Source organism: Nocardia sp. NPDC058633 (assembly GCF_042717045.1).
Lineage (GTDB): Bacteria > Actinomycetota > Actinomycetes > Mycobacteriales > Mycobacteriaceae > Nocardia.
Genome location: NZ_JBHXRA010000021.1, coordinates 56,219 through 113,305 on the forward strand (window position 1 = coordinate 56,219; position 57,087 = coordinate 113,305).

Annotated in this window: 55 protein-coding genes (2 of these 55 only partly in view); 38 read left to right on the plus strand and 17 right to left on the minus strand. The window is 68.6% G+C overall.

The genetic code is table 11. From position 1 onward, the window contains the following. Positions 1–411: the 3' end of a decarboxylase gene (locus ACFWUR_RS25250; RefSeq protein WP_378910073.1), read on the plus strand. Its footprint begins 999 nt before the window's first position; the window shows 411 of its 1,410 coding nt (coding positions 1,000–1,410); the start codon falls outside the window, past its left edge; the stop codon is at positions 409–411. Then, on the plus strand, positions 408–1,724 hold the full coding sequence (locus tag ACFWUR_RS25255; protein WP_378910075.1) for a pyridoxal-phosphate dependent enzyme: 1,317 nt from the start codon (positions 408–410) through the stop codon (positions 1,722–1,724). Before ACFWUR_RS25250 ends, ACFWUR_RS25255 begins: the two co-directional genes overlap by 4 nt. On the opposite strand, the gene ACFWUR_RS25260 is transcribed toward ACFWUR_RS25255, so the two are convergent. Further along, complete coding sequence (locus ACFWUR_RS25260; RefSeq protein ID WP_378910076.1) at positions 1,725–3,173, minus strand: condensation domain-containing protein; 1,449 nt, start codon at positions 3,171–3,173, stop codon at positions 1,725–1,727. It lies immediately after the preceding gene. Between the two features lie 286 nt (positions 3,174–3,459). Between ACFWUR_RS25260 and ACFWUR_RS25265 the strand changes: the two genes are divergently transcribed. The 3 genes from ACFWUR_RS25265 to ligD all read left to right on the plus strand — a co-directional run bounded on the left by ACFWUR_RS25265 (position 3,460) and on the right by ligD (position 6,041). Then, entirely contained in the window at positions 3,460–3,846 is a 387-nt protein-coding gene (locus ACFWUR_RS25265) for a cold shock domain-containing protein (RefSeq protein WP_378910173.1), read from the plus strand. 120 nt (positions 3,847–3,966) lie between these two features. Continuing rightward, positions 3,967–5,046 (plus strand): ATP-dependent DNA ligase, encoded by a 1,080-nt coding sequence (locus tag ACFWUR_RS25270; protein ID WP_378910077.1) that lies wholly within the window; start codon positions 3,967–3,969, stop codon positions 5,044–5,046. Continuing rightward, positions 5,043–6,041, plus strand: coding sequence for a non-homologous end-joining DNA ligase (gene ligD, locus ACFWUR_RS25275; RefSeq protein WP_378910079.1), 999 nt, complete (start codon positions 5,043–5,045; stop codon positions 6,039–6,041). Before ACFWUR_RS25270 ends, ligD begins: the two co-directional genes overlap by 4 nt. A 24-nt stretch (positions 6,042–6,065) precedes the next feature. Here ligD and ACFWUR_RS25280 read toward each other — a convergent pair whose 3' ends face one another. Then, positions 6,066–6,785, minus strand: a complete 720-nt coding sequence (locus ACFWUR_RS25280) for a hypothetical protein (protein WP_378910080.1) — start codon at positions 6,783–6,785, stop codon at positions 6,066–6,068. Between the two features lie 306 nt (positions 6,786–7,091). Further along, positions 7,092–7,643 carry a TetR/AcrR family transcriptional regulator gene (locus ACFWUR_RS25285; RefSeq protein WP_378910082.1) on the minus strand — a complete coding sequence of 184 codons (552 nt, stop codon included), beginning with the start codon at positions 7,641–7,643 and terminating at the stop codon, positions 7,092–7,094. Positions 7,644–7,878: 235 nt separating this feature from the next. On the opposite strand from ACFWUR_RS25285, the gene ACFWUR_RS25290 reads away from it, so the two are divergent. Continuing rightward, positions 7,879–9,309, plus strand: coding sequence for an SDR family NAD(P)-dependent oxidoreductase (locus ACFWUR_RS25290; protein WP_378910083.1), 1,431 nt, complete (start codon positions 7,879–7,881; stop codon positions 9,307–9,309). A 68-nt stretch (positions 9,310–9,377) separates the two neighbouring features. Further along, positions 9,378–9,752, plus strand: a complete 375-nt coding sequence (locus ACFWUR_RS25295) for a DUF2784 domain-containing protein (protein ID WP_378910084.1) — start codon at positions 9,378–9,380, stop codon at positions 9,750–9,752. Here ACFWUR_RS25295 and ACFWUR_RS25300 read toward each other — a convergent pair. Next, complete coding sequence (locus tag ACFWUR_RS25300; RefSeq protein ID WP_378910086.1) at positions 9,733–10,428, minus strand: thioesterase II family protein; 696 nt, start codon at positions 10,426–10,428, stop codon at positions 9,733–9,735. The two genes, ACFWUR_RS25295 and ACFWUR_RS25300, sit on opposite strands and share 20 nt — an antisense overlap. A gap of 99 nt (positions 10,429–10,527) precedes the next feature. Here ACFWUR_RS25300 and ACFWUR_RS25305 point away from each other — a divergent pair, with 99 nt between their 5' ends. The 5 genes from ACFWUR_RS25305 (at position 10,528) to ACFWUR_RS25325 (ending at position 14,595) form a co-directional block, all read left to right on the plus strand. Further along, positions 10,528–11,961: a CoA transferase gene (locus ACFWUR_RS25305; RefSeq protein ID WP_378910087.1), complete on the plus strand. Its 1,434-nt coding sequence runs from the start codon at positions 10,528–10,530 to the stop codon at positions 11,959–11,961. 165 nt (positions 11,962–12,126) lie between these two features. Beyond that, positions 12,127–12,414 carry a hypothetical protein gene (locus tag ACFWUR_RS25310; RefSeq protein ID WP_378910088.1) on the plus strand — a complete coding sequence of 96 codons (288 nt, stop codon included), beginning with the start codon at positions 12,127–12,129 and terminating at the stop codon, positions 12,412–12,414. 5 nt (positions 12,415–12,419) lie between these two features. Next, positions 12,420–12,623 (plus strand): hypothetical protein, encoded by a 204-nt coding sequence (locus tag ACFWUR_RS25315; RefSeq protein ID WP_378910090.1) that lies wholly within the window; start codon positions 12,420–12,422, stop codon positions 12,621–12,623. 53 nt (positions 12,624–12,676) lie between these two features. Next, positions 12,677–13,717 carry a nucleoside hydrolase gene (locus tag ACFWUR_RS25320; protein WP_378910091.1) on the plus strand — a complete coding sequence of 347 codons (1,041 nt, stop codon included), beginning with the start codon at positions 12,677–12,679 and terminating at the stop codon, positions 13,715–13,717. After that, positions 13,714–14,595 carry an amidohydrolase family protein gene (locus ACFWUR_RS25325; protein WP_378910092.1) on the plus strand — a complete coding sequence of 294 codons (882 nt, stop codon included), beginning with the start codon at positions 13,714–13,716 and terminating at the stop codon, positions 14,593–14,595. The genes ACFWUR_RS25320 and ACFWUR_RS25325 overlap by 4 nt, the downstream gene beginning before the upstream one ends. Here ACFWUR_RS25325 and ACFWUR_RS25330 read toward each other — a convergent pair whose 3' ends face one another. Together ACFWUR_RS25330 and ACFWUR_RS25335 are read right to left on the minus strand one after the other, a co-directional pair. Next, entirely contained in the window at positions 14,596–15,234 is a 639-nt protein-coding gene (locus ACFWUR_RS25330; protein WP_378910094.1) for a response regulator, read from the minus strand. Beyond that, the gene (locus ACFWUR_RS25335; RefSeq protein ID WP_378910096.1) at positions 15,231–16,385 is read right to left on the minus strand and encodes a sensor histidine kinase; all 1,155 of its coding nucleotides are present in this window, start codon (positions 16,383–16,385) and stop codon (positions 15,231–15,233) included. Before ACFWUR_RS25335 ends, ACFWUR_RS25330 begins: the two co-directional genes overlap by 4 nt. 256 nt (positions 16,386–16,641) lie before the next feature. On the opposite strand from ACFWUR_RS25335, the gene ACFWUR_RS25340 reads away from it, so the two are divergent. Further along, on the plus strand, positions 16,642–18,132 hold the full coding sequence (locus tag ACFWUR_RS25340; protein WP_378910097.1) for a multicopper oxidase family protein: 1,491 nt from the start codon (positions 16,642–16,644) through the stop codon (positions 18,130–18,132). A 124-nt stretch (positions 18,133–18,256) separates the two neighbouring features. Beyond that, a complete protein-coding gene (locus ACFWUR_RS25345) occupies positions 18,257–19,609 on the plus strand; it encodes a TIGR01777 family oxidoreductase (protein WP_378910098.1) in 1,353 nt (450 codons plus the stop codon). 140 nt (positions 19,610–19,749) lie between these two features. Here ACFWUR_RS25345 and ACFWUR_RS25350 read toward each other — a convergent pair whose 3' ends face one another. Then, the gene (locus tag ACFWUR_RS25350) at positions 19,750–20,586 is read right to left on the minus strand and encodes a MerR family transcriptional regulator (RefSeq protein WP_378910100.1); all 837 of its coding nucleotides are present in this window, start codon (positions 20,584–20,586) and stop codon (positions 19,750–19,752) included. A gap of 161 nt (positions 20,587–20,747) precedes the next feature. On the opposite strand from ACFWUR_RS25350, the gene ACFWUR_RS25355 reads away from it, so the two are divergent. The 4 genes from ACFWUR_RS25355 to ACFWUR_RS25370 all read left to right on the plus strand — a co-directional run bounded on the left by ACFWUR_RS25355 (position 20,748) and on the right by ACFWUR_RS25370 (position 24,171). Continuing rightward, positions 20,748–21,341: a lipocalin family protein gene (locus ACFWUR_RS25355; RefSeq protein WP_378910101.1), complete on the plus strand. Its 594-nt coding sequence runs from the start codon at positions 20,748–20,750 to the stop codon at positions 21,339–21,341. Further along, entirely contained in the window at positions 21,338–22,648 is a 1,311-nt protein-coding gene (locus tag ACFWUR_RS25360) for a cryptochrome/photolyase family protein (RefSeq protein WP_378910103.1), read from the plus strand. The genes ACFWUR_RS25355 and ACFWUR_RS25360 overlap by 4 nt, the downstream gene beginning before the upstream one ends. A 147-nt stretch (positions 22,649–22,795) precedes the next feature. Then, positions 22,796–23,443 carry an ECF RNA polymerase sigma factor SigK gene (gene sigK / locus ACFWUR_RS25365; RefSeq protein WP_378910104.1) on the plus strand — a complete coding sequence of 216 codons (648 nt, stop codon included), beginning with the start codon at positions 22,796–22,798 and terminating at the stop codon, positions 23,441–23,443. Beyond that, complete coding sequence (locus ACFWUR_RS25370; protein WP_378910106.1) at positions 23,440–24,171, plus strand: anti-sigma factor domain-containing protein; 732 nt, start codon at positions 23,440–23,442, stop codon at positions 24,169–24,171. The genes sigK and ACFWUR_RS25370 overlap by 4 nt, the downstream gene beginning before the upstream one ends. A gap of 21 nt (positions 24,172–24,192) precedes the next feature. Here ACFWUR_RS25370 and ACFWUR_RS25375 read toward each other — a convergent pair whose 3' ends face one another. The 5 genes from ACFWUR_RS25375 to ACFWUR_RS25395 all read right to left on the minus strand — a co-directional run bounded on the left by ACFWUR_RS25375 (position 24,193) and on the right by ACFWUR_RS25395 (position 30,488). Further along, complete coding sequence (locus tag ACFWUR_RS25375) at positions 24,193–24,666, minus strand: SRPBCC domain-containing protein (RefSeq protein ID WP_378910107.1); 474 nt, start codon at positions 24,664–24,666, stop codon at positions 24,193–24,195. Next, positions 24,663–25,028 carry an ArsR/SmtB family transcription factor gene (locus tag ACFWUR_RS25380; protein WP_378910109.1) on the minus strand — a complete coding sequence of 122 codons (366 nt, stop codon included), beginning with the start codon at positions 25,026–25,028 and terminating at the stop codon, positions 24,663–24,665. The genes ACFWUR_RS25375 and ACFWUR_RS25380 overlap by 4 nt, the downstream gene beginning before the upstream one ends. 159 nt (positions 25,029–25,187) lie before the next feature. Continuing rightward, on the minus strand, positions 25,188–26,282 hold the full coding sequence (gene meaB / locus ACFWUR_RS25385) for a methylmalonyl Co-A mutase-associated GTPase MeaB (RefSeq protein ID WP_378910110.1): 1,095 nt from the start codon (positions 26,280–26,282) through the stop codon (positions 25,188–25,190). Positions 26,283–26,352: 70 nt separating this feature from the next. Further along, positions 26,353–28,617: a methylmalonyl-CoA mutase gene (gene scpA / locus ACFWUR_RS25390; RefSeq protein WP_378910112.1), complete on the minus strand. Its 2,265-nt coding sequence runs from the start codon at positions 28,615–28,617 to the stop codon at positions 26,353–26,355. Then, on the minus strand, positions 28,617–30,488 hold the full coding sequence (locus ACFWUR_RS25395; protein ID WP_378910113.1) for a methylmalonyl-CoA mutase family protein: 1,872 nt from the start codon (positions 30,486–30,488) through the stop codon (positions 28,617–28,619). The genes scpA and ACFWUR_RS25395 overlap by 1 nt, the downstream gene beginning before the upstream one ends. 173 nt (positions 30,489–30,661) lie before the next feature. Here ACFWUR_RS25395 and ACFWUR_RS25400 point away from each other — a divergent pair, with 173 nt between their 5' ends. From ACFWUR_RS25400 to ACFWUR_RS25425, 6 genes are all read left to right on the plus strand, one after another. Next, positions 30,662–31,336 (plus strand): TVP38/TMEM64 family protein, encoded by a 675-nt coding sequence (locus ACFWUR_RS25400; RefSeq protein WP_378910115.1) that lies wholly within the window; start codon positions 30,662–30,664, stop codon positions 31,334–31,336. Positions 31,337–31,724: 388 nt separating this feature from the next. After that, positions 31,725–33,143, plus strand: coding sequence for a condensation domain-containing protein (locus ACFWUR_RS25405; RefSeq protein WP_378910116.1), 1,419 nt, complete (start codon positions 31,725–31,727; stop codon positions 33,141–33,143). A 2-nt stretch (positions 33,144–33,145) separates the two neighbouring features. Further along, on the plus strand, positions 33,146–34,402 hold the full coding sequence (locus tag ACFWUR_RS25410; protein WP_378910118.1) for a glycosyltransferase: 1,257 nt from the start codon (positions 33,146–33,148) through the stop codon (positions 34,400–34,402). Next, positions 34,399–35,352 carry an ATP-binding cassette domain-containing protein gene (locus ACFWUR_RS25415; RefSeq protein WP_378910119.1) on the plus strand — a complete coding sequence of 318 codons (954 nt, stop codon included), beginning with the start codon at positions 34,399–34,401 and terminating at the stop codon, positions 35,350–35,352. The genes ACFWUR_RS25410 and ACFWUR_RS25415 overlap by 4 nt, the downstream gene beginning before the upstream one ends. Beyond that, positions 35,349–36,197, plus strand: coding sequence for an ABC transporter permease (locus tag ACFWUR_RS25420; protein ID WP_378910121.1), 849 nt, complete (start codon positions 35,349–35,351; stop codon positions 36,195–36,197). Before ACFWUR_RS25415 ends, ACFWUR_RS25420 begins: the two co-directional genes overlap by 4 nt. 75 nt (positions 36,198–36,272) lie before the next feature. Continuing rightward, a complete protein-coding gene (locus ACFWUR_RS25425) occupies positions 36,273–37,649 on the plus strand; it encodes a hypothetical protein (RefSeq protein ID WP_378910123.1) in 1,377 nt (458 codons plus the stop codon). Between the two features lie 4 nt (positions 37,650–37,653). Here ACFWUR_RS25425 and ACFWUR_RS25430 read toward each other — a convergent pair whose 3' ends face one another. Beyond that, positions 37,654–38,052, minus strand: a complete 399-nt coding sequence (locus tag ACFWUR_RS25430; RefSeq protein ID WP_378910125.1) for a DUF779 domain-containing protein — start codon at positions 38,050–38,052, stop codon at positions 37,654–37,656. Positions 38,053–38,211: 159 nt separating this feature from the next. Between ACFWUR_RS25430 and ACFWUR_RS25435 the strand changes: the two genes are divergently transcribed. From ACFWUR_RS25435 to ACFWUR_RS25465, 7 genes are all read left to right on the plus strand, one after another. Then, the gene (locus ACFWUR_RS25435; RefSeq protein ID WP_378910127.1) at positions 38,212–39,285 is read left to right on the plus strand and encodes an LLM class flavin-dependent oxidoreductase; all 1,074 of its coding nucleotides are present in this window, start codon (positions 38,212–38,214) and stop codon (positions 39,283–39,285) included. A 301-nt stretch (positions 39,286–39,586) separates the two neighbouring features. After that, the gene (locus ACFWUR_RS25440; protein ID WP_378910128.1) at positions 39,587–40,636 is read left to right on the plus strand and encodes a 3-oxoacyl-ACP synthase III family protein; all 1,050 of its coding nucleotides are present in this window, start codon (positions 39,587–39,589) and stop codon (positions 40,634–40,636) included. Between the two features lie 9 nt (positions 40,637–40,645). Then, the gene (locus tag ACFWUR_RS25445) at positions 40,646–41,545 is read left to right on the plus strand and encodes a hypothetical protein (protein ID WP_378910130.1); all 900 of its coding nucleotides are present in this window, start codon (positions 40,646–40,648) and stop codon (positions 41,543–41,545) included. Next, a complete protein-coding gene (locus tag ACFWUR_RS25450) occupies positions 41,542–43,200 on the plus strand; it encodes a fatty acid CoA ligase family protein (protein ID WP_378910132.1) in 1,659 nt (552 codons plus the stop codon). The genes ACFWUR_RS25445 and ACFWUR_RS25450 overlap by 4 nt, the downstream gene beginning before the upstream one ends. Then, a complete protein-coding gene (locus ACFWUR_RS25455; protein ID WP_378910134.1) occupies positions 43,197–44,240 on the plus strand; it encodes an NAD-dependent epimerase/dehydratase family protein in 1,044 nt (347 codons plus the stop codon). The genes ACFWUR_RS25450 and ACFWUR_RS25455 overlap by 4 nt, the downstream gene beginning before the upstream one ends. Before the next feature lie 47 nt (positions 44,241–44,287). Then, entirely contained in the window at positions 44,288–45,469 is a 1,182-nt protein-coding gene (locus ACFWUR_RS25460) for a peptide synthetase (protein ID WP_378910136.1), read from the plus strand. A gap of 53 nt (positions 45,470–45,522) precedes the next feature. Beyond that, the gene (locus ACFWUR_RS25465) at positions 45,523–45,678 is read left to right on the plus strand and encodes a hypothetical protein (protein ID WP_378910174.1); all 156 of its coding nucleotides are present in this window, start codon (positions 45,523–45,525) and stop codon (positions 45,676–45,678) included. A 43-nt stretch (positions 45,679–45,721) separates the two neighbouring features. Here the strand turns inward: ACFWUR_RS25465 and ACFWUR_RS25470 are convergent, their stop codons facing one another. After that, complete coding sequence (locus ACFWUR_RS25470) at positions 45,722–46,441, minus strand: 2'-5' RNA ligase family protein (protein ID WP_378910138.1); 720 nt, start codon at positions 46,439–46,441, stop codon at positions 45,722–45,724. A 185-nt stretch (positions 46,442–46,626) separates the two neighbouring features. Here ACFWUR_RS25470 and ACFWUR_RS25475 point away from each other — a divergent pair, with 185 nt between their 5' ends. Continuing rightward, complete coding sequence (locus tag ACFWUR_RS25475) at positions 46,627–46,968, plus strand: hypothetical protein (RefSeq protein ID WP_378910139.1); 342 nt, start codon at positions 46,627–46,629, stop codon at positions 46,966–46,968. An 18-nt stretch (positions 46,969–46,986) separates the two neighbouring features. Here the strand turns inward: ACFWUR_RS25475 and ACFWUR_RS25480 are convergent, their stop codons facing one another. Together ACFWUR_RS25480 and ACFWUR_RS25485 are read right to left on the minus strand one after the other, a co-directional pair. Then, positions 46,987–47,376: a YybH family protein gene (locus ACFWUR_RS25480; protein ID WP_378910141.1), complete on the minus strand. Its 390-nt coding sequence runs from the start codon at positions 47,374–47,376 to the stop codon at positions 46,987–46,989. Positions 47,377–47,453: 77 nt separating this feature from the next. Beyond that, positions 47,454–48,014, minus strand: coding sequence for a hypothetical protein (locus ACFWUR_RS25485; protein ID WP_378910142.1), 561 nt, complete (start codon positions 48,012–48,014; stop codon positions 47,454–47,456). Between the two features lie 796 nt (positions 48,015–48,810). Between ACFWUR_RS25485 and ACFWUR_RS25490 the strand changes: the two genes are divergently transcribed. The 5 genes from ACFWUR_RS25490 to ACFWUR_RS25510 are packed head-to-tail and all read left to right on the plus strand — an operon-like array spanning position 48,811 to position 54,854. After that, the gene (locus ACFWUR_RS25490) at positions 48,811–50,307 is read left to right on the plus strand and encodes a condensation domain-containing protein (RefSeq protein WP_378910143.1); all 1,497 of its coding nucleotides are present in this window, start codon (positions 48,811–48,813) and stop codon (positions 50,305–50,307) included. Between the two features lie 4 nt (positions 50,308–50,311). Further along, positions 50,312–51,673: a glycosyltransferase gene (locus ACFWUR_RS25495; RefSeq protein WP_378910144.1), complete on the plus strand. Its 1,362-nt coding sequence runs from the start codon at positions 50,312–50,314 to the stop codon at positions 51,671–51,673. Then, positions 51,670–52,617, plus strand: coding sequence for an ATP-binding cassette domain-containing protein (locus ACFWUR_RS25500; RefSeq protein WP_378910145.1), 948 nt, complete (start codon positions 51,670–51,672; stop codon positions 52,615–52,617). The genes ACFWUR_RS25495 and ACFWUR_RS25500 overlap by 4 nt, the downstream gene beginning before the upstream one ends. Before the next feature lie 20 nt (positions 52,618–52,637). Then, positions 52,638–53,474 (plus strand): ABC transporter permease, encoded by an 837-nt coding sequence (locus tag ACFWUR_RS25505; RefSeq protein ID WP_378910146.1) that lies wholly within the window; start codon positions 52,638–52,640, stop codon positions 53,472–53,474. Between the two features lie 9 nt (positions 53,475–53,483). Continuing rightward, positions 53,484–54,854 (plus strand): hypothetical protein, encoded by a 1,371-nt coding sequence (locus ACFWUR_RS25510; protein ID WP_378910147.1) that lies wholly within the window; start codon positions 53,484–53,486, stop codon positions 54,852–54,854. Between the two features lie 41 nt (positions 54,855–54,895). Here ACFWUR_RS25510 and ACFWUR_RS25515 read toward each other — a convergent pair whose 3' ends face one another. Then, on the minus strand, positions 54,896–56,269 hold the full coding sequence (locus ACFWUR_RS25515) for an FAD-dependent oxidoreductase (RefSeq protein WP_378910148.1): 1,374 nt from the start codon (positions 56,267–56,269) through the stop codon (positions 54,896–54,898). 168 nt (positions 56,270–56,437) lie between these two features. Here ACFWUR_RS25515 and ACFWUR_RS25520 point away from each other — a divergent pair, with 168 nt between their 5' ends. Then, positions 56,438–57,087, plus strand: partial view of a BCCT family transporter gene (locus tag ACFWUR_RS25520; protein ID WP_378910149.1) — the 5' end (the start) only. 970 nt of this gene lie beyond the right edge of the window; only the first 650 of its 1,620 coding nucleotides appear in the window; its start codon is at positions 56,438–56,440; its stop codon lies off the right edge, out of view.

Here is a 57,087-nt window from a genome sequence, read left to right on the forward strand (position 1 = left end):
GTCGACCATGCCGGAATCACCGTGGCGCAGGTCGAATTCGTCAAACAGGCGGGCAACGGCGCGACACTGGTCCATCTCGACCTCAGTCGCGACACCGTCACCGCCGCCGACCAGGAGGTGCTCATCGATCCGATCGTGTTGGCCGACAACGTCGACACCCGTCCCGCCGGAGTGTATTTCGCCGGACACCTGTGCCTGGAGCGCGACCTGATAACCCAGCGGCAGGTGCGGGTCGCGCAGCTGCCGTCGCCCGGCGATCCGGTGGTGTTCGCCAATACCGCCGCCTACCACATGGATCTGTCGGCCACCCAGGCCGGCATGCACCCTGTTCCGGCGAAAGTCGCTGTGCTGCATCGCGACGGCCAGTTCGTGCTCTGCCACGACGCCGACTACCGGCCCGGACAACGATGATGGTCTACACCCACATCACCGAGCTGATCGGCAACACTCCCCTGTTGCGCCTCGACCCCGGCGTGCACGGGCTCGCCGATGTCGACCTGTACGCGAAGTTGGAGTCGCACAACCCTTTCGGCTCGGTGAAGGACCGCGTCGCCTGGGCGATGATCCGCGACGACCTCGAGCGCGTCACCGCCGGCGGTCAGTCGTTCATCGAGGCCTCCAGCGGCAACACCGCCAAAGCACTGCGGGTGCTCGGCGCGCTGCACGGCATCCCGCTGCGTGCGGTCACCAACCGGATCAGGGTGAGCGAGGTCCGCGAACTGCTGCACTTGCTCGGCACCGAGATCGTGGAGCTACCCGGCCTGTCCGAGTGCCCCGACCCCCATGCGGCCGACGATGTTTCGGCGATCATCGATCAGACCATCAGCCAGGCGCCGGGCCGCTGGTATCACCCCTCGCAGTACACGAACGAGCGCAATATCGCGGCCCATCACGACGGCACCGGCGCCGAGATCGCCGCCGACCTCGCGGCGGCGGGGATCGGAGATCTCGACTATCTGATCGGCGGCCTCGGCACCACGGGGTCCACTCGCGGCACCGCGACCGCACTGCTGGCCCATCATCCGGGGCTGCGCACCGTCGGGGTGGTGTCGGACCGCTTCGATTTCATCCCCGGCATCCGTTCCGAGCGTGAGATGTGGGACGTCGGCCTGTTCCGGCCGGATTTCTACGACGAGATCGTCACCGTCGACTCCGCCGCCGCCATCGAGGCGACCCTCGACCTGGTTCGCGGCTACGGCGTACTCGCGGGGCCGACCAGCGGCGCCGGCTACCACGCCGCCCTACGCGCGCTGGCCGCGGCACCGCGGCCCGAGGACAGGGCGCTGGTGGCCGTGTTGATCGTGTGTGACCGAATCGAGCCGTATCTGTCTTATTTCGCCAAGCGCAGGCCGGACCTGTTCGGCAAGGCCACCGGGCCGGCTCCCCCGACCCCCGGCGACACCGCGCCGACGCTGTCACCCGCCGCACTGGCCGAACTCGACCGCACGGGTCGGCCCACTGTCGTCGATACCCGTGGCGCGATGGCCTACCGAGTCGGGCATGTCCCCGGCGCGCTCAATATCCGCGACGACCAGCTCGACGAAATGCTCACCCAGGGTGTGCCGTTTCCACGATCACGGCCGGTGGTGTTCGTATGTCCGGTCGGGGAGACCTCGCTGCGCTTCGCCGCACTGGCCCATGGCGCCGGCTATGACGCGTTCGGTCTCGCGGGCGGCATCGTCGCGTGGCGCGACGCCGGCTATCCCCTGGAGCGCGGCGGCTGATCAGGTGAGCACTCGCGTCGCGCGGCGAGCGCCGCCGCGCGACCGCGCGTGCCCGGTCGCGGCCACCAGGGCCGGGAGCGGGCCGCGATATCCCTCGGCGAGCAACCCGACCACCGCCCGGAAGCGCGCCACGAAGTGTTGCGCCGTCGTCTCGTCGAACCGGGCGATCGGGTACAGCAACGAGCCGTCGACGCCGGCGGGCGCACCGAGCGAATCGTAGTGATCGGTGAGTCCGAACTCGAGGTCGTGCTTGGCCCTGATCACCCCGGTCGGCACCTCGCTGATCGACAGCCCCTGGGCGGAGGCGGGTTCGGCGGTGGCGCGCGACGCCTCGGCACGCTGCAGGATGAGCGTGGCCTGAAACAGCGGGAGCGCGGCGTCCTGCAGCAGACAGCGCTTGAGGCGGGGGTTGGGGGTATCGGGGTGGGTGTAGGCGGCGAGCGCGACCCGGCGCACCTGATCGAGGAGCTCGTCGACGTCACCCGCCCGGTCGAGGCGGATCCGCATCAAGACGTCATCGGAGAAGTTGCCGACGAGATCGTCGAGCAGGCGGTGATCACGACCCGACACCGCGGTGGCGACAGTGACATCGGAGCTGCGCGCGAACACGCCGACAGTGAGGGCGAACGCGGCCTGCAGGACCATGAACAGACTCGCCCGCCGGTCCCGCGCCAACCGCAGCAACCCGGCGTGGATGCCGGCGTCGAACGAGATCGGCACCAGCGCACCGGCGACCGGGTCGACCGGCGTCTCGGGCTGTTCGCGCGTGGGCAGGTCGAGCAGTGCGGGACGACCCGCCAGCGCATTGGCCCAGTACCGCAGCTGATGGGTCGCCCGACTCCACTCGTCGGTGAACTCACCGAGTTGTTCGTGCTTCCACAGGGTGTAGTCGATATAGCTGATCGGCAACGGTGGCCATTGTGGGCGGGCGCCGACCCGGCAGGCCAGGTAGGCGGTGACCAGATCGCGAACGAGCGGGCCCATCGAGCGCCCGTCGACCGAGATGTGGTGCACGACAAGGGCCAGCACCACATCGCCGGGGCCGAGTACGAACAACCTCGCCCGGACCGGCAGATCCCGGGTGAGGTCGAAGGGTTGCCCGGCCAGCGCGGCGACCGCGGGTGCGAGTTCGGCTTCGTCCACGCCCCATTCGGCCACGTCGAGGACGGCCTCGTCGGGATCGACCACCTGCTGCGCCGGCCCGAGCGCCGTTGCCGGATAGCGGGTTCGCAGCGGAGCATGCCGGGCGACAAGGAGTTTCAGCGCCTCCCGCAGTGCGGCCACGTCGACGCAGGCACCGCGCACACGCATCGCCCGCGCCACGTTCCAGTCCGCCGACCGACCGAGTCGCGCGGCATGCCACATCCGCTCCTGGGCCGGCGCGAGCGGGACGTGCGCCGGACGCGGCCGCGGGGCGAGCACCGGTGGCGCGCAGGGCCGCACACACACCGGCTCGCTCCCGATGCGCGCCGTCGCCGACAAAACGCCACGACCGGCTTCGAATCCCCCCGCTCTCGTCCCCACACCGGGGTCCAACACGCGTCTACGACCTCCACACCGTTCCGACAGGTGAGAAACGCTAACGAGTGGACGTGAACGGGCAGTTACCGGATCGTGACCATGCACGGTCGGCACCGTCTCATCGCGAATCCCGAGATTTCGCCGACTATCCACTTTCCGGGCGAAATCGCCCAAAAGCCGCGTTAGAGTAACGACGGGAAGCGGAGCGAGGAGTCTGTTGGTGTCCATCGGGAAATTGGTGTCTTTCGACGGTTCACGGGGTTTCGGGTTCATCCGGCCCGATGACGGCGGGCCCGATGTGTTCGTGCACGTCAACGACATCGGCCTCGACGAAGACGAACTGCGCCAGGGTCGTCTCTTCGAGTTCGACGTGACCGAAGGCGACCGTGGCCCCAAGGCGATCAACCTGACCGGCGTCGGCCAGCCCCCCGCGGCCCCGAAGACGCGCAAGAGTGGCGACCGACTCGGCCCCGACGAACTGCGCCAGCAGATCACCGAACTGCTCTTGGAAGCCTCCCCCGCGCTCACCGCGGCCGAGATCATCACCATCCGCGACCGGTTCACCATCTTCGCCGACGAGCACGGCTGGCTCGACAGCTGACCTCCCGCGCGCGAGATCCGCGCATGTGTCGGTCCCCCGTCCTACGATCGCCTCACACACCGATGAATCGGGCGTGCTCGCATCGTCGACACGGGTGAACAGACCCGCGAGGAGGATCGGATGGATCTACCGGTGATGCCGCCAGTGCGCCCCATGCTGGCCAAGTCGACACCGTCGCTGCCGCGCGAACCAGGGCTCAGTTACGAGCCGAAGTGGGACGGCTTTCGCTGCATCGTGTTCCGCGACGGCGACGAGATCGAACTCGGTTCCCGCAACGATCGCCCACTCACCCGCTACTTCCCCGAGTTGGCCGAGCTGTTGAAAGCGGCGCTGCCGCCACGGTGTGTCGTCGACGGGGAGATCGTGGTCGTCACCGACCAGGGCCTCGATTTCGACACCTTGCAGCAGCGGCTGCATCCCGCCGCCTCCCGGGTCACCAAGCTCGCGGCGCAGACGCCGGCCAGTTTTGTCGCCTTCGATCTGCTCGCGCTCGGCGACCGCGATCTCACGACAGCGCCGTTCAGCGAACGCCGTCGCGACCTCGAATCGTTGCTCGACGCCGCGCCCGGCCGGATCCACCTGACGCCGATCACCCAGGATCCCGACGTGGCCCAGGACTGGTTCACCCGGTTCGAAGGCGCGGGCTTCGACGGCGTGATGGCCAAGTCCGACGATCTGGCCTACCTGCAGGACAAGCGCGTGATGCTCAAGATCAAGCACGAACGCACGGCCGACTGCGTGGTCGCCGGGTACCGGATGCACAAGGACGGCGAGGGCGTCGGTTCGCTGCTGCTCGGCCTGTTCGACGACGAGGGCAATCTGCATCACGTGGGGGTCGCGTCGAGTTTCACCGCCGCCCGGCGGCGCGACCTACTCGGTGAGCTGGCGCCGCTGCGTGAGAACGCCCTGGCTGATCATCCCTGGCGTGACTGGGCCGACGCCGCCGCGCAGGCGAACGCCGACGGCAAGATGCCCGGTGGGGTGAGTCGGTGGAGCGGCGGCAAGGATCTGTCGTGGGAGCCGTTGCGCCCGGAGCTGGTCGCCGAGGTGCGCTACGAGCACGTGCAGTCGGGACGGTTCCGCCACGGCGGGCGCCTGGCGCGTTTCCGGGCCGACCGCACCCCGGAATCGTGCACCTACGCCCAACTCGACGAAGTGGCGCCCGCCGAGCTCGACGCGATCTTCGGGATCGGCCGATGAGCACCGCGATCGAACTCGACATCGATGGCCGCGCGCTGACGATCAGCAATCCCGACAAGGTCTACTTCACCAAGCGGGGTGAGACGAAGCTCGACCTGGTCGACTACTACCGGGCCGTGGCCGAGCCACTGCTCGGCGTGATCGGTGGTCGTCCGCTGCTGTTGGAACGCTATCCCGACGGCGCTTCGGGCAAATCGTGGTTCCAGAAGCGAGTACCGAAGTCGGCGCCGGACTGGTTGCAGACGGTGGAGGTGTCCACCCCGAACGGCACCACCAGCGACGCGCTGGTCGCCCACGATCTCTCCCACATCCTCTGGGCGGTGAATCAGGGCTGCCTCGGCTTTCACGTGTGGCCCAACCACGTTCCCGATCTGCGGATCGCCGACGAACTGCGCATCGACCTCGACCCCTCACCCGGCATCGGTTTCGACGATCTGCGCCGGGCCGCGGTGCTCACCCGCGAGGTGCTCACCGAACTCGGTATCGATGCCTTCGTCAAGACCTCGGGTTCTCGTGGCCTGCACATCTACGCGGCGCTGGAACCGCGGTGGGACGGCTACGAGGTGCGCGCGGCCGCGGTGGCACTGGCCAGAGAGCTGGAGCGCAGGCATCCCGAGCAGATCACCGCGCAGTGGTGGAAAGAGGAACGCGGCTCGCGCGTGTTCGTCGACTTCAACCAGAACGCGCCGCACAAGACCGTGTTCGGCGCCTGGTCGGTGCGGCCGAAGGTCGGCGGACAGGTGTCGACGCCGATCACCTGGGCCGAACTCGACACTGTCGTCCCCGACGAACTCACCATCGCGACCGTGCCCGCCCGCCTCGCCGAATCCGGCGATCCCTGGGCGAACCGTGCACCGCAGTCGATCGAACCGCTCCTGGCGCTGTCGGAGCGCGACATGAGCGCGGGGCTGATGGACGCACCGTGGCCACCGCAGTATCCGAAGATGCCGAACGAGCCGCCCCGCGTGCAGCCGAGCCGAGCCAAGAAGGACTGAGGCTGTTTGTGCCGGGACCCCGATCTACTCGGTGGTCCAGGGCGACCAGACCGCGGCGCTACCCTTGCCCTCGCACACGAGCGCGTGATTTTCGGAAGTGCGCCCCGACTTGTCCACCGCGGGATCACACTTCGCCCCGGCGGTGTAGTACGACCCCGACACCCGGAACGGCCCTGACCAGGTGTATCCATCGGTTCCGCGCAGACACAGCAACGTCGCACCGTCCGCGGCGACGCCCAGCAGACCGACCTTCTCCGCGGGACACGCTGTGCCCTTCTCCACGACGACGCCCTTCTCGGGGGGTGCCGGGGGACTCGTCACCGGGACAACCTCGGTGGCCGTCGGCGCACTGTGGGAGGTCACCGACACCGGCGTCGGTGACGACGATGCCGCCGCCGCCGACTGGGCCAGCGCCGGAACGGATACATCCAACCCGCCGAAGACCGCGAGCCCGATCGCGGCCGCGACCGCCACCTCGGAAATGCCGAGCAGCAACGCCAGCACCGCGATCCCCCGCCCGCGTGGATGCCCGAACGACAACAGCCCGAACACGATCGCGATCGGGAACAGCAGCATCAGCGCGGCGGCGAGCGCCACCATGGCATAGGGATTCACGCGCGGTTGGTCACCACGGCGACCGCCCGCCGAACCGTCCGTGCTCACCTGCGGCCAGCGCTGGCCGTCCCAACGCCGATCGTCGGACTCCTGGTCGGGGTCGTCGTCCCATTCCTCGTACCGCGCCATCAACCCCGGGCCCCTCTCCGATCTCCCCGGGCGCAACGAAACAGGTGCGACGCCGGGTTACGCGACGAGAATAAGGACTCCGAGCCCGGTAAAACAGCTCAAACGCGAAATTGGGTCACAGTGATATAACGCGCGGTCTCGCCACCGCGCCTCGGTAACGAACCAGCTACCGGCGCGGCGGCCGCGGCTGAGCCAACTCGGTGCTGGTCACCCGGCGAACCACCGGACGTATCGCCGGGTCGCGAGGAAAACCCGTGGCCGCAGCACGTCTGCGGCAGACCGAGTCCGCGAAGCCGCGCTCGACTTCTAACGTCCGGCCGGATCGGTGCGCAGCACGCTGGGGATCGTCTCGGTGATCATCGTGAGCAACGTATCCGCCAGCAGTCGATGCACCTGTGCCCTGGTGAGAGTGCCGCGGGTGATCCATTCGCGCCCGGCGACTTTCACCAGGCCCGCGTAGGCGAGCACCAGCGCACGCAACGGTGCACTGTCTGCCAGATCGGCGCGCCCGATCATCACGAGCATGCGTTCGGCGGCGGCGTCGTCGGCCTGGTCCAGGATCTGCTGCACCTCGGGGTCGTCGCCGACGCCTTCGTGGCTGGTGACCTTGACCCAGGTGGTGCCGTGCTCGACGATCGTGTCGAGCAGCCAACCCACGATCGCGTCGACCCGCTCGCCGGGCGTGCCGTCGGGGATCGACACCTTGTCCTGGCGCGGCAGCGTCACCATACGGCGCACCACCGCCAGGTACAGGTCGCGCTTGTTGCCGAAGTAGTGGTTGATCAGGCCGCGCGCCACCCCCGCGCGCTGCGCCAGTTCCGCGGTCGACACCGCCGCATAGGGCCGTTCACCGAACATGTCGATGGCACAGGCCAGGATCTGCGCGCGTCGCTCGTCGGGTTCGAGCCTGCGCCTGCGCGGCGCGTCTGCGGTGTCGGTGTCCAGCGGGGAAATCGCGGTGCTCCGTCGCGTTCGATGGTCACCGCGCGGTTGCGGCGACGGCCCATCACGATACCCAGCGGGTCGCCCGCGCGGCCAATGCGACAATAGATGTCGTCCACCGCTCCCGCACGAAGGAATGTCGCACTCCCCGATGACCGAGAACACGATCGATCCGGATGAGTTGGCGACCTGTCTGCGGGTGCTGGAACGCGCCGGACAGCTGGAGAAGGAACACCCCGATTCCATCGCCGTGCAGCGGGCGGTCGGGCACATGTTCAAAAAGCTCAAGCACCGCCGTCGCATCGAGGCCAGGGAGCAGATCTCCTCGAACGATCGCGCGGTCATCGCCGCGACCGCGACGGGTTCCCCGCAACGCATCGACGACGAGACCGCGGGCATCCCGATCAGCTCGTCGGTCTCCGGCGCGAGCGCAGGCACCCTGCTCAAGGCGCGCCCCTGCTACATCTGTAAGCAGCGCTACACCCAGGTCGACGCGTTCTACCACCAGCTGTGTCCCGACTGCGCGGCCGCGAGCCACACCAAGCGCGACGCCCGCACCGACCTGTCCGGCAAGCGCGCCCTGCTCACCGGCGGACGGGCCAAGATCGGCATGTACATCGCGTTGCGCCTGCTGCGCGACGGTGCCCACACCACCATCACCACCCGCTTCCCCAACGACGCGATCCGCCGATTCGCCGCCATGGAGGACAGCGCCGACTGGCTGCACCGGCTGCGCATCGTCGGCATCGACCTGCGTGACCCCGCACAGGTCGTCGCCCTGGCCGACGACGTGGCCGCCCAGGGCCCCCTCGACATCCTGATCAACAACGCGGCCCAGACCGTGCGTCGATCGGCGGGCGCCTACAGCGCTCTGGTCGACGCCGAGACCGCGCCCCTGCCCGCGGGCGTCCTGCCGGAGATGGTCACCTTCGGCAAGACCATGCAGGCCCACCCCACCGCGCTCACCGCCTCGCTCACCCCCTCCCTGTCGGCCACCGATGTCGCCGAACTCGCGCTGGTCGCGGGCTCGGCCACCCCGGAACGGATCGCCGCGGGTGTGGCCATCGACGCCGGTGGCCTCGTCCCCGATCTCGCGCACACCAACAGCTGGGTGCAGACCGTCGGCGAGGTGGAGGCCACCGAACTGCTCGAGGTGCAGCTGTGTAACTCCGTCGCGCCGTTCATCCTGGTGTCGCGGTTGCGTCCGGCGCTGGCGGCCGCGACGGGCAGGCGCAAGTACGTGGTCAACGTCTCCGCGATGGAAGGCCAGTTCGGTCGCGGCTACAAAGGGCCGGGCCACCCGCACACGAATATGGCCAAGGCCGCGCTGAACATGCTCACCCGCACCAGCGCGCTCGAAATGTTCGAAGCCGACTCGATCCTGATGACCGCGGTCGACACCGGCTGGATCACCGACGAACGTCCGCACTTCACCAAGGTCCGCCTCGCCGAGGAGGGCTTCCACGCTCCGCTCGACCTCGTCGACGGTGCCGCCCGCGTCTACGACCCGATCGTGCAGGGTGAAAGCGGCGTCGACCTGTACGGCTGCTTCCTCAAGGACTACCGACCTTCACCCTGGTAACCCAAGCGATGCCGAACCGGAATGATGATCATGATTCCGGGTGGCCGGCGGTTACATATTCTGAACAGGTGCCGTTCCGGGTCCTGGTCGATGTTCTCGCCGTCACCCACGTCGCGTTCATCGCGTACGTGGTCGCCGGTGGTTTTCTCGCGTGGCGGTGGCCGCGCACGATCGGCCTGCACGCGCTGGCCGTGGCGTGGGGTTTCGGCACCGTCCTGGTCGGCTTCCACTGCCCGCTGACCTACGCCGAGAACTGGGCGCGCAGGCAGGCCGGGGTGGGTGAGTTGCCCGCAGCGGGATTCATCGATCACTACCTGACCGGGGTGATCTACCCCGACAGCGCGGTCGGCGTGGTGCGCGCGGTTGCGGCGATCACGGTGCTCGTGTCGTGGCTCGGCTTCGCGCGCCTGTACCAGCGCCGACTCAGCTCACGTGCCGTGTGATCTCCCGCGCCACCGCGGCGTGCTGTTCGTCGAGGTAGAAATGCCCGCCGTCGAAGGTACGCATGCTGAACGGCCCCGCGGTGACCGTGCGCCACTGGTCGGCCTGCGCCACGGAGGTCGTCGGATCCTCGGTGCTCACCAGAGCGACAACCGGGCACTGCAGTAGCGGTCCGCGCCGGTGCCGATAGGTCTCGACCGCCTGGTAGTCGGCGCGGACCGCGGGCAGCACGAGATCGGCGAGTCCCGGTTCTGTGCGCAGCAGTCGCACCGGCGCCGGGTCGTTCGCCAGCCGCTCCAGATCGTCGATGAGCGCGGCGTCCGAGGCCTGGTGCAGCCGTCCGGTTTCGACGAAATCCGGTGCGGGACGGCCGGAGACGACAAGGGCGCGCACCGGTTGTCCGGCGGCGGCGAGCCGCAGTGCGGTCTCGTAGGCGAGGGTCGCGCCCATGCTGTGCCCGAACAGTGAACGGGCCGGTCCCGGCTGCCGCACGAGGTCCGCGGCGATCCGGTCGGCGAGCAGATGCAGGTCGGTGATCGTCGGATCGTCGAGGCGGTCCTGTCTGCCCGGATACTGCACGGCCGTCACTTCCACGCCGGGGCCGATGTGTCGCGCCAGTTCCCGATAGAAGGTCGCTGATCCCCCGCCGGGTGGGAAACACGTCAGCCGTGCACGCACCGCCGCGTCCGATCGCAGTATTCGAACCCACTCCGTCGCAGCCGTATTCACGCCCACATCACACTCCTCACCATCATCACCGCAACTAGGCTGGTCGATGTGACCACCGCGCAGCACCTCGTTCACGCCTACGAGACGGGGCTGGGACTTCCACCGTCGAGCGAGGCCGACGTGCCCGACCCCGGTGCGCGGTTGGCGGCCACCCTACCGGTGTGGGCGCTCGCGGCGGGTTCGGTGGCGGCGGCGAGCGCGGCCGCCAACCGATTACGGGCCACGCGGAACCTGCCCGTTCGTCCGGTTCGCCTCGATGCCGACCGGGTCACCGCGGCGTTCAGCAGTGAACGGCTGTTCCGCCGGGGCACGAATGCCCCCGCGTTCTTCGCCGAGCTGTCGGGATTCTTTCGCACCGCCGACGGCTGGGTCCGCACCCACGCGAACTACCCGCATCACCGCGATCGACTGCTGCGAGCGCTCGACCTGGCCACCGACAGTGACGCCACCTTGCTCACCGCCCGGGCGGCCACGTTGAAGGGCGCCGAGATCGAAGACGCCGCGGCAGGAGTCGGCGCGATCGCGGTCCGCCTCCGCGCCGAGGACGAATGGTCCAACAGTCCGATGGGTCGTGCGGCTGCCGCGGGCCCGCTGGTCGCCATCGACGTACGTGACGATCACGCACCCGTCACCGGCGCCCTCGGGTCGGCACGCGATCGTCGTCCCCGATCGGCAGACCATTGGCCGGGCACTCCACTCGGCGCCACCGCGGCGACTCTCACGACCGACCGTCCGCTGACCGGTGTGCGCGTACTCGATCTCACCCGCGTGCTCGCCGGCCCGGTCGCCACCCGAACCCTCGCGCTGCTCGGCGCCGATGTGCTCCGCGTCGACCCGCCACACCTGCCCGAGATCGACTGGCAGTTCTCCGACACCGGTCAGGGCAAACGCTCCACGCTGCTCGACCTGCGGACCGACCTCGCGACCTTCGAGGAGTTGCTCGCCGCGGCGGATGTGCTGGTCACCGGTTATCGCCCGGGCGCGCTCACCGCGGCCGGTGTGCGCACCGCCCGACATCGCGGTGTGATCGAGGCATCCGTCTGCGCCTGGGGCACCGGCGGACCGTGGGGTGCGCGCCGGGGTTTCGACAGCATCGTCCAAGCGGCATCCGGCATTTCGCTGCTCGAAGGCGGCCCAGACCGTCCCGGCGCACTCCCGGCGCAGGCGCTCGACCACGGGTCGGGCTATCTGCTGGCCGCGGGCGTCATGGACGCCCTCTCGGCGCGCGCCGAGGACGGGTTCGGCCGCAACGTCCGGGTGTCCCTGGCCCGCACCGCATCTTGGCTTCTTGCCGCGCAGCGCCGCTGCCCCGACCACCCCGTCGCGACCGCGCCCGATTCGCGAGCAACGGTTGCGCACGGCGAACTCGTCACAGCCGCACCGGCATTCGCCGATTACGGCGACTACCGCTGGCCCGCACCGCCGTACGGATCAGCCCAGCCGTTCTGGGTCGACGCTCCCGACCACCACCATCGCCCGTGACCGACAGCCCGAATCACTTCCCCGCGAGCGCCTCGACCGCCATCGTGAGCTGATCTCCATCGGCCGCCACCGAACCCGGATCGAGCAACCACAGCATCCCCAGTCCTTGCGCGAGAACGAAGTACAGCCGCCCGATCGCGGCGGCCTGCGCCGGATCGAGTGGCGATGGAGGACTTCGACAGTGAGGGCGCCGTCGCCGACCCGAGCACCGCCAAGGCGATCATCACCCTGCGCACGGAGGTCGACCCGGCACTGCGCCGCGACGTCGACGCCCAGCGCGCACTCATCAGGAAGATGATCGGCGACGCGGGGTGGCACGCTCGGACCATCCTCGACGCGATGGATTCCACCCCCGACTTCTACTTCGACGAGGTCGCCCGCGTCGACGTGCCCGAACTGTCGATCGGACGGGTCACGCTGATCGGCGACGCCGGCTACTGCGGCTCCCCCTGAGCGGCATGGGCACCGCGATGGCCATCGTCGGCGCGTTCGTGCTGGCCGCCGAGACCGCCGCCACCCCGGATGATCCGGCAGGAGCGCAGCAGCGCCACCAGGACAAGATCTCACCGTTACTCGACACGGCCGAGCAGATCCCCGGAGGCGGTATGGCGATGAAGATCTTCTTCGGTCACACCGAGGAATTCGTGCTTGCGACCTACTGATCGACCGTCGACCGGCCGCGGGCCCCGAGAGGCCCGCGGCTACCCTCGACGACGTGCCGCAGAAGATCTTCCTCGACGTCGATACCGGGATCGACGACTCCCTGGCCATCCTCTACCTGCTGGCCTGCGACGAGGCCGAGATCATCGGCATCGCCGCCACCGCGGGCAATGTGGACGGCGCCCAGGTCGCGGCCAATACGCTGGCGATGCTCGACCTGGGCCGAGCACCCGAGATCGAGGTGGCGCTGGGCGCGGCCGAACCACTCGCCATCGCCTTGCGGACCACCGAGGACACCCACGGTCCGCAGGGCCTCGGGTACGCCGAACTGCCTGTCTCACCGCGTTCGCTGTCGGCCAGGTCGGCGGCTCAGCTGTGGGTGGACCTGGTTCGCGCCGATCCGGGCGAGGTGACCGGCTTGTGTACCGGTCCGCTGACCAATCTCGCCCTGGCTCTGCGCATCGAGCCCGAACTGCCCCACCTGCTGCACCGTCTCGTCGTCATGGGTGGTGCCTTCAACCATCCCGGCAACACGACCCCGACCAACGAGTGGAACGTCCACGTCGACCCCGAAGCCGCCAAAGAGGTGTTCGACGCCTTCTCGGCCGCGCCGCCGGACCGCAGACCGCTGGTGTGCGCGCTCGACATCACCGAATCCATCGAGATGCGCCCCGAGCACCTCGAACTGCTCGCGCGGTCGGCACACAGCGCACCGATCGAGCGGGTCGACGCGGGCGATCCCCCGCAATTCCGGTCGGCGGCGAGCAATCCGATCATCCGCTACCTCACCGACGCGGTGCGGTTCTATTTCGACTTCCACCACCAGTACGACCTCGGCTACCTGGCACACATGCACGACCCGTTCGCCGCCGCGGTCGCACTCGATCCGACCCTGGCGACCACCCGCCCGGCCACCGTCGACGTGGAGCTGGCGGGCACCATCACCCGCGCCACCACCGTCGCCGACTGGGCCGGTATGTGGGGCCGAGAACCCAACGCCGACATCGTGATCGACACCGACCCCGCCGTCTTCTTCGAACGGCTCACCACCCGCGTCGGCGCCCTGGCGCGCCGCCTCTACCCGGAGCAGCCATGACCGTGGACACCGTCGCCTACCTCGCCGACTTCCGCACCCGCTACGACCTGCCCGCGATCGTCGACGTCCACACCCACTTCATGCCCGATCAGGTGATGCGCAAGGTCTGGGCATATTTCGACGCCGCCGGTCCGCTGACGGGGCGAGCGTGGCCGATCACCTACCGCGACGACGAACAGGTGCGCCTGAAAACCCTGCGCGACTTCGGCATTCGCGCGTTCACCTCCCTGGTGTACCCGCACAAGCCGGAGATGGCCGCCTGGCTCAACGACTGGACCGCCGAGTTCGCCGACCGCACCCCCGATTGCCTGCACACGGCCACCTTCTACCCCGAGCCGGACGCGCCCCGCTATGTCCGCGAGGCCATCGACCGTGGGGCGCGAGTGTTCAAGGTACACATCCAGGTCGGCGCGTTCTCGCCCTTGGACCCACTGCTCGACCCCGTGTGGGCGATCCTCGCCGAGACGGGCACGCCGATTCTCATCCACTGCGGATCCGGCCCTGCCCCCGGTGAGTTCACCGGGCCCGCCCCCATCGCCGAACTGCTGCTGCGCTTCCCGACCCTGCGCTTGATCATCGCGCACATGGGCAACCCCGAATACAGCGAATTCCTCGACCTGGCCGAGCGATATCCCCAGTTGTACCTCGACACCACGATGGTGTGGACCGACTTCAGCGAGGGCGGTGCCCCGTTCCCGCCCGCCGAACGAGATCGACTGCGCCGCTTCGCCGATCGCATTCTGTTCGGCAGCGACTTCCCCAATATCCCGTACCCCTATGCCGAGGCCGTCGGCGCGTTGGAACGCCTCGATCTCGGCCCGGAGTGGCTGCGCAAGGTCTGCCATGACAACGCGGTGCGATTGTTCGAGCTCGGCTGATCAGTCGGTCAGTTTCGACGCGTAGACAGCCAGCCGAACGCGGTTGTCGGTCCCGGTCTTGTCGAGCAGATTGGCGACGTGGGTCTTGACGGTGCTCACGCCGAGATGCAGGCGATCGGCGATCGCCTGATTGCCGTGCCCTTCCCCGACCAGACGCAGCACCTCGCGCTCGCGGGGCGTCACATCGGCAGGCGGCGTGGGCGTTTCCGGAACCGGCCGCGCGTGCAGTGCCCGCCCGATCAGGCGACGCAGCAGTGCCGGGGAGAACAACAGGTCGCCCTCCACCGTGCGCCGGATGGCGTCGAGCAGCACGGCGGGCTCGGTGTCCTTGACGAAATACCCCGACGCCCCGGCGGACAGTGCCGGAAACAGATGGTCGTCGTCGTCGAAAGTGGTGAGCACGAGCACTTTCGCGCGCGGTGACGAGGCGAGTATCTGCCGGGTCGCCGCGACACCGTCCAGGCCGGGCATCCGCAGGTCCATCACGACCAGGTCGGGACCGAGCTCGGCATACAGCCGCACCGCTTCCACGCCGTCGGCGGCCTCTCCCACGACGGCGAGGTCGGCGGTGTCCTCGATGAGCATTCGCAGGCCGGCGCGCACCAGTCGCTGATCGTCGGCGAGCAGGACCGTGATCACGACGGCTCCCCGTGTCTCGCGCTGTCCGGCAGCCAGGCGCGCACCGTCCAGCTCCCGTCGTCGGTGCCTGTGCCGACGGAGAGGGTGCCGCCCGCCAGTTCGGCACGCTCGCGCATTCCGACGATCCCGTGCCCCGGTGGTGCCGTGGCCCGGCGACCACCGTTGACGACCTCGATCGCGATCCCACCCTCGCGGGCGCTGATCCGAAACCGCACCGGCACAGCGGGATCCGCGTGTTTCATCACGTTGGTCAACGATTCCTGCACCAGTCGCAACAGGGTGAGCCTGCTGATCGCGTCGAGTCCGCTGAGGTCGGAGTCGACCTCGGCCACAACGGTGAACCCCGCGGCCCGAGCCCGGGTGAGCGCGGCATCGACCTCGGTCGCGACCGCGTCGGTGTCGACCAAGGCGACGGTGCCCAGAGCCGGGTCACGCAGAGCGGCCAGCAGCCTGCGAATGTCGGCGAGCGCGGCGGCGGCGGTACCCCGCACGTCGTCGAGGACGGTGAGAATGCGCGGATCGGCTTCGCGCACGACGTGCCCGGCCACCGAGATCCGCAGCACGATCGAGGCCATATGGTGGGCGACCACATCGTGGAGTTCCCTGGCCAGCGCGGCACGCTCGTCGAGACGGGTCCGCGCCTGGGCCTCGTCGGCACGCTGGCGCAGATTCTGCGCCAGCTCACGCTGTCCACGCAGATACAACCCGAGCAGCAACGGCAGTCCCACGTAGGCCACGGCCTCGACGAGGGTGGACGCCCGACCGATCGAAGTGTCGTGGAGACCGATCCGTCCGAGTGCCACCGCGGCCGCCCACGCGGCTGTCGCCCCCGCCACGGTCGGCCACCGGTGCGTGCGGGCGACCACATCGACCAGGGCCACCGCGCCGAGGTACGGCACCAGGCCGGACACACCCCAGGCATCTGTGCGCAGCATCGGCACGGCCAGGATCGACAGCGCGATCGACACCGGGAGCGGCCTGTGCGAGCCTGCCAGGAACACCACGCCCGCGGTCATCGACAGCAGCCAGTAGTGCGGTGGCACACGGTACTGGTCCGGGTAGGTGCTGGCCAGCAGCACCACCGGGATCAGCACCAGCGGTAGCCACCGCAGCAGCACTCGCCGGTCGCGGTGTGTGCGGATGTCGATCACGCCCCCACGGTAGGTGACCGAGCGGTTCGGACAGCGCGGGTGGGGGTCGGCGCGCCCGCAGGGAGGCGACGAGCGGCACGGCATCCGCCCGAGCTCCTGCTCTATCCATTCGCGAAGGGTCTTCTGATACCACGCGACAAGTGCGTCCGCAAGGGTCGCGCGGGCGGAGTTCGGTGGATCGGTTCCGACTGTTCGGCGGAGCCGCGGCCGCGGTGACCGAACGAGGCTGGGGGTTCCCACACAGAAGGAGCAATACGTGGTCTCGCGACGAGGATTTCTCACCGGGCTCGCCCTCGTACCGGCGGCGTACGCGGCCGGGTGTTCGATCCGCCCGTCGCCGGCCGGTTCGGCAGCCGACTCGCCCCGCGCCCTGCCCATCCCACCCCAGGCCCCCTCGACCGTCGGGCCGGACGGCGTCCGCCGGTTCGCCTTGCGGGCTCAGTCGGGGACCACCGAGATGATCCGGGGCAAGCAGACACCGACCTGGGGATACAGCGGATCGGTCCTCGGCCCGACCGTGCGCGCTCGACGCGGTGAGCAGGTCGCCTTCACCATCACCAACGATCTGTCCGAACCCACCTCCGTGCACTGGCACGGAATGCACCTACCCGCGAAGTTCGACGGTGGCCCGCACCAGATGATCGCCCCCGGCGCGGTATGGGCGCCACACTGGACGATCGCGCAACAAGCCGCCACGCTCTGGTACCACCCGCATCCCCACGGCGCGACCGAAAAGCACGTCCACCGTGGCCTTTCCGGACTCTTCCTGATCGACGACGATGCCTCGGACGCGCTGGATCTGCCGAAAGAGTACGGCGTCGACGACATTCCGCTGGTGATCCAGGACCGCCGGTTCACCGACGACGGCACCCTCGACGACTCCGATGCCACCGATGTCGGCCTGCTCGGCGACACGATCGTCACCAACGGGATCGCGAACGCCCACCTGACCGTCACCACCGAGCGGGTCCGGTTGCGCATCCTCAACGGCTCGTCGGGCCGCCTCTACAACCTCTCCTTCAACGAGGGCAGAAAGTTCCAGCTCATCGCTACCGACGGCGGCCTGCTCCCCGAACCCGTCACCCTGGAACGAATTCAACTCAGCCCCGGCGAACGCGCCGAACTGGTGGTCACCCTCGGAGCGGGCGAGAACGTCACGTTACGGTCGCTGCCGATCACCGAACGCGCGGGCATCGACCGCGCCGCGGAGTTCGGTTTCGACGACACCTTCACCATCTTGACCCTGCGGGCCGCTTCCGGCCTGCGCCCGTCCGCCGCCCTGCCCGCGACCCTGATCCCGATGCGCGCCCTCGCCTCCCCGACCACTGCGCCGACCCGCTCCTTCGACCTGCAATGGTTCATGATCAACAACCGCCGCATGGACATGAACCGCATCGACATGACCGTCCCCGTCGACACCACCGAAGTCTGGACGGTCCGCAACAAGGACAACTGGCCGCACAACTTCCACGTCCACGATGTGCAGTTCCAGATCCTCGCTGTCGACGGAACACCCCCTCCCCCAGACCTTTCCGGCTGGAAGGACACCGTCTACACCACGCCCGATACCACCTACACCCTGGCGATGCACTTCGCCGACCACACCGACCCCACCTACCCGTACATGTACCACTGTCACCTGCTCCACCACGAAGACCAGGGCATGATGGGCCAATTCCTGGTCCTCGCCCCCGGTCAGCAAGCCGCACCCATGCAGATGGACATGGGGTCCATGAGCCACGGCTAGACGGCTGTCAGATTGCCATGTCTGTGCATCGTCGTTCCGAAAAGATGGACCCCAAGCTCCGGTGATTCCTCCTTTTCGATGCGTCATCGCTTCACTATCCGCGGAGTTTGACTACAGTCGAGCCATGGGCATCGAGTGTTCTGACATCGTCGCGACACCCCGGGCCGAGGTCTTCGCCTGGTTCGCCCGTCGCGGCGCGTTCACGCGCCTGGCTCCGCCGTGGCAGCCGGTCACCCTGCTCGCCGAGGCCGATTCGCTGGCCTCCGGGCAAGCGGTGCTCGGACTTCCCGGCGGGCTGCGCTGGGTCGCCCAGCACGACCCCACGCAATACCGTCCGCCCGAGCGGTTCGTCGATGCCGTCGCCGCGGACGGTCCTGCTTCGATCCCGGTGTCGCGCTTGTTGTCGTGGCGGCACGTGCACGAGTTCACCGAGGTCGACGACACACACACCCGCGTCATCGATCGGGTGCAGACGCCGATTCCGGAGTCCGTGTTGCGGCCGATGTTCGCCTACCGCTATCGCCAGCTGACGAACGATCTGGCCGCCCATCGCCGAGCGGCCGAGTCCGGTCGACAGCCCTCGACGATCGCGATGACCGGCGCGTCGGGACTGGTCGGTACCGCGTTGAGCGCTTTCCTGAGCTCCGGCGGGCATCGCGTGGTGCGGTTGGTCCGCCACCGCCCCCGTCATCGCGACGAACGACAGTGGGATCCCGCCGATCCGGCCGCCGACCTGCTCGCCGACATCGATGCCGTGGTTCACCTGGCGGGAGCGTCCATCGCGGGGCGATTCACCGCCGAGCACCGGCGAGCAGTCGCCGACAGCCGTATCGAACCGACCCGTCGGCTGGCCGAACTCGCCGCCGCCTCGAATATCGACACCTTCGTCTGCGCCTCGGCCGTCGGCTACTACGGCTACGACCGCGGCGACCACACGCTCACCGAGCAGTCCGAGCGCGGCGACGGATTTCTGGCCGATGTGGTCGAACAATGGGAGGCCGCGTGCGCTCCCGCCGCGGTGGGCGGAGTCCGCGTCGTGCGGGTGCGCACCGGCATCGTGCAGTCTCCTCGTGGCGGCACCCTGCGATTGCTCCGGCCGTTGTTCACCGCCGGCCTGGGCGGGCGGATCGGGGACGGCCGACAGTGGTTGTCGTGGATCGGCATCGACGACCTCGTCGATGTGTACCACCGCGCGTTGTGGGACGACGCGCTGGAGGGCCCGGTCAATGCCGTTGCGCCACAGCCGGTTCGCAACAGCGAGTACACCCGTGTGCTGGCGCATGTGGTGCACCGCCCCGCCCTGCTGCCGGTCCCGAGTTTCGGTCCGGCGGTGCTCCTGGGCAAGCAGGGCGCGCGCGAGCTGGCCGAGGCCAGCCAGCGCGTGGCCCCGGCTCGGTTGACGGAGGTCGGACACGCTTTCCGCACCGAGGGTTTGGAGGAGACGCTGCGCCATCTGCTCGGGAGAACTACGAGCTGACACAGTCATCCGTCGCCGGGCGTCATCAGCGAACAGGCGATGGCGGAGAGCCCGCTCCGGGATCAAGACCGCCTCGACTACGCATCATTCACCGACCGATCGTCCACCCTCGACCGGAAACGGTGACGTCGCCGACAGATTCAGCGGAGGGCGTCGACCGCGGCCGTCAGGCTACCGATGCGCTCCACCTCGTCCGGAAGCATCACGACTTCCCAGCCCGGCCCGCCGACGAGCACCCGCGCACCGGCCCGCACACAGGCAAGCACCGCCGAGGTCAACGCGGTCGACTCCCGCTGCGACCACAACAGCACCGCGGTTCGGCCCGAATGCCTGGCGAGCGCATCCGACAGCGCGACCGTCGGCACGTCGGCGCCCAGCATGCGGGCCCCCACCCCCGCCTGCGCCAAAGCCGCACGCAGCACATCCAAAGGGAGCGAATGCGTTTCGCCACTGGTGCACGCGAGCAGCGCGGGCGCACTGCTCTGCGCCGGTTTCACCTGTTGCATGACCGCCGCGATCGACCACGACAGCAGGTGCTCGACGTCGATGCATCCCTCACCGCCACCCTGGCGTGCGACGATATCGGCGAAGGCGGGCCGACACACCCCTTCCCAGGTCTGCACGACACCATGGGCCCGCACGTGCGCATCCAGGTGGGCGTAGACCGCGCCGGTGTCCAGCGCGAACGCCGCGTCGAGCAGGCCACCGCGATCACCGAGAACCGGCACGGGCCCCCGGGCCGCGGCCGCGGCACCGGCCGGACTGGCGCCGCCGCCGATCAGCGCGAGCATGTGCTCGAGCACGGCGATATCGGTGTCGGTGTAGAGCCGATGGCTGCCCGGACGTTCCTGGGCGGGACCGATGCCGTAGCGGCGGTTCCAGCTTCGCAGGGTCGCGGTCGGGATGCCGAGACGGTCGGCCACCGCGCGCACCGTGTATCCGGCCGCGGCGGAAGCAGGAGCAAAACCGGCGGGCATCGTTTCATTCTGCCCGGAATGCCCGGGCGGATGCATCACGGCCCGGCCCTCACGCGTTGTCGGCACGCTCCGGCCATCCGCTGAACCGTCCTTCTCATGCATCAATAGTGCATCATTTACTGCTAGCCTGGGGGAACATCGTCTACCGCGAGGAGTTTCCTGTGCGCACCCGACTCGGCCCGTGGACCACCGCCCTGCTGATCGCCGTCGGACTCACCGTCAGCGGCGCCGGCACCGCAGCCGCCGAACCACCGGCGCCGGTGCCGAACCTCGAGCTCGACCGCTATCTCGGCACCTGGAATCAGCTCGCGGCGGTCCCGCAGGTGTTCAACCTCAATTGCGCGCGCGACACCACCGCGACCTACACCCTCGACCCCCGAGGCGACATCGCGGTCCACAACCGCTGCCACACCTGGAACGGCGGCGTAGACGAGATCCGCGGCACAGCGACGGTGAACGACCCGGCCACGAACGCGCAGCTGCACGTGAGCTTCCCCGGCGTCCCCGGCCAGGACGGCCGTGAGGGACCGACCAACTACATCGTCACCGCGCTCGGCCCGGACTATTCGTGGGCCCTGGTCACTTCCCCGAGCAGGCTCTCCGGTTTCGTCCTCTCGCGCACCCCGGCTCTGGACGACGCCACCTGGCAGCAGATCGACGAGGCGATCGTGACCGCGGGCCAGGACCCGTGCATCTATCTCACCTCGCCCACCACCGGCGGACGCACGGGTGTGCTGCCCCTCTGCGCACGATGAGCGTCGCTATCGCGCTGTTCACCCGTGACCTGCGCGTCCACGACAATCCGGTGCTCACCGCGGCCGCCCGCGAAGCCGACCAGGTGGTGCCGTTGTTCGTCGTCGACGAGGCGCTGGTGCCCGACCGCTGCCCGCCCAATCGCGCGCACTTCCTGGCCGCCGCGCTGACCGATCTCGACAAGGAACTGCGCGCGGTCGGCGGTGCGCTCGTCGTGCGCCGCGGCTCGGTGGTCGACGAGGTCGACCGCGTGGTGCGGGAGACCGACGCCGCGAGCGTGCACCTGGCCGAGGACGTGAGCCGCTACAGCAGAAGGCGCGAGCAGGCTCTGCGCCGGATCTCCGACACGACCGTGCACTGCCATTCCGGTTCCGTCACAGCCACGTCCTCCGAGCTCACCCCGTCGACCGGGCGTGATCACTTCGCCGTCTTCACCCCCTACTTCCGGCGCTGGAGTGCGGCCCATCACCGCGCCCCGCTCCCGGCGCCCCGGTCGCTGTCGGTGCCGTCGATCCGCAGTGCGCCCCTGCCTCGGCCGGAGGATCTCGGTGCCGGGGAGCCGTCACCACGGTTGCGGGTGGGCGGGGAGTCCGCCGGGCGTGCGCTACTGCGCGACTGGCTCGACGGCCCGATCGTCGACTACGCCCGCGACAACGACGATCTCGCCGCCGACGCCACCTCCCGGCTCTCGCCCTACCTCCATTTCGGGTGCTTGTCCCCCACCGAAGTGGTGAACAGGGTCGATACAGCGACCGACGGCGGACTCGCCTTCGCCCGACAGTTGGCCTGGCGCGACTTCCACCACCAGGTGCTCGCCGCTCGTCCCGATGCCGCCTGGTCGGACTATCGCACCCGGGTGACCGCGGGCCCCGAGGACGAAAAGGCCATCGACGCGTGGCGCGACGGACGCACCGGCTACCCGATCGTCGACGCGGGCATGCGGCAACTGCGCGCCGAGGGCTGGATGCCGGGGCGTGCGCGCTTGATCGCGGCCAGCTTCCTCGCGAAATCGCTGCATCAGGACTGGCGGGTCGGTGCGGCGCACTTCCTGCGCTGGCTCGTCGACGCCGACCTCGCGAACAACCAGCTCAACTGGCAGTGGGTGGCCGGCACCGGCACCGATACCCGACCCAACCGGGTACTGAACCCCTTGCGCCAGGCCGACCGCTACGACCCCGATGGCGTCTACGTGCGACGGTGGCTGCCCGAGTTGGCGCACCTGCCCGGCGCGAGTATCCACCGTCCGTGGCGCGCGAACATCGACCCGGCCGAATATCCCGCGCCGGTCATCGACTGTGTGGGCAGCTAGCGTGGCGACGACCATCGACGGCGATCGCCGACAGTCCGCGCCACCGAGTCGGCCGAGCCCCGTGGCGACGGCAACAACGTCGCCACCCATCCGAACCCGAGGGCGGGCCGAACCCCCTCTCATGCTGAAACGAGCAGGGACCACACGATGACGACCCGGCCGGGCTCCGCACCGATCCACCTGCGGGCCGTCACCGAGCAGGCGGCCTCCTGCCCCGTGGGCGCCGGGCGCGACCACGCCGCCCAGGCCCGGCTGGTCATCCTGCTGGACGACATCGCGGCGGGCGATCGGACGGCGTTCGCCGAGTTCTACCGTGCGGCCAGCCCCCGGGTGTTCGGGCTCGCGCTGCGCATCGTGCGCAACCACGGTGCCGCCGAGGACATCGCCCAGGAGGTGTTCCTCCAGGTCTGGTCGCTGGCCGGACAGTACGACTCGGCCAAGGCCAGCCCGATCGGCTGGCTGCTGATGCTGACCCACCGGCGCGCGGTCGACCGGGTGCGGACCGAGCAGTCGGCCACCCGCCGCGACCTCGTGTTCGGCCACGCACACCTCGGGCGCGACCACGACATCGTGGCCGAGGAGGTCACCCAGCGCCTGGACGAGCAGGCGGTGCTGGACTGCCTGCAGACCATGACCGACCTCCAACGCGAAGCGGTGGCGATGGCCTACTACGGTGGCCGCACCTACGTCGAGGTCTCCGAGACCTTGGCGGTGCCGTTGCCGACGGTGAAGAGCCGGATCAAAGACGGCTTGAAAAGGCTCGAGAACTGCTTGACCGGAGGGACCCCCCGATGAGCGACACCGATCGGCGGACCCCCTGGTCGTGGATCGACGAGGCCTACCCGTACGCCATCGACGCGATGGAACCCGCGCAGCGATTGGCACTCGACCAATGGCTCGAGGCCGCGGGTCCCGAGCGGGTGGCCGAATTCCAGACCGCAGTATGCCGCATCCAGGAGACGATGGCGGAGCTGACAGTGTTCGATTCCGTCGCACCGCCGGCGCGACTCGAAGCGGCACTGATGCGCGCACTGGACCAGCAGGATCCACCGGCGCGGCCGCTCACGGTGCGCGGCGCCGCGGGCAATCGGTGGCAGCTTCGATGGCTGGCCGTCGCCGCCGCCGCGATCGTGGCGGTCGGCGCCGGGGTCGGCATCGCGGTGGTGATCGAGCGCGCCGACGACGGTCCGGGCACGGTCACCGCGCAGCAGGTGCTCGACCAGCCCGACAGCCAGGAGTCCTCGGTCCCCGTCACCGGTGGCGGCGCGATGACGGTGTACCTGTCGCGGGAACTCGGGGCGGCCGCGGTGTCGATGCACGACCTGCCCGCGCTGCCCGCCGATCGCGCGTACCAGCTGTGGCTGATACACGCGGGCACACCGCAATCGGTGGCGGTGATGGACGGTCAGGCTTCGGTCGTCACCGCTGTCGACCGAGCCGACACTCTCGCGGTGACCGTCGAACCCGCCGGTGGTTCGGCCGGGCCGACCACGCCGGCGATCGTCACCATGACGGTCACCTGAGCCGCCGCCCGGCCGAGATGCTCACGCCTGTGCGACGAGGTAGTTCACCAGGGCGTCGACGAGGTCGCGAGTGCCTGCCTCGCGCTGGGCGCCGGTGTCGAAACCGTCGAGGTGAGCACCGAATTCGACGAGGGTGAGCTTGGTGCCGGTGGTGGTGGGTTCGAATTCCCAGGTGGCCACCGAGGTGGAGATATGGGATCCGTTCAACCACATGTCGTAGGTGTAGACGAGGCGTTCGTTGTCGACGATGTCGGTGTAGGTCGCCACGAATCGGGAGGTCATCTTCTTCTCGAAGGTGCCTTCGTTGATCTCGCGGCCGCCGACCTCGAAGTCGACCGAGACCTCACCCTGTTCCCAGCCTTCTTCGCCGCCGAACCACTTCGCTTTCACCGTGGGGTCGGCGAAAGCCTGGAAAACGACGGCGGGCGCGACGGGCACCTCGCGCTCGATGGTGAACTGGGCGTGAGCGATGGAGCGGGTCACCGTGTCGGTCATTGTTCTTCTCCCTCTGGTTTGTCGGTCGATTCCACGAGTAGTGCCGTGAGCCGGTCCACCTGTCGCTGCGCCGGCGGACGTTGGCGGTGCAGCCAGTCCGTCGCCGTGGCGAAGGCATCCGGCATCAGCTGGTAGGTGCGCACGCGGCCGATCTTGGCCGAGCTGACGAGCCGACCGGCCTCCAGCGCTTTCAAGTGCTGCACGATCGTCGGAAGCGCGACCTCGAACGGTGCGGCGAGATCCGACACCGATGCGGGCCCACGCGACAGCCGTTCGACGATCGCGCGACGAGTCGGATCGGCCAGAGCCCGGAAGACACTGTCGAGCCCTCCATCCGGTTCGTCGGGTGAATACTTAGGCACATGCCTAAGTATTCACGGTCGCGGCACTTCGCGCAACCCTTCGTTCGGTTGAAATCGCGTCGACTACCGAAAAATGCCACGCGAAGCGCGGTGCGTGACCAAGGGGTCGCTCACCGAGTACCGCCGCAACCGCAACCGGCCGCGACGACACGCCACCGATCAAGCGTCGAACGCGCTCAGGATCTCCTCGGCCGCGAGGGCCGGCGTGAGGGTGCCCACGCGGACAGCCGACTCCACTTGCGCGCGAACATCTTTCACGTTCGGATTGTCGGCGAGGCGACGCAGGATCTGGTCGTGGACCATGGTCCAGGTCCAGTCGACCTGCTGGCGGCGCCGCTTCTCGGCGAATTCGCCCGCCTCGGTGAGCACCCGCCGATGATCGAGGACGGTGTCCCAGAACTTCTCGAGGCCGACGCCCTCCAGGCCGCTCATGGTGAGTACCGGTGGTTTCCACAGCGCGTCGTGCGGGTGGATCAGGCGCAGTGCGCCCGCCAGCTCGCGAGCGGCGCCTTTGGCCTCGATCTCGTGTTTGCCGTCGGCCTTGTTGACCGCCACGAGTTCGGCGAGTTCGAGCACGCCTTTCTTGATGCCCTGCAACTGATCTCCGGTGCGGGCCAGGGTGAGGAAGCAGAACACGTCGACCATATTGGCGACGGTCACCTCGGACTGGCCGACGCCGACGGTTTCCACGAGGATCACGTCGTATCCGGCGGCTTCCAAGAGCACGATCGTTTCGCGGGTCGCCTTGGCGACGCCGCCGAGGGTGCCCGCGGTCGGCGACGGCCGGATGAACGCGTCGGCTTCCAAGGACAATCGCGCCATGCGCGTCTTGTCCCCGAGGATCGAACCGCCGGTACGGGTCGACGACGGATCCACCGCGAGAACAGCGACCCGATGCCCCTTGCCGAGCAGGTACATGCCGAGCGCGTCGATGAACGTGGACTTGCCGACGCCGGGGACGCCGGTGATCCCGACCCGGTTCGACACGACACTGCCCGGTTCCGCGGCCACCCCTAGCAACAACTGCTGAGCCAGCTCCCGATGATCGGAGCGGGTGGATTCGACCAGGGTGATCGCGCGGGCCAGCGCCGACCGCTGCCCGGCCTTGATCTCCTCGGCGAGCGCGTCCACGTCGATCGTCCGGCGAACACCCGCAGCGGTGCGGCCTTCGTTACGGGGCGAACCGACGCCCGCGGTGGTCCCGAGCCGAGGGTGCGCGTCGGCACCCCCGGCTACGTGTGCGGCGTCGCTCATACTGTTCCGATACGGCAGGCTCGGGCGCCCTCAGTGGCTACGCCGGTTACCGCCTCCGGGCGCTGACCGCTCATGCCTGTGCGCCGCCGCCGATCTCGTGCCCGAGTGCGGCGCCCAGCTTCTTCAGCAGGTCGATGGCCGCGTCGGCGATGACGGTGCCGGGCGGGAAGATCGCCGCCGCACCGGCCTCGTAGAGCTCGTCGAAGTCACCGGGCGGGATCACGCCGCCGACGATGACCATGATGTCGGGACGACCGACCTCGGCCAGCGCCTGCCGCAAGGCGGGCACCAGGGTGAGGTGACCGGCGGCCAGCGAGGACACGCCGACGATGTGCACGTCGTTGTCGGCCGCCTGGCGAGCCACCTCTTCGGGCGTCTGGAACAGCGGACCCACGTCGACGTCCATGCCGAGGTCGGCGAACGCGGTCGCGATCACCTTCTGGCCGCGGTCGTGACCGTCCTGGCCCATCTTGGCGACCAGGATGCGGGGACGGCGCCCCTCGGCCTCGCCGAACTCCTCGACCAGCGCGATGGCGGCGCCGATGTTGGAGGCCTTGCCTGCTTCGTCACGGTACACACCGGACAGGGTACGGATTTCGGCCTGATGACGGCCGTACACCTTCTCCAGCGCGTCGGAGATCTCACCGACGGTGGCCTTGGCGCGCGCGGCGTCGATGGCGAGCGCGAGCAGGTTGTTCTCCATGCCGCCCTCGGAAGACGCTGCCGCACGGGTCAATTCGGCCAGCGCCCGCTCCACAGCGGCCGAATCCCGTTCGGCGCGAAGCCCTCGCAGCTTCTCGATCTGCTCGGCACGCACCCGCGAGTTCTCCACCTTGAGAACCTCGACCGCGTGGTCCTCTTCCACCTGGTACTTGTTGACACCGATCACCGGCTGCTGCCCGGTGTCGATGCGCGCCTGGGTCCGCGCGGCGGCCTCTTCGATGCGCAGCTTCGGAATGCCCTCCGAAATCGCCTGTGCCATCCCGCCGTGCGCTTCGACCTCGGCGATGTGGGCGCGCGCCCGCTCGGCGAGCTGGTGGGTGAGCCACTCGACGTAGTACGAGCCGCCCCACGGGTCGATCGGGCGGGTGGTGTTGGATTCCTGCTGGATGAGCAACTGGGTGTTGCGGGCGATGCGGGCGGAGAAGTCCGTCGGCAGGGCCAGCGCCTCGTCGAGTGCGTTGGTGTGCAGCGACTGGGTGTGACCCTGGGTCGCGGCCATCGCCTCGATGCAGGTGCGCGCCACATTGTTGTAGGCGTCCTGCGCGGTCAGCGACCAGCCCGAGGTCTGCGAATGTGTGCGCAGCGACAGCGATTTCGCGCTCTGGGGTTCGAACTTCGACACCAGCTCGCTCCACAGCAGACGCCCGGCGCGCAGCTTGGCGACCTCCATGAAGAAGTTCATGCCGATGGCCCAGAAGAACGACAGGCGCGGCGCGAACTTGTCGACATCCATGCCGGCGGCGATACCGGCGCGGATGTACTCCACCCCGTCGGCGAGGGTGTAGGCCAGCTCCAGATCGGCTGTCGCACCGGCCTCTTGGATGTGGTAACCCGAGATGGAGATCGAGTTGAACTTCGGCATCTTCGCGCTGGTGAAGGCGAAGATGTCGGAGATGATCCGCATCGAGGGCTTGGGCGGGTAGATGTAGGTGTTGCGGACCATGAACTCTTTCAGAATGTCGTTCTGAATGGTTCCGGCCAGCTGGTCGGGCGTCACGCCCTGTTCTTCGGCGGCGACGACATAGAGCGCCAGGATCGGCAGCACCGCACCGTTCATGGTCATCGACACCGACACCTGATCCAGCGGGATCTGGTCGAAGAGCTGACGCATGTCCAGGATGGAGTCGATCGCGACACCGGCCATGCCGACGTCACCCTGGACGCGGGGGTGGTCGGAGTCGTAGCCGCGGTGGGTGGCGAGGTCGAAGGCGACCGAGAGCCCCTTCTGGCCCGCTTGCAGATTGCGGCGGTAGAAGGCGTTGGAGTCCGCGGCGGTGGAGAAGCCCGCGTACTGGCGGATCGTCCACGGCTGGTTCACGTACATGGTCGGGTACGGCCCACGAAGGAACGGCGCGACGCCGGGCACGGTGTCGAGGGGATAGCCCTGCGCGACAACCGCATCCCGATCGGCCTTGGTGAACACCGGCGCCACGTCGATGCCCTCCGGGGTCGACCAGACCAGCTGCTCGGGAGTCGTGTGGTTGGCCGTCGCGGCATCGGCCACGAACGCGCTCACCTGCTCGGCGTCGACGTCGGCCGCCGCGGGCGCGTGCTCGGTGAGCGGCACCTCGGCGAAGCTGCCGATGCGGTGCTCGATATCGGATGTGGTCATCAGGCTCCCACCTTCTCCAGCAGCTGCGACAGCACCGCGACCGCGTCGATGCGCAGGGCCAGGTACCCGTCGGGACGCTGCGTCCCGCTGTATTGCGCCACCGACTTCTCCGGTCCGGCCAGCAGTACGGTCTCGATTCCGGCGGCGCGCAGGGCGTCGGTCGCGGCGCCGGCCTGTTCGCCGTAGCGCTTGTCCGCACCGCACAGGACCGCGATGCGCGCACCGGATTCCACCGCGGCGGTAGCGATCGCGTCGACGGTGAGCGGACCGGGGTTGACGGACTCGATGCCGCCCGACGCCAGCACGTTCGCGGTGAAGATGGTGCGCGCGTTGTGTTCGGCGACCGGGCCCAGCGGCACGATCAGCGCCTTGGGGCGCGCGCCGTTGGCAGCCAGGTAGGCGTCGGAACGGTTGCGCAGCGCTTCGAAGGCGGCGCCGTAGCGCGCGTTCGGGCCCGGTTCCCGTGCCTGCTCCGACAGCGGGGGCTCGGCGAGGTTCGGGAACTCGTTGACGCCGGTCACCGCGGTCCGGCGATGGGCGACATCGGCGGCGCGGGTGGCGGCGGTCTCGGCGATCCGGGCCGCGAGCACCCCGGCGTCGAGCGCGGCGACGTAGCCGCCCGCCGTCTCGAGCTCCTGCATGAACTCCCATGCCTTGGCGGCGAGTTCGTCGGTCAAACTGTCGACATACCAGGAGCCGGCGGCCGGGTCCTGGACGTGCCCGAGGCGAGATTCCTCGAGCAGCAGCAGTTGGGTGTTGCGCGCCAGGCGCTGGGAGAACGTCGTCGACACACCGAGTTCGCCCGCGGGCAGGGCCGCGTCGAAGGGCAGCACGGTCACCGAATCGGCGCCGCCGACGCCCGCGCCGAACGCGGCGAGCGTGGTACGCAACAGGTTCACCCAGGGGTCACGCTGGGTCATCATGGCGGCGGAGGTGACAGCGTGTTGCGGAGCGGCACCGAAAGCGGGAGCACCGCAGACCTGCGCCACTCGGGCCCACAGGCGCCGGGCCGCGCGGAACTTCGCGATGGTGGCGAATTGGTCGTCGGTGGCCGCGAAGCGGAACTCGACCTGGCCGAACGCGTCGGCGATGTCGACCCCGGCACCGGTCAGCAGGCGCAGATAGGCCAGACCGGCGGCGACGGCGGCGCCCACTTCCTGTGCGTCGGCGGCACCCGCGTTGTGGAAGGCGATGCCGTCCACCGTGATCGCGCGCACGGTCTCGGGTCGGGCGATCGCGCGCACGGCCAGTGCGACGGCCGCGGCCTGGTCGAGGTCTTCGGCACCGGTGAAAGCGCTGGTCAGCGGGGCGGCGCCGAGACCGACCCGGATCTGCGCGCGATCGTCGATCGAGTACCCGTCGAGCACCTCGAACACCCGCTCGGCGGCGGTACCGGCAGCCGCGCCGGCGACCAACGTCAGCGGAGCCAGCTCGAACAGCAGCCCGCGCAGTGCGATCGCGATGTCGTCGACGGCAACGCCGTAGGGGCCCGCACCGAGCGCGACGGCGCTCACCCCGTTCTCGAGACCGGTCAGGATCACCCGGTTGGTGGCCTCGGCGTCGTCCTCACCGGCGAACGCACCGACGAACCAGCCGCGCTGCGGGTCGCGCGTGGCATCGCCACCGCGGACATAGGGGAAGGCGCCGGGCAGCGGCTGTTCCGGCAGCTCGTCACGGCGGGTGTAGAGCGGGGCGATCGTGAGCCCGTCATAGGTGGTCTCGTCGAGCAGATGTTCCGGTTCGGCAGGGAGCTCGGAAGCATCGACCCGCCGCGCTTTCGCCAGCACACCCGCCACGCCCTTGCGCCAGGCGGCGTACTCGGGCACCGGATCCGGTGCGAGCCCCGCCCCGGACTCTGAACCATTCGGCATAGCTGCTGTTCTCTCTTCCATTCGACGACCGCACCCCGGTGTGCTGTCGATCCGTGAAATCCCACAAGCGGGCCCACAGCGAACCAGGATGTGTCCGGTTCCCTCATGATGCTATCTGTGACAGGGTGTCCGCCCACTCGGGCCATCCCCTACCGGCCGGTACGCTGACCCGGGTGTCCCGCATGATCCGTTCCCCGCGCCTGCTCATCGCCATGGCCGGGCTCGCCGCGCTGTTCGTGGTGGCGATGATGGTTCCGTTGCCGGGCCCGCAGCAGATTCGCGAGTGGGCCGGTGGTGCCGGGCCGCTGCTGCCACTGGTGTTCTTCCTCTTCTATGCGGTGGTCGCCGTGGCACCCGTCCCGCGCACCGTGCTCACCGTCAGCAGCGGCGTGCTGTTCGGTCCGATCCTCGGTTCGGTCCTCGCCATGGCGGCCACCGCGGTGAGCGCGACCGTGGCCCTGCTCGGAGTTCGTGCACTCGGCCGCGACCGGGTCGCCGAACACCTCACGCACCCGGCGGTGCGGGCGGTCGATGACCGGCTGGCCCGCCGCGGTTGGCTCGCGGTGGCCGCCCTGCGCTTGATCCCGCTGGCGCCCTTCTCGATCGTCAACTACTGCTGCGGACTGTCGTCGGTGCGGGTCGCCCCGTATCTCGTCGCCACGGTGGCCGGTTCGGCCCCCGGCACGATCTCGACCGTGGTGCTGGCCGGGTCCCTGGCGGGCGACAGCCACCCGATCGCGATCACCGTGTCGGCGCTCTGTGTGTCGATCGGGCTGATCGGCCTGATCGTCGACCTCCGACTACCGGTCGAGGCGACAGTTCCCGAGTCGGAGCTCCTCACCCGCTGACCGGCGGCGCGCCTCCCCCGAGTCGGCGACAGCTACTACGGGTTCCGCACACGGCCACCGCAGGCCGAGGCGCCGGGCCTGTCGGGTCCCGTCCTGTACGGCACGGTCCCGGCCGGGTCCTGTTCGCTGATCTGAATCAAAACCCCTCTACTCCAAAGCCACCTGGTTTAGGTTGTGATCCAGAACAAATCTGAAAGTGATCTTCTTCACACCTGCCAGTTGTGAAGAAGTAATATTTCAGAAAACTCTCAGAGTTATAGACTCGGGATAGCCCAGGGTTCGCCAGCTACGTCCGGTGCGGGATCCAGAGCAACACCCGGTGACGCGCCCGCGATCACCGAATCCCCTTCGCGCCGTTTTCGGCTTGCACTCCCATGAGGTACCCGCCATGGAATACACCCACCTCTCCGAATTCCGGATCCGCTGCGGCGACCTGGTGATCTGGACTCCCGAACTCACCTCCCCCGACGCCTGGCGCGACGACGAACGCCCCCTCGCCAGCGTCCACGAGCAGTACCTCGGCTTCCTCGATCCCGACGACGCCCGTCCCGGTCGCGGCCGTTGGATCGGCACGATCTTCGAGATGGACGCCCCCCTCGACGCCACCGCGTGGGCCACGACCCTGCGGCTGTGGCACGACCGGCACGAAGGCTTCCGCACCACCGTTGCCCCCACCGGCGACGGCGGCTACCACCGCGTGACCGCCGCCCCCGGGACCGTGCGCGTCACCGGCGCCGCGGTCACCGATCTGACCGACGGCGACGAGATCAACGAGTATCTCTGCGACGCACTGGAGTTGCGCCTGTCGGCACTGACGTGGCCGCATCTGCTGGTGGCCACGATCGCCCACGACACCGACGATTTCACCGTCCTGGTCGGCGCCGATCACTCGGTGCTCGACGCCTATTCCCAGGCCGTGCTCATTCTCGAGCTGCGCACCCTCTACACCGCTGTCACCACCGGCGGCGAGATCCGCGACTCGGCCACCTTCGGCAGCCCCGCCGACTACGCCGTCATCGAACGCGCGGCCGCCGAGGAACTGGCCCCCGACTCCCCCGCCGTCGCCGTCTGGCGCGAATTCCTCGGAGCGCCGGGCTCTCCCATGCCCCGCTTCGCCGCGGATCAGGTCGCCGTGCTCGACGGCGAGCACGCCCAGCCCAGCGTCTCGCGCACCCTGCTCGGCATCGAGCAGCTCGAGGAAGTCGAGGCGGCGCTGGATCGGATGAAGCACCGCCTCTCGGTGACCGTGTTCGCCGCGTTGGCGATGGCCTCCCGCGAAACCTTCGGCGACAACCGGTTCCGCACGGTCATGCCGATCGCGACCCGGCCCGACCTCAGCTGGCTCGAGTCGATGGGCTGGTTCGTCAATGTCGTCCCGGTCGACGTCACCCTGCCGCCGGGTGCGGACATGACCGTGGCGTTGACCGAAACCCGGGCCGCACTCAAGCGTGCCCATCTGTGTAACGACGCCTCCTGGGGTCGTTCGCTGGCGATGGTCGGTGCGGTAGAGGGCCCCACCTACGGCGCGTCCTTCCTCGACATCCGAATGCTGCCGGACTACGAACTGGTCGCCGACCTGCGCGGACGCACATTGCGGGCGGTGTCGTACTCCACCGAGGAGGTGTACTTCTGGGTCGTGCGCGGCCCAGACGGCCTCTATGTCTCCACCCGCCATCCCGCGGGCCTGCCCGGTGAGGTCATGGAGCGCTTCCTCACCGAGTTCGCCAGGGCGATGTACTCGGTGACCATGACGGCGGACGCGACCGTACCGGTCACCGACACCGCGGCAGCACTGAGCGCGGGCTGAGCATGCGTGCACTGCTGGCCTTCACCGGGAGCCGGGGCGACGCTCAACCCGGCATCCTCCTGGCCCGCGAGCTGCTGGCTCGCGGCCACTCGGTGACGCTCGCGCTCTCGCCCAATCTCGTCGACTTCGCCACCTCGCACGGCATCGCCGCTGTCGGTTTCGGCCGCGACAGTGCCGAACTGCTGCGCACCCAGCACGACGACCATCGTTTCCGCAGCCCGAATCCGCGTCAGCGGATGCGTGCGGTGCTGGATCTCCAGCGGCGCGGGGTGACCGAAGCGGTGCGTGACCTCCTGGTTCTCGCACCCGGTCACGATGTCGTCGTCACCGGGATGGCGGGCGAGGAAGCGGCCGAGAAGGCCGCCCGGCGGGTCGGATTGCCGTTGGCCGCAGTGCACTTCTTTCCGATCCACCCGAATCGGTCGGTGCCGGTGGTGCCCACCGCGTGGGGCGCGCGGATTCCCAAGGCCCTCAATCGGCGGATCTGGTCGAGCCTTCGCTGGGCCCGTGATGCCGCGCTGGAACAGCCACTGTCGGAATTCGGGATCGTCGAACACCCACTGCCCGCCCGGGTGTCGATTCAGGCCTACGACATCGACCTGTTTCCCGGGCTGGCCGCCGAACTGCCGGATCGGCATCCGGTGACCGGGTTCGCCGTCGACGGCGACGGGTTCCTCAGCACCCCGGCCGATCCCGCGCTGGCCTCGTGGCTCGACGCCGGTTCGGCGCCGATCTATGTGGGCTTCGGCTCGATGGCGGTCGATGATCCGGCCGCGCTGGTGGCGATGCTGCGCACGGTCTGCGCCCGCCGCGGTCGCAGGCTGCTGCTGGCCGCCGGGTGGGCGGGCATCGAGCCACTCCTCTCGCCCGAGATGGCGATCGTCGATCAGGTCGACCACGCGTCGGTGTTCCCGCGGTGTGTCGCCGCGGTGCACCACGGTGGCGCGGGGACCACTGCCGCGGCGCTGAGAGCCGGTGTTCCCCAAGTGATCTGCGCGGTCCAGGCCGATCAGCCCTACTGGGGCCGCGCACTGGCCGAGCTCGGGGTGGCAGGCACCGCGCGCGCCGCCGACCTCGACGAGAACAAGCTCACCGCGCTGCTGGACCTGGTCGCCGACCCGAATGTGGTGGCCCGTGCCGGTGCCTATGCCGCCCGGTTCGCCGACAGGGGCGTCGCCGCTGCCGTCGACGAGGTGGAATGCCTTGTCCCCCTGTCGTTCCCGAGTCCTGTTTCCAGCCATGCCGGGAGGCCGCAGTGAGCACCGAGATCGCCGTCCGTACCAGCGGGCTCGGCAAGTCCTACGGCGATTTCACCGCCGTCGGCAGCGTCGACCTCAGTATCACGGCCGGATCGGTGTTCGCCATGCTCGGCCCCAACGGCGCGGGCAAGACCACCACCGTGCGCATGCTCGCGACACTGCTGCGACCGGACCGGGGCAGCGCCGAGGTGTTCGGCTACGACGTCGTGCGCGAAGCGACCGCGGTGCGCTCGATGATCGGGCTCACCGGTCAATACGCCTCCGTCGACGAAACCCTCACCGCCGGTGAGAATCTGCGCCTGTTCGGTCGCCTGCTCGGCCTCTCGCGCCGCGAAGCCGCTGCCCGGGCCGATGAACTCCTCGCGGAATTCGAACTGACAGCCGTTTCCCGCCGCAGCGTCAGCGCCTTCTCCGGAGGCATGCGACGACGCCTCGATCTGGCCGCCACGCTGATCACGGTGCCCCCGCTGATCTTCCTCGACGAGCCGACCACCGGCCTCGATCCGCATACCCGCGACCGCATGTGGGGCATCGTGCGTGGCCTGGTCGAGCGCGGCGCCACCGTGCTGCTCACCACCCAGTACCTGGAGGAAGCCGACGCGCTCGCCGACCGGATCGCGGTCATCGACCGTGGCACGCTCGTCGCCGACGGCACCCCCGCCGAGCTCAAGTCCTCCATCGGCGAGCAAGTGCTGCGCCTGGACATCCCCGACACCGCCCACCTGCGCCGGGCCGAGGCACTGATCCAGGAGATCACCGGCGACGTGCCGGAAGGCTCGTCGACGGGGACGTTGACGGTCACGTTGCACGATGTCACCCGCGGCGCCGAGATCGTCGCCGCCTGTCACGACGAGGGCGTCACGCTGCGCGGCTTCGCTGTGGACCGACCCGACCTCAACGAGGTGTTCCTGTCGCTGACCGGACACACCCGCACCACGGACGCGGCATGAGCACCCTTCGCGAAAGTTCGAGTACCGCCATGACACTCACCACCGAGAAACCGGCACACGTGGTGCGCGCCCCCCGCGTGACCCGGGTCAGTCCGCTCGCGGCCCTGCGGCATTCGTTGATGATGGCCTGGCGCGGACTGCTCACGTTCCGGCACAGCCCGCAACTGCTCTACGACGCCATCCTGCTCCCGATCGTCGGCCCGGTGCTGTTCGGCAGCATCTTCGGTACTGCCATCGCGGGCAGCATGACGGCCTATCTGCCGATCATGATCCCCGGCGTGCTGGTCCAGATCGTGCTCACCTCCTCGGTCGCCACCGGCGTGCAACTGTCCGAGGACATCCATTCCGGTGTCTTCGACCGCTTCGTCGCCATGCCCATCGCCCGCTCCGCACCGGTTGCCGGGGCGTTGCTAGCTGGGGCGGTGCGCTACCTGATCGCCGCGACCACCGTGGTGATCGTCGGGTTCTGCATGGGCTACCGACCCGAGCACACCGCCGGTTTCCTGGCCGGTGCGGTCCTGGTCGTGTTCGCCACCACCGCCATCAGCTGGCTGTTCGCCTTCATCGGTGCCACCATCGCGCGCCCCGCCGCCGTACAGGGCATGTCCATGCTGGTGCTCACCTTCCTCGGGTTCGCCTCCAACGCCCTGGTGCCCGAGGAGGCCATGCCCACCTGGATGCGGCACGTCTCCGACCTGAATCCGGTGTCCTACCTGGTCTCCGCGGTACGCACCCTCGCAGGGGAGGGCACCGTCGGCGCGGATGCCTGGTGGTCGCTGGTCGCCTCGGTGGTCGTGGTGGCCGTGTTCGCGCCGCTGACCGTGCGCACTCTCCGTTCCCGATAGGCGTACCCGCGCCTTCGTTTCCGGCCCTGCGCAGCTGGGCAACCTGCCGCGTCGCCGCCCGTTAGGAGTCCTTCGATGACTGTCATCTCCCCCGCCGTCGCGGCGACCACCGAACTCAACCGGATCACCGCCGACGACGACCTGTTCTTCAAACTGCACAGCCTCTACCCGAACGCCCTGGTCAACCAGCTGGCCTACCGTTTCGACACCGCGCTGAGCCGGGACCTGCTCGCGGACTGGCACGCGCATCTGGCGACGGGATTCATCGCGCGGCGGGTCCGCACCACCCGGTTCCCGATCGCCCGCGCGCACTGGGAGCCCGCCACCGAGTCTTTGCCGCTGCGCTGGTCGGACACACCGGTCGCCGAGGACCGGATCCTCGACTGGTTCCTCGAACAGGCCGCCGTCGAATTCGACCCCGAGCGCGGACTGGTCTGGCAACTCGCGGGCGCGCCGATCGAGTCCGGCGGCACCGTGGTCACGCTGGTCGCCTCACACGTCGCCTGCGACGGCGGCGCCATGATGCACGCGATCGTCGACTCCCTCGATCGGCTCAACCGCGGGCAGAGCCCCGACCGTGGGGCGAGCGCGGGCAGGCTCGTCGGCCCGGTGGCCGGCCCGGGCCGTGTGGCCGCCGATCTCGCCGATGCCCGCGGCCAACTCGGCGCCGTCGTGCGCGGTGTGCGTGCGGCACGCCGATCCCGCGGTGTCAGTGAACCGGCCCGCAATCCGCGTCCGGCCGCACCGCGGTTGCCGCATGCCGAGACCTGGCAGGCCGCGGAGTCCATTGTCCAGCTCGATCTCGCCGAATGGGACGCCGTCGCGGCCGCGCACGGCGGAACCACCAACGGCTTGCTGATCGGCGTCGCTGTCGGACTGCTGGGCCGTAGTGGGCGCATCGCCGACGGCGCCGAGGTCCGCGTCGACATTCCGCACTCGATGCGCGAGGCCGACGACCCGCGCGCCAACGCCACCACCGGGCTGCCGATCAGCGTCGGCTACCGCGCGGGCGAACGCGCCGATCTGCCCGCGGTCCGCGCCGCCCTCAAGGCCGCTGGTCTCGCCTACCGCGATCCCGCGACCATCCCACCGATCCAGCACCTGCAACCGGTGCAGATGCTGTTGCCCAAGGTGGTGCTGCACAAGTTCGCCCGCACCGCCAAGGCACCGGAGTGCTTGTGCACCAATATGGGTCGCACCGCGCAGAACATCGCGGTCCTCGGCGCGCACCGCGCCCGCGACGTGATCATGCGCCCGGTGGTCAATCCCGGCCCGGTCGAGTTGTTCCGTCAGGTAGAGGTCGGCGTCAACCTCGCCTTCTCCTGCGATGACGACACCGTGACCCTCGTGGTCACCGGTGGCGACCCCGACCGATTCCCCACCCGTGCGGCTCTGCGCGACCTACTGGCCGCCGAGTTCGCCGACTGGGGTCTGACTCCACGGTTCTGGTGACGGACTAGGACGCTTCCTCGACGAACCCGGCAGCTTCGTCGATTTTGTCGATACGCAGCGCGAACCGGAACCCGCACGCCGCCTCCAGCGAAGCCGACCCTCGCTGCGGGCGGTTGCGCACCTCGATCCGCACGTCGATGTCGTCGAGCCCGACATGAAACCGATCCGCCATCCACAACTGCGTGTGCCATGCCGACTGCCCGGCCAGTACATCGCCCGGGCCGGGACGGAACTCGCTGCGCCGCACGCAGATCGGCGTGTACCCGTCGGCATCGGGTGCGAGATACAACACCACCGGGCCGTGCATTTCGAGTAGCAGCCGCAGCACGCGCAGGGCATCGTCGCTGGCCTCGACCGCGCGGTGGCGATGATCTACCTTGCGGCCGTGGGGATGTCGAACCATAGTGCACTCCTCGCAGATTCTCGACGGTTGATCATGCTCGCTGGCCACTATGGTGACGCAAGGTTGGTCCAGGGTTGGTACCGGTCCAATCTTGCGAAGATCTCCCCCCGCGTGTCACCGCCGAGGAATCGGAGCGCGTCCCCGACGTTGACTACTGATATGGCACTCGAATCGGTTCGCTTCTCGATCCTGGACCGCTCACGCGTACGGCGCGGGCAGACCCACGCCGACGCGCTGCGCGAGACGGTCGCGTTCGCGAAACTCGCCGAGCGATGGGGCTACCACCGGTTCTGGGTCGCCGAACATCACAGTGTTCCCGGCGTCGCCGGGACGGCGCCCACCGTGTTGGCAGCGGCGGTCGCGGCGGCCACCTCGCGGATCCGCGTCGGCACCGGCGGCGTGATGCTGCCCAATCACCAGCCACTGGTCGTCGCCGAGCAGTTCGGCGTACTCGCCTCGTTGTTTCCCGGACGCGTCGACATGGGCCTGGGTCGGTCGGTCGGGTTCACCGACGGCGTGCGGCGCGCGCTCGGCCACGGCCTCGACGACGCCGACGACTTCGACGCGCGACTGACCGAGCTCCTCGCATATTTCGGGACGGGACGAGCCGGCGTCCACGCGGGCTCGGCGGAAGGCGTCGAGGTCCCGGCGTTTCTGCTCGCCACCGGTTCCGGGGCCGAGCGCGCCGCACGGTTCGGGCTGCCCCTGGTGATCGCCCCGATCGCGGGCACGCAGGCGATGGTGGAGTCGATCGAGCGCTACCGCACCCTGTTCCGGCCCTCCGCGCGGACCACCCGACCGTATGTGATCGTCTCCGCGGCGGTGGTGATCGCCGACTCGACCGAGCAGGCGCACCACCTGCTGTTCCCCGAGGCGTGGTCGAGTGCCCACTCGCGCACACACGGCGAATTCCTCCCGTTGATCCCGCCCGCCGACATCGATCCGGCATCGATGACCGACCGTCAGCGACAGCTGTTCGAGCGGTCACTCGGCAGTCAGATCCACGGCACCGAGGACCAGGTGGCCGAAGCAGTGGAAAACCTGGTGAGCCGCACCGACGCCGACGAAATCCTCGTCCACACCAGCACGTTCGATCGAGACGCGCGATGGGATTCGCATCGGCGGCTGGCTCGCGTGGTCGGCCTGGAGAGTTGGTCCGACCGACAAACTTCACGAGAACAGTTGCGCTCCGAAAACAAACCCACTCGGCCCGCAATTCATTCGACGGTGTAAACGATCGTGAGGTCACTCACTGTGCGGGCCCCGGTTCGTTGGCGCGCATTGCCGCGGCGCAGCCGGTCCGATCGATAGCCGGGCCCTTGCCGATGCCTACGAGAAGGCCCGTGTACAGGTGATCCGCGCGTGCTGACCAGATTGCCGACATTGCCGAAACACCATGTAGCACCTACGTAGTCGCGTCGAACAGTGCGCCGGATCACTGCACGCGGTGCGTCTCGGAGCCCGGTAGGGTCCATTCCACCGGCGATCGAGAATCGTCCGGAAAACCATTCTTCGACCGCATCCGGGAGCACACGTGTCATATTCGCGTTTCGAATCCATCGGGGCATATCTTCCGTCGAACATATTGACCACCACCGAATTGATCTCCCGGCTCGAAACGCCACCGTCGTTCGATCTGGAACGCATCACCGGCGTGAAAGAACGCCGCGTGCGCGACACCCGCCCGGAGTCGGTCGAGGATTCGTTCACCCTGGCCGTCAACGCCGCGCGGGACTGCCTGGCACGCTCGCGCTACGCCCCGGGCGAGCTGGAGGTGATCATCTCCTGCTCGATCACCCGCAGCAACGACGGCACCCGCATGTTCATGGAACCGTCGTTCGCGTCGACGATCGCCAAGACCCTCGGCGCCGAGCGGGCCATCACTTTCGATGTCTCCAACGCGTGCGCCGGAATGCTCACCGGCACCTACATTCTCGATCGGATGATCCGCTCCGGTGTGGTGCGCAACGGCATGGTGGTCAGCGGCGAGGCGATCACCCCGATCGCCGAGACCGCGGTGAACGAGATCTCCGAGAAATACGACCTGCAGTTCGCCTCGCTGTCGGTCGGCGACTCCGGATGCGCGGTCGTGCTGGACCGCGCCGTCGACGACGCCGACAAGATCCATTACGTCGAATTGCTCACCGCCGCCGAGCATTCGCACCTGTGCCTGGGCATGCCCAGCGACAAGTCGTCGGGCGTCGCGCTCTACACCGATAACCGCAAGATGCACAACGAAGCGCGGTTCCTGCTCTGGCCCGACGCCCAGGGCACCTTCCTCGAACAGCAGGGCCGCGACTTCGCCGGTGAGCAGTTCGACTACATCATCCATCACCAGTTCGGCGCCGCCGCCGTGCCGTACATCAACGCGGTGGCCGCCCGTGAATTCGGCGCCGAGATGCCCCCGGACCTCAATGTGATCGAGAAGTACGGAAACACTTCGACCACATCACATTTCATAGTGCTGCACGACCAGCTCGCCGACGACAACATCGCCGCGGGATCGAAGCTGCTCATGGTTCCGGCCGCCTCCGGGGTCGTCGCCGGTTTTCTGTCCGCCACCATCTCCTCCCTGAAGGTCTGAGGTTTCGCCATGGGCATCCGTATCCGATCCACCGGAACCAGCAACTCGACCGACACCCACAGCATCGTCGAACACAGCGGGCGCGCCGCACGACAGTGCCTCGAGCAAGGCGGTGTCCGCCCCGACCAGGTCGGCGTGCTGATCAACACCGGCGTCTTCCGCGACTCGAACACTGTCGAGCCTGCGGTGGCCGCGCTGATCCAGAAGGCAGCGGGCATCGGGCTCGATTACGCCAAAACCGATCCGCGGACATTCTCCTTCGACCTGATGAACGGTGCGGTGGGCGTCGTCAACGCGGTTCAGGTGGCAGGCTCGGTGTTGACGACCGGCGGCACCGAGCACGTGCTGATCGTGGCCGGCGACACCCATCCCTCGTTGGCCCGGTCGAGCGCCGACGCCGATTTCCCTTACGCCACCGCGGGTGCCGCGCTGCTGCTCGAACAGGTCGACGGTCCCGAGGGCTTCGGCCCCGTCCACACCGCGACCGCACCCGGCACACCCGCGGGCCGGGCTTACGTCGACACGGCCAGCATGGGCGCGGTCGGCCGCACGTTGATGACGGTCGAACGCGAATCCGACTTCGAGGACCGAATCCTCACGGTGGCCACCGAAGTCGCGACGTCCGCGCTCGCCGACTTCGAGGGCGCCTTCGTCGCGTTGATCGCGTCGACCCCGAGCCCGCACTTTCCCGAGCGCCTCGCCGACGCCCTGGGAATCGACCGGGACGCGGTGCGAGTGCCCGACCTGACCGACGGCGACCCGCACACCGCGTCGCTGCCGCTGGCCTATGCGCGCGCGAGCGCCGAGGGGACCCTCGCCGGCTACACCCATGTGCTGTTCGTCGCGGCGGGCGCCGGCCCGTCCGCCGCCGCGACGCTGTATCGCCTGCCCGCGGAGACCTCCGCGTGACGAGAGCGACCTACTGGCAGACCATCGATCACTTCCGGGCACTCGCCCGCGACGAGCCCGATCGCGAGGCGGTCATCTATCCCGACGGCACCACCGCGGACGGGCTCCCCGACTACCGCCACATCACCTACCGCGACCTCGATCGCTGGTCCGATGCGATCGCCGAACACCTCGTCGACGCCGGAGTCGGCAGCGGCACCCGGACCATCGTGCTCGTGCTGCCGAGCCCGCAGTTGTACGCGATCCTGTTCGCGCTGTTGAAGATCGGCGCCGTTCCGGTCGTGATCGACCCGGGTATGGGCGTGCGCCGCATGGTGCACTGCCTACGCGCCGTCGAAGCGGAAGCGTTCATCGGAATCCCGCAGGCGCACGCCCTACGGGTGCTGTTCGCGCGCAGCTTCCGCCGAGTGCGCACCACGCTGACCGTAGGACGTCGCTGGTTCTGGGGTGGGCCGACGCTCGATTCGTGGCGCCGCACCCCCGCCGCCGCTGTACCGGAGCGGGTGCCCGCCGACCCGGACGAGTTGCTGATCATCGGCTTCACCACGGGCAGTACCGGTCCCGCCAAGGCCGTGGAGCTGTCGCACGGCAATCTCGCCGCCATGGTGGAGCAGGTGCACGCCGCCCGCGGGAACACGCCGCCGGACACCTCGCTGGTGACGTTGCCGTTGGTCGGTGTTCTCGACTTGTTGCTCGGGTCGCGGTGCGTGCTGCCGCCGCTGATCCCGAGCAAGGTCGGCTCCACCGATCCGGCCCACGTCGTCGATGCGATCCAGCGTTTCGGTATACGCACCCTGTTCGCCTCGCCCGCGGTGCTCATTCCACTGTTGGAGCGGCTGCGCGCGCATCCGGTCCAGATGGAGTCCCTGGCCAGCGTCTTCTCCGGTGGTGCTCCCGTCCCGCACTGGTGTGTGGCCGGGCTGCGCGAGGTCCTGCGGCCCGACGTCGAGATCTACGCCGGGTACGGCTCCACCGAGGCGCTGCCCATGTCGACGATCGAATCGCGCGAGTTGCTCGACGGTCTGGTCGAGCGAGCCGAGAACGGTGAGGGCACCTGCATCGGCCGACCCACCGATCGCGTGCGTGTCCGGCTGCTCGCCATCACCGACGACCCCGTCGCGACCTGGGCCGACGCCGAAGAACTCGGCCCACGGGAGGTCGGCGAGATCGTGGTGGCCGGCCCGAATGTGAGCACGCGCTACTACTGGCCCCCGCAGGCCAACACCGCGGGCAAGATCACCGACGGCGAGCAGATCTGGCATCGCACCGGCGACCTGGGCCGGCTCGACGAGCAGGGCCGAATCTGGTTCTGCGGACGCAAGAGTCAACGGATCACGACCGCACACGGCCCCATGTTCACCGTGCAGGTCGAACAGGTCTTCAACGCCGTGAGCGGTGTCGCGCGCACGGCACTCGTGGGAGTCGGCGCTTCCGGAGCACAGCGGCCCGTCCTGTGTGTGGAGCTCGAACCCGGCGCCGACGCCACGGCCACGCTCACCCGATTGCGCACGCGCGCTGCCGAATTCGACACTCTCACCCCGATCGCCGAGTTCCTCGTGCACCCGCGATTCCCGGTCGATATCCGGCACAACGCCAAAATCGGCCGCGAACAACTCGCCCTCTGGGCCACGAAACGACTGGACTCGCGACGATGAAAATCCTGGTCACCGGCGCGTCCGGATTCCTCGGCGGCGCGATTGTGCGCGCGCTGGTCGCCGAGGGGACCCACGAGGTCTCGATCCTGGTGCGGCGCACCAGCATTCTCGACGACCTCGGCCCCGCCGCCGCGCACGTCACCGTCGTCTACGGTGATCTCGCCGACGCGGCCTCACTGAGCAGGGCCACCAGCGGCGTGGACACGGTGATCCACAGCGCCGCACGGGTCGACGAACGCGGCACCAGGGACAAATTCTGGACCGAGAACGTCCGTGCCACCGAACTGCTCCTCGACGCGGCGCGGCGCGGCGGCGCGGGTCGGTTCGTCTTCATCTCGAGTCCGAGTGCCCTGATGGAACGAGACGGCGGCGATCAAGTCGACGTCGACGAATCGCTGCCGTATCCGCGCCGCTGGCTCAACCACTACTCCGAAACCAAGGCAGCGGCCGAGCGTGCCGTACTCGCCGCTGACACAACGGAATTCACGACAGTGGCGCTGCGACCGAGAGCGATCTGGGGAGCAGGGGACCGATCGGGGCCCATCGTTCGGCTGCTGGATCGGACGGCCGCTGGTTCCCTCCCCGATCTGTCCAACGGTCGCGTCGTCGAGGCCTCGCTCTGCCACGTGGACAACATCGTGCACGCCTGCCTGCTGGCGGTGACCGCGGACGCGGTGGGCGGCAAGGCCTACTTCATCGCCGATGCCGAAAAGACCGACGTCTGGGGATTCCTCGGCGAGGTCGCCACCCGGCTGGGGTACCGGGCGCCCACCCGCCGTCCGAACCCTCGCGTCCTGGCCGCTGTGGTCGCGGCCGTCGAAACCGTGTGGCGTATACCGGCGGTGGCGAATCGGTGGTCACCTCCGCTGTCGCGCTACGCCGTGGCGTTGATGACGCGCACCGCCACCTACGACATCGGGGCGGCTCGCCACGATCTCGGCTACGAGCCCGTCGTGGATCGCGACACCGGTCTCGCCGGTTTCCTGACCTGGCTCGACCACCAGGGCGGCATCGAAGTACTCGCCGAAGACCTGCGGTAGTCCAACGCGACCGCGCACCCGTAAGCACCGACTCGCAGAAGGCAATCATGAACGGCAGCAACGTTTTCCGTCGGCCGATATCGACCACCGAGCGCATGTACTTTCCGATGCGCGAGCTGGCACCGCCCTTCCTCATGCAGCTGGTGGTTCCCGGTGAGGGCAACATAGACCTGGAAGCATTGCGCCAGGCGGTATCCACGGCCGCGGCCGCTACTCCCGGCGCGCGACTGCGGCGGCACGGCGCCGAGTGGATCGACAGCGGGATCACCCCGGCCGTGCGGTTGGTGCACGACCACCGGCTGAGCTACCCCGCCCTCGAGTCCGATCCCGTTCTCACCAGCGCGATCGGGCCGACACCCGATGCCACCGTCGAGGTGCTGCTGCTCACCGGCGCGCCGACGACGCTGATCTTCCGTGTCTTCCACGGCGTGATGGACGGTATCGGCATGGTGGCGTGGGCGACGAATGTGCTGCGCGCACTGCGTGGCGAGCAGCCCGTCCCCCACCCCGACCCGATCGCCGACCAGGAGCTCGTCACGCGAGTGGGCGCTCCCGGCAAACCGACCCCGATGGTGCCACGCTACCGAGCCGCTGTCGGCCGAGGTCGGCAGCGCCGCGATCTCGCACCTCATCTGCTTCGTCATCGCCGCATCGAGACCACCCGTGCCGGCGCGTTGGCCAGGGTCTGCGCCTTGTTGGCTGCCGAAACGCCGGGCACCTCGCGCATCATGATGCCGGTCGACCTCCGCCGCCACGACCCCGCGCTGCGTTCCACCGCCAACCTCGCGCTACCACTGTTCCTCGATATCGAACCCGGCCACGACTGGGCCGTGGTCAAAGACCAGATCAAGGCGGGACTGCGCGAACGGCGCGAGCTGAATCAATTGGCGAACACCAAAGTCGCGCTGGTTCCCGACCTGGTCAACCGTGGCGTGCTCCGCACCACGAACTGGTTCGGTGCCCGCTTCGGCCGAAATCTGGCCTCCGCCACCGTGTCCCACATGGGTCGCTTCACCGCCGAGGAACTCGCCGTTCCCGGCTTCCGCCCGACCGGACTGTTCGTCCTGCCCCAGCACAGCGTCGCCATGCCCCTGCTGTTCGGGCTGACCGAGTTCGACGGCCACACCGAGCTGACCGTGTCGGCGCGCAACGGCGCGGGTATCGAAGCCCGCCTCGAAGCTCTCCTCGACCGCATCGTCGAAATGCTCGAGACCGAACTCCTCGAGTAGAGCCTGCCCGGAGGTGCCTGCACGCCGGTCGCCACCGCGACTATCGTGGAGTCGTGGGCATCATGGGCGAGTTGTTTCCGGGCAAGAAGCTGCAGAACGAGGGCAGCGGCGACAGCGACGGTCAATCCCACGAACCTCGCCTCGACGTCGACCTGGACGCCGGCGTGATCCGGGTCTGCGGCGCCGTCGAGTCGACGAACCTCGACTGACCCGATCGGGCCGCGCACACCGGGCGAACGAAGTGTCGGCGGCTCAGCTCCTGAACGCGGGCCACGATGGGTGTCGCAACGGACCGAACAGTGGATCGTCGAACACGCTCCGTTCGACGACCGGATCCGGGGCGCCCAACAGCTCGGCGGTGTTGATGTCGGCCCAGTCGTATCGCCCGTTCTCGCACTGCAATTCGACCATGGAGACGGCGCAGACCGTGTCGTCGAGGGCGAAGTCGGCGAACCCGTCCTCGTCGAGCGCGGCGCGAATCTCGTGCACCGGCGTCGGTTCGGTCGCGTGGGCCACAGCCAGGTAGGGGCGCAGCGGCTCGCCGAATTCGGGGATCCGCTCCCGGATCCACACGTCGGTGAGGACGTCGGTGAGGTCCGCTCGCAGTCGGAGCAGTTGGTCCGAGACGGTGATCGGCAGCCGGATCGACTCGGTCGTGACCTCGGGCGGCCCGAAGGCGAGCTGGAACGGCGAGAGCTCGGCGAGCAACTCGCGCGCGCCGGCCACCAGGGCCGCCAGGTGAACGCCCTTGACCCCGTCGGCGAACCCGACACCCTGCACGCCGATCCGCAGCCGGGCGGCGTCCACCTGGTCGAAACCGGGCAGGCGCGCGAGCGTGGGGGCGAAGATCTCCACCAGTTTGTCGGCAACCGGCTGGGTCGGCGCGATCTGCCAGTCGTAGAACGAACGACCCGGGGTCCAGCCCGGACGCCACCACCAGCGGCTGGCAACAGTCATTTCGCTCGCGATCATGGTGCGCCACCTTCCGATCTCGGCCGACCCGCCGGTGATCACCGGTCGACCGGTCGTCCACCCGACACGATCGGCACCGATGCTCGCGATGCCGGTTACCTCACAGCGACGGTATTCCCGCTGTGATCGGCGAGGAACTCGGCGAGACCGTTCCGTTGTGTCATCGACGCCCTACACTGACAGCCATGCCTGTTCGACGGCTGATCACGCTTTCCGCGTTCGCCCTCCTGCTTCCCCTCGCTGTCTCCGCGTGCACCATGACCGGACCCGGCACCACCTCCGAATGCACCGTGAGCGGTTGCACCGTCACCTTCGACCGCGGGGTGAGCGCCAAAGCTTCGGTCCTGGGGATCGAGGCGGAACTCGTCGCCGTGAACGGTGACATGGTCACCCTGAGTATCGGCGGCCAGCAGGTCACCGTCCCCGTCGGCCAGTCGCAGGCCAGCAACGGCATGGATGTGCGGGTCAGCGAGGTGACCGACGACAAGGTCGTGGTCGTGCTCGCGAGCGGCCTGAACCCGAACTGATCAGCCGGGCACGTTCGGCTACTCGGCCGTGGCCTGTTCGCTCGCTACCCATGGCGCGTTGGGTTGATCCAGGATCCAGCGCCAACTCCCGTCGGGTTGCCTGCGGGCCACCTCGACGGTCGCACCGGCGCCCCCGGGCAGACGCGACGACGTCAGTGCCAGATCGCCCGCACGGAGAGCGGGCGACTGGCGACCGGGCTGGAACACCGGTCGGTCGGCGATCAGTCGTGTGTACGCGGCTCTGATCTCCTCGACCCCGGTCGCGACGACCCCGTCCGGCAGTGCGAGCACCGCCTCGGACTCGTACAACTCGACGAGGCCGTCCACGTCACCGACATTCAACCGCTCGACCACCAGCCGGCTCAGATCCTCCGGGCGCTGCGCACGTTCTCGCACATTCTCGGCCATCGCCACCCTCCCTCGACTCGGGTTGTGCCACAACGGTAACGCCGGGGTCCGACACGAATCGGGCGCTCGGCTCGCGGTCAGGGGTGTTCGTGCATCGACACCGCGAATCGGTACCAATTCCCGTCGTAGGGCGTGTACACGGGCTCATATCCCGCACCACCGTGATCGGGCGGCTCTGTACCCGGCGGGAAGTAGGCGAATCCGCCGACGATCGCCAGGCTGTCGATGGCGACCTGGCACCCGCCGTCGGCGGGTCTGACACCGATGGTCCGAATGACACCGAACCATCCCCCTTCGGAGCTCTGGCAACGTTGCGCGGCCGCGGTCATCGACCCTGCCGACAACCACCAGCCCACTTTCTCCGGCACTCCGAACCACACCGACCCCAACCCGACGATCACCACCACCGGCGCGGCGACGACGGTTCGAAATCGTCGATACCGAGCACACCCGATCGGCGCCAGAATCATCCAGGACAGCCCGCAAGCCAGCAGCATCACCACCGCGAGCACCCACCCGAGAACGTTGATGTGCGTCGCATCGACAGCGAACATGATCGCCATCGCCACGATCGCCGTGCCGGTAGTGACCCCCATCGCCACCGACCACCGCCGTGGCACCGGAACAATCGTCGTCATCAGCCCACCCTACGGCGACTCCTGACCACGAAGAACGACGAAACCCCCGAAAGCCAACGGCCTTCGGGGGTTTCACAGACAGCATGCGCTGTCAGCCGATCACAGCGGCGGGAATCCCGACGATCCGGTCGCCATCCAGTTCCAGAACTCGGTGACGCGGTTGAGGACCAACGCCATGATGTCGAGGGCAGTGCTTCCCATTGACTTCCTTCACATTCGAACGAACACTTCGCACCTTCACCCTAGCAACCGGCACCGAGTGAGCAACGTTGTGATAACGGACAGATGACCACGCCCGCGCTGGTCTCCGACAACGACGCCACACCGATCTCCGGATTTCGCCGGCGGAAACGTCCGACCACAATTCTCGAATGCGCCAGTCGACATATAACGAACGACATATATGAATTGCGACAGGTGAACGCGAGGGAAACGCATACGGACGACCATCCACCGACACTGTGACGGTGCATACAGGGATCGTCCCATCCGGAATGAACAAAATATCGGCGGACGATCACGTACCCCGATGTAGCCATTTCGAACCCCGATGCAGGACAAGACAACCCGGCGAGCGATGACCAAAAGCAGCAGGCGGCGGACTTTTGTTCATCAAAACCGTGATGCCCGTCACCATATTTTTCTCAGCAGCCTCACATATACGATCGATCTCGCCGAGGCTTCACGGAAATGATTACCGCTGAAGTTCGACACGTCAGGTGACACAGTGCGGTGTTCTCCCGAATCCCATCCTTCCGCCGCTTCCGGCATGCATTCGTCACGAGGTGAACCGGTCATGGAATACACCCACCTGTCCGAATTCGAAATCCGTTCGGGCACTCTGTCGATGTGGACGCCCGAACTCGCCGCCGCCGCGTGGCGGCCCGACGATCGTCCGCTGACCAGCGTGCACGCCGGTTACTGCGCGAGCGTCGATCCCGCCGATCCGCTGCCCGGTCGCGGTCGCTGGATCGGGACCGTTTTCGAAATGGACGCCCCGCTCGACAGGTCCGCCTGGCGCGAGACGCTGCGACGCTGGCACACCAGGCACGAGGGCCTGCGCACCACCGTGACCACCGCGACAGCCGGCGAATCGCGCAGGCTCGTCGGCGCACCCGCCGCCGTCGACATCGCCGAACGGCCCGTAGCCGGACTCACCGACGGCGCCCGGATCAACGAATTCCTCCGCGACACCTTCGAACAGCGTTTGTCGCCGCTGGTGTGGCCGCACTGCCTCGCCGCCACAGTCGAGCACGCCGACACCAGTGATTTCACGGTCCTCGTCGCCGCCGACCACTCCGTGATGGACGCCTACTCCCAGGCCATCCTGATCCTCGAGCTGCGCACCCTCTACCGCGAGGTCATCGCGGGTGCCCAGGCACGCGAGTCGGTCACTTTCGGCAGCGCGGCCGACTTCGCCGTGCTGGAACGGGCGAGAGCGGCCGAGCTGGACGCGGACTCCCCCGCGGTGGCCACCTGGCGCGAATTCCTCGCCGACGGTGCGATGCCGCGCTTCGCCCCGCATGCTCAGCGGCCCGCCCCCGCGGATCTGCCGCAGCCCAGTGTGTCGCGCCGGCTGCTCGATCTCGCCGAACTCGAGCACGTCGAGGCGGTCCTCGACCAGGTGCGCCACCGGACGTCGGTAGCTGTGTTCGCGGCATTGGCCGTGGCCAATCAGCAGCGATTCGGCACGGACCGGATGCGTACCGTGATGCCGATCGCGACCCGGCCGGATCTGCGCTGGATGGAGTCGATGGGCTGGTTCGTCAATGTGGTGCCGGTCGATATCGCCCTGCAACCCGGCGTCGGCATCACCGAAGCCATGGATCTCGCGCGCACCGCGCTGCGTCGATCGCGCAGCGCCAACGACGCCTCCTGGTCACGCGTGCTCGACCTGCTCGAGGTCGCCGAAACACCGCGATTCGGCATCTCCTTCCTCGATATCCGCGTGCTGCCCGGGTATGAGCTGGTCGCCGACCTGCGCGGGCGGACTCTGCGCGCGGAGTCGTACTCGTCCGACGAGGTGTTCCTGTGGGTCGTGCGGGCGGCCGACGGGCTGTATGTGTCGACCCGGTACCCCGCGGGGTTTCCCGCCGAGGTGATGGACGAGTTCCTGACCGCGTTCGGGCAGGCACTGATCTCGATCACCGCCACAGCGCACGCGGACACGTCGGTCGGCGGGCATCCCTCGATGTCGGCGATCGCGCCGGCTGGACCGGGGGAAGTGCCCACGCCTACCGAGCCACGAGACGTGGGAGCGGACGCACTGCGTCTCGCCGTGCAGGCGGGGTGAGCCGGTGCGGGCACTGTTGGCGTTCACCGGCAGCCGAGGAGACGCGCAACCCGGCATCCTCCTGGCTCGTTCGCTGCGCGAGCGCGGTCACGACGTGACGTTGGCGCTGGCGCCGAACCTCGTCGTCTTCGCCCGTGACCACGGAGTCCCCGCGGTGCCGTTCGGCCGCGACACCGCCGACCTGCTGCACGCGCAGCGCACCGACCGGCGGTTCGCCAGCCGCGATCCGCGCACCCGATTGCGGGCATTGTTCGACCTGCAGCGGCGGGGTGTGCCCGAGCAACTCGCGGACCTGCGCGCACTGGCACCCGGACACGATGTGGTGGTCGCGGGGATGGCGGGCGAGGAGGTCGCCGAGTCGGTGGCGCGGGCGGTCGGCCTACCGTTCGCGGCCGTGCATTTCTTCCCGATCCAGCCGAACAGCGTCGTGCCGGTGGTACCGGCGCGCTGGGCGGCCCGCCTTCCCGGGTTCGTGCACCGAGGGGGTTGGTCGGTGCTGGCCCGCGCACGAGCGGCTGCCCTTGCCCCGGTCCTGCCCGTCGCCGCCGGCCCGAATGTCGCGAGCGTGCGAATTCAGGCCTACGACCCGCGGCTGTTCCCCGGTGTGGACGAGCAGTTACCAGGGCCGTTCGTCGGGTTTCCGCTGGATCGCAACGGATTCCTCACCAGCGCAGAGGGTGCCGAGCCCATCACTGTCGGAATGCACGATGATCGCACGCCGTCGTTCGTCGAGGCCGTCGATGAACGCGTGGTCGAATCATTCGATGACACAGCCGTTTCCGATCTCCGGCTGCCGTCACCGACTCTGGACTCGTGGCTGGATGAAGCAAGCGCGCCGATCTACGTCGGATTCGGCTCCATGGATGTCGGCGATCCGGCCGCGTTCGTCGCGACCCTGCGCGAGGTGTGTGCCCGGCGAGGTCGTCGGCTGTTGCTCGCGTCGGGGTGGGCCTCGATCGGTCCGGGATTCGAGGATGCCGTCGCGATCGTCGGTCAGGTCGATCACGCCCGGGTGCTGCCTCGGTGCGTCGCGGCCGTGCATCACGGCGGCGCCGGGACAACGGCCGCCGCGTTGAGAGCCGGTGTGCCGCAGGTGATCTGCTCGGTTCAGGCCGATCAGCCCTACTGGGGCCAGGCCTTGCGCCGACTCGGTCTCGCGGCCACGATTCCCGCGAAGAAGCTGACCGGCGACCGCCTCGAGGCACTGCTCGATCTGATCTCGCGTCCCGACGTGGTCCAGCGCGCGGCGACCTGTGCCGCCGGTTTCGCCACCGACGGTGTCGAGCGAGCCGCCGATGCCGTCGAGGCACTCGTGGGTTCCACGCTCACCCCTGACCTGCTCCATTGCGCCGGGAGGCAACCGTGAACACCGATATCGCCATCCGCACCACCGGTCTCGGCAAGTCCTACGGCGATTTCACCGCCGTGGGCAGCGTCGACCTCACCGTCGCGGCGGGTACCGTTTTCGCCCTGCTCGGCCCCAACGGCGCGGGCAAGACCACCACGGTCCGCATGCTCGCGACCCTGGTCCGCCCCGATCGCGGCACCGCCGAGATCTTCGGCTACGACATCGCGCGCGAGGCGACCGCCGTGCGCTCGATGATCGGGCTCACCGGCCAGTACGCCTCGGTCGACGAAACCCTGACCGCCGGTGAGAATTTGCGGCTGTTCGGCCGCCTGCTCGGGCTTTCCCGCCGTGATGCCGCGCGCCGCAGCGTCGAGCTCCTGGAAGAGTTCGAACTGTCGAAGGTCACCGACCGGCCGGTGAACCAGTTCTCCGGCGGTATGCGGCGGCGGCTCGATCTGGCGGCGACGCTGATCACCGATCCGCCGCTGATCTTCCTCGACGAGCCGACCACCGGCCTCGACCCGCACACCCGCGACAAGATGTGGGGCGTGATCCGGCGACTCGTCGCCCGTGGCGCGACCGTCCTGCTCACCACGCAGTACCTCGAGGAAGCCGACGCGTTGGCCGACCGGATCGCTGTCATCGACCGCGGGACGATCGTCGCCGAGGGCACCGCGGCGGAGCTGAAGTCCTCCATCGGCGACCAGGTACTGCGCCTGGAACTCGCTGATGCCGCCCAATCCGCCCGTGCGGAGGCCATCGTCATCGGGCTCACCGGCGAGGCGCCCGAAGGCTCGTCGGCGGGCATGCTCACCGTCGCGCTCGCCGATGCGGGCACCGCCGCCGATATCGTCGCCGCCTGCCGCACCGCCGACATCGAGCTGCGCGGTTTCGCTGTCGACCGTCCCGATCTCAACGAAGTATTCCTCGCTCTGACCGGCACCGACCGCGTCGCCGCCTGATCCGAAAGACCGAGGCCACTATGACCGCCATCATCACCGAGATCGCCGTCGAGCACACCACGCCCCCGACGATCGACCGCCGCCCCCGGATCACCCATGTCAGCCTGCGTGCCTCGCTGTTCCAGTCACTGATGATGGCGTGGCGAGGGCTGCTCACCTTCCGACACAGCCCGCAGTTGCTCTACGACGCGCTGCTGCTGCCGATCGTGGGGCCGCTGCTGTTCGGCAGCATCTTCGGCACGGCCATCGCGGGCAGCATGCAGGCGTACCTGCCGATTCTGATCCCCGGCGTGCTGGTGCAGATCGTGCTCACGTCGTCGGTCGCCACCGGAGTGCAACTGTCCGAGGACATTCGGTCCGGGGTCTTCGATCGGTTCGTCGCCATGCCGATCGCCCGGTCGGCTCCTGTCGCCGGAGCGCTGCTGGCCGGGGCCACCCGGTATGTCATCGCCGCCACCACGGTGGTGATCGTCGGGTTCTCGATGGGCTATCGCCCGGATCATCCGGTCGGGTTCGTCGCCGGTGCGGTGCTCGTCGTCCTTGCCACCACCGCGATCAGCTGGCTGTTCGCGTTCATCGGGGTCACCGTGTCGAGACCCGCTGCGGTGCAGGGCATGTCCATGCTGGTGCTCACCTTCCTGAGTTTCGCTTCCAACGCACTGGTGCCCGAGTCGGCCATGCCGACCTGGCTCCGCTACGTCTCCGACTACAACCCGGTGTCCTACCTGGTTTCCGCGGTGCGCGGGCTCGCCGAGGACGGTGTCGTCGGCGCCGACGCTCTCTGGTCGGTGGTGGCCTCGCTCGTGATCGCCGCCGTCTTCGCCCCACTGACCGTCCGCACCCTGCGTGCACGCTGAGGAGTTCTGATGACGCTCACTGCCCCGCCCATCGTCACCGCGCCCGTAGCGGTCAACCGGCTCACCGCCGACGACGACCTGTTCCTCAAGCTGCACAGCCTCTACGGCAACGCGCTGGTCAATCAGCTCGCCTGGCGATTCGACGAGCCCCTGGCCCCCGAGTTGCTCGCCCGCTTCCACGCCCATGTGGCCCGGGGTTTCCTGGCGCGGCGCGTGCGACCGACCCGGGTTCCGTTCGCCCGTCCCTACTGGCTTCCCGCGACGGAATCGCTTCCGCTGGGCTGGGATTCGGTGCCCGTCGCCGACGACGAGATCCTCGACTGGTATTTCGCCCAGAGCCGGGTCGACTTCGACCCCGAGACAGGACAGGTGTGGCGGCTGTCCGCGGCGCCGACCACGGCGGGTGGGACGCTGGTGTCGCTGGTGACCTCGCATGTGGCATCCGACGGCGGCGCGGTGTTGTTCGCCGTGGGCGACGCGCTCGCTCGGCTCGACGAGAATCCGGACTTCGCCACGGGTTCGGGACGGCTGGTCGGCACCCGACCCCGGAACTCGGTGAGCGCGAACGTGTCCGATGCGTGCCGACAACTGCGCGCCGTCGCGCAAGGGATCCGGGCGGCAATCGCCACCCGCGGTGTCACCGAGCCGGACCGCAACCCCCGCCCTGACCTCCCCGCGCTCCCACTTCCTGATCGCTGGGCACCGGCGGACCTGGTGGTCCAGCTCGATCTCGCCGAGTGGAACACCGCCGCCGCCCGACATCGCGGCACAACGAACGGCCTGCTGATCGCCCTGGGCGCGGGCCTGCTCGGCCGCAGCGGACGCGTCGGCGACACCGCCGACATCCGCGTCGACATCCCCCACTCGATGCGCACCGTCGACGACCCCCGCGCCAACGCCACCACCGGCTTGCCGATCTCGGTCACCTACCGCGCCGGCGAACGTATCGACCTCGCCGCCGTCCGCTCCGCCGTGAAACGCGCCGCCACCGCCTACCGAGACCCGGCCACCACACCCGCCCTGCAACACCTGCAACCGTTGCAGATGATCCTGCCCCGCTTCGTCCTGCGCCACTTCGCCCGCACCGCCAAGGCCCCGGAATGCCTGTGCACCAACCTCGGCGAAACCGCCAGTGGCGTAGCGGCTTTCGCGGGCCACCACGCCTCCGCAGTTCTCATGCGCCCGGTCGTGTGCGCCAACGACACCAGCATGTTCCGCCGGGTAGAGGTAGGCGTAAACCTCTCCTTCTCCACCGACGGCCACACCATCACCCTCGCGGTCACCGGCGCCGATCCCGATCACTTCCCCACCCGCGCTGTTCTGCGCGATCTACTGACCGCCGAATTCGAGTCCTGGGATCTCACGCCACATTTCTGGTGACGATGCTTCCGGCATCGGGGCGAACCAGGCAGGCGAGGCGATCACAGACCGAGTGCCACCGCACGGACAGCCGCACGGGCGGCGACCAGGACGGGGTCCCATACCGGGGAAAACGGTGGTGCGTAGCCGAGGTCGAGGGCCGTGACCTGCTCCACTGTCATTCGCGCGGTGAGTGCCACCGCGGCGATATCGATCCGTTTGGCGGCACCGTCACGTCCGACGATCTGTACGCCGAGCAGCCGCCCGGTGCGACGTTCGGCGAGCATCTTCACCGCCATGGGTTGCGCGCCGGGGAAATACCCGGCCCGACCGGTGGATTCGATGGTGACGGCGTGGAAACGGAGCCCCGCGCGCTGAGCGTCCTTCTCCCCCAAACCGGTTCGTGCCACCTCCAGGTCACACACTTTGCTCATCGCGGTGCCGACCACACCGGGGAACGTGGCGTAGCCGCCGCCGACACCCGTCCCGATCACTTGCCCGTGCTTGTTGGCGTGCGTACCGAGCGGAATGTGGGCAAGCGTGCCCGACACCAGATCCAGCACCTCCACACAGTCACCACCGGCCCAGATGTCGTCATGTCCGCGCACTCGTTGCGCGAGGTCGGTGAGCAGGCCACCGCTGTCCCCCAGGGGTAGCCCGGCGTCGCGGGCGAGGTCGGTGGCTGGTCGCACGCCGATCCCGAGCACGACAATATCGGCCGGATACTCCCTGTCGGCCGTCGTCACGGCGCAGACGCGGCCGTCCGAGGCGGTGCGCATTCCGGTCACCTCAGAATCGCGGACGAGCCGAATACCCATCCCCACCATGGCTTCGCGCACCAGCGCGCCCATATCGGGGTCCAAGGTCGCCATGGGCTCGGTGGACCGGGTGATCATCGTGACCTCGAATCCCCGGCGCACCAACGCTTCGGCCATCTCGACACCGATATACCCGGCGCCGATCACGACGGCCGCTCGCCCGGTCACCGACCCCAGCGCCTCGATGAGCGCCTGCCCGTCATCGAGGGTCTGCACGCCGTAGACGCCCTCGGCGTCGATGCCCGGCAGTGGCGGACGAACCGGCGTCGCCCCGGTGGCGAGCACGAGCTTGTCGTAACTCGTCCAAGCCTCGGCGTCGTTGTCGAGATCACGCGACAGCACCCGCTTGCGCACCGTGTCGATCTCGGTCACCTCGGTCCGCAGCCGTAGATCGATGTCACGGGCCCGATGTTCGGTGGCCGAGCGCGCGATCAGGTCGTCGGCCTCGGCCACATCCCCCGCGACCCAGTACGGAATACCGCACGCCGAGTACGAGGCATGGTTGCCCTTCTCGAACACCACGATCTCGAGCTCCTCCACACCCCGCAGCCTCCGCGCCTGCGACGCCGCCGACATCCCCGTCGCATCCGCGCCGATAACCACCATGCGTTCGCCCATGGCACCACGCTACGAGAGAATCGGGTGACATCCGCTACCAGGACCTCAACGCCTCAACTTCACCTGCATTACGAACGCGTGGCACACGCGCGCCACGCACTCCGCCATGCCATCATCATCGACACGGATGGGAACTTCCGACCCGTCTCTCGAAGGGGAGTGGTGGCCGTGCCTCGAGTCGATCCGCCCAAACGACAGCGATCCGTCTACACCGGATTCGGCTTACGCACCGACCCTTATATCTTCTTCGTGTCGGCGGGGTTGGTCGCGTTGTTCGTCTTCACCGCGATCGTGTTCACCAAACCGCTCAACGACGGCTCCAAGGCAGCCAAGGACTGGATCGTCACCAATCTCAGTTGGTTCTTCATCTTCAGCGTCACCGGCATGCTGCTTTTCCTGCTCTGGATCGCCATGAGCAAGTACGGCAATGTGCGACTCGGCGCGCAGGACTCGAAACCCGAGTACAGCAACCTCTCCTGGTTCGGAATGTTGTTCGCGGCGGGTATCGGCACCGTGCTGATGTTCTGGGGCGTCGCCGAACCGATCTCCCACTTCGGTGACCCGCCCCGCGAAGGTGTGGTTCCCGAATCGGTCGAAGCAGCCGATGACGCGATGGCCTTTTCGCTCTATCACCTCGGCCTGCACACCTGGGCGATCTTCTGCCTGCCCGCCCTGGCGTTCGCCTACTTCATCTACCGGCGCGGCCTGCCGATGCGCATGAGCTCGGCCTTTCATCCATTGCTCGGGGATCGGATCTACGGACCGATCGGGAAGGCGATCGATATCCTGGCGGTGCTCGGCACCCTGTTCGGGGTCGC

Bases quoted from the DNA above. Each gene is read 5' to 3' on its own strand.
- ACFWUR_RS25490 (WP_378910143.1), top strand. From the start codon at position 48,811: ATGGAATACACCCACCTGTCCGAATTCGAAATCCGTTCGGGCACTCTG.
- ACFWUR_RS25410 (WP_378910118.1), top strand. From the start codon at position 33,146: ATGCGTGCACTGCTGGCCTTCACCGGGAGCCGGGGCGACGCTCAACCC.
- ACFWUR_RS25350 (WP_378910100.1), bottom strand. From the start codon at position 20,586: ATGCCCGCCGGTTTTGCTCCTGCTTCCGCCGCGGCCGGATACACGGTG.
- ACFWUR_RS25485 (WP_378910142.1), bottom strand. From the start codon at position 48,014: ATGACGACGATTGTTCCGGTGCCACGGCGGTGGTCGGTGGCGATGGGG.
- ACFWUR_RS25510 (WP_378910147.1), top strand. From the start codon at position 53,484: ATGACGCTCACTGCCCCGCCCATCGTCACCGCGCCCGTAGCGGTCAAC.
- ACFWUR_RS25375 (WP_378910107.1), bottom strand. From the start codon at position 24,666: ATGACCGACACGGTGACCCGCTCCATCGCTCACGCCCAGTTCACCATC.
- ACFWUR_RS25255 (WP_378910075.1), top strand. From the start codon at position 408: ATGATGGTCTACACCCACATCACCGAGCTGATCGGCAACACTCCCCTG.
- ACFWUR_RS25310 (WP_378910088.1), top strand. From the start codon at position 12,127: ATGGAGGACTTCGACAGTGAGGGCGCCGTCGCCGACCCGAGCACCGCC.
- ACFWUR_RS25280 (WP_378910080.1), bottom strand. From the start codon at position 6,785: ATGGCGCGGTACGAGGAATGGGACGACGACCCCGACCAGGAGTCCGAC.
- ACFWUR_RS25290 (WP_378910083.1), top strand. From the start codon at position 7,879: ATGACCGAGAACACGATCGATCCGGATGAGTTGGCGACCTGTCTGCGG.
- ACFWUR_RS25515 (WP_378910148.1), bottom strand. From the start codon at position 56,269: ATGGGCGAACGCATGGTGGTTATCGGCGCGGATGCGACGGGGATGTCG.
- scpA (WP_378910112.1), bottom strand. From the start codon at position 28,617: ATGACCACATCCGATATCGAGCACCGCATCGGCAGCTTCGCCGAGGTG.
- ACFWUR_RS25435 (WP_378910127.1), top strand. From the start codon at position 38,212: ATGGCACTCGAATCGGTTCGCTTCTCGATCCTGGACCGCTCACGCGTA.
- ACFWUR_RS25480 (WP_378910141.1), bottom strand. From the start codon at position 47,376: ATGGCCGAGAATGTGCGAGAACGTGCGCAGCGCCCGGAGGATCTGAGC.
- ACFWUR_RS25430 (WP_378910125.1), bottom strand. From the start codon at position 38,052: ATGGTTCGACATCCCCACGGCCGCAAGGTAGATCATCGCCACCGCGCG.
- ACFWUR_RS25325 (WP_378910092.1), top strand. From the start codon at position 13,714: ATGACCGTGGACACCGTCGCCTACCTCGCCGACTTCCGCACCCGCTAC.
- ACFWUR_RS25470 (WP_378910138.1), bottom strand. From the start codon at position 46,441: ATGATCGCGAGCGAAATGACTGTTGCCAGCCGCTGGTGGTGGCGTCCG.
- ACFWUR_RS25405 (WP_378910116.1), top strand. From the start codon at position 31,725: ATGGAATACACCCACCTCTCCGAATTCCGGATCCGCTGCGGCGACCTG.
- ACFWUR_RS25460 (WP_378910136.1), top strand. From the start codon at position 44,288: ATGAACGGCAGCAACGTTTTCCGTCGGCCGATATCGACCACCGAGCGC.
- ACFWUR_RS25425 (WP_378910123.1), top strand. From the start codon at position 36,273: ATGACTGTCATCTCCCCCGCCGTCGCGGCGACCACCGAACTCAACCGG.
- meaB (WP_378910110.1), bottom strand. From the start codon at position 26,282: ATGAGCGACGCCGCACACGTAGCCGGGGGTGCCGACGCGCACCCTCGG.
- ACFWUR_RS25345 (WP_378910098.1), top strand. From the start codon at position 18,257: ATGGGCATCGAGTGTTCTGACATCGTCGCGACACCCCGGGCCGAGGTC.
- ACFWUR_RS25315 (WP_378910090.1), top strand. From the start codon at position 12,420: ATGGGCACCGCGATGGCCATCGTCGGCGCGTTCGTGCTGGCCGCCGAG.
- ligD (WP_378910079.1), top strand. From the start codon at position 5,043: ATGAGCACCGCGATCGAACTCGACATCGATGGCCGCGCGCTGACGATC.
- ACFWUR_RS25370 (WP_378910106.1), top strand. From the start codon at position 23,440: ATGAGCGACACCGATCGGCGGACCCCCTGGTCGTGGATCGACGAGGCC.
- ACFWUR_RS25455 (WP_378910134.1), top strand. From the start codon at position 43,197: ATGAAAATCCTGGTCACCGGCGCGTCCGGATTCCTCGGCGGCGCGATT.
- ACFWUR_RS25395 (WP_378910113.1), bottom strand. From the start codon at position 30,488: ATGCCGAATGGTTCAGAGTCCGGGGCGGGGCTCGCACCGGATCCGGTG.
- ACFWUR_RS25475 (WP_378910139.1), top strand. From the start codon at position 46,627: ATGCCTGTTCGACGGCTGATCACGCTTTCCGCGTTCGCCCTCCTGCTT.
- ACFWUR_RS25505 (WP_378910146.1), top strand. From the start codon at position 52,638: ATGACCGCCATCATCACCGAGATCGCCGTCGAGCACACCACGCCCCCG.
- ACFWUR_RS25420 (WP_378910121.1), top strand. From the start codon at position 35,349: ATGAGCACCCTTCGCGAAAGTTCGAGTACCGCCATGACACTCACCACC.
- ACFWUR_RS25285 (WP_378910082.1), bottom strand. From the start codon at position 7,643: ATGTTCGGTGAACGGCCCTATGCGGCGGTGTCGACCGCGGAACTGGCG.
- ACFWUR_RS25445 (WP_378910130.1), top strand. From the start codon at position 40,646: ATGGGCATCCGTATCCGATCCACCGGAACCAGCAACTCGACCGACACC.
- ACFWUR_RS25360 (WP_378910103.1), top strand. From the start codon at position 21,338: ATGAGCGTCGCTATCGCGCTGTTCACCCGTGACCTGCGCGTCCACGAC.
- ACFWUR_RS25270 (WP_378910077.1), top strand. From the start codon at position 3,967: ATGGATCTACCGGTGATGCCGCCAGTGCGCCCCATGCTGGCCAAGTCG.
- sigK (WP_378910104.1), top strand. From the start codon at position 22,796: ATGACGACCCGGCCGGGCTCCGCACCGATCCACCTGCGGGCCGTCACC.